Consider the following 55,630-nt stretch of genomic DNA (forward strand, 5'->3'; position numbering starts at 1 on the left):
GCCTGACCGGCGGGGTGGCCGGCGGCCCGATCGTCGCCCGGGTGGGCCGGGTCCGGGGGGTGCTGCTCGCCGGGGTCGTGCAGACCGGTGCGCTCGTCGTGATGGGCTCGGTGCGCAGCCTGGTCGCACTGGCTGCCGCCATGGCCGTGTTCGGGTTCATGAACATGGTGTGGAACGTCAACAGCACGACCCTGGTGCAGCAGCGCAGCCCCGCCGAGCTGCTGGGCCGGGTCAGCTCCGCCTTCCGGACGGTCGGCGCCGCCGGGGCACCGCTGGGCGCCCTGCTGGGCGGAGTGGTCGCCGCTGCCTGGGGACTGAACACCCCCGCCCTGCTTGCGGCCGCCTTCTTCGTCCTGTCCGTCACCGCGCTGATACCCGCGCTCAAGGTGAACGTACTTGTTGTTGCACCGCACGACGACGTCACGGCAGGTCACGTCCCGCGCTGATCAATTAGGTTGGGACCGGCAGCGGGGCAAGGTACGCACGCAGCACGAGCAGGCAGGAAGAAGGCTGAAGTCCGACATGAACGCAGACGGCCGTACCCGGCTCAACCAGACGCCCGAGTGGACCGCGCTGGCCAAGCATCGCGAGGAACTCGGCGTCGCGCAGCTGCGCGAGCTGTTCGCCGCCGACCCCGGCCGCGGCTCCGGCTACACGCTCCAGGTCGGCGACCTCTACGTCGACTACTCCAAGCACCTCGTCACCGACGAGACGCTGCGGCTGCTGCGCGAGCTGGCCGCCGCCACCGATGTGTTCGGCCTCAGGGACGCCATGTTCCGCGGCGAGAAGATCAACACCACCGAGGACCGCGCGGTACTGCACACCGCGCTGCGCGCGCCGCGGGACGCGGTGGTCGAGGTCGACGGGGAGAACGTCGTGCCCGGTGTGCACGCCGTCCTCGACAAGATGGCCGGCTTCGCCGAGCGCGTCCGTTCCGGCGCCTGGACCGGCCACACCGGCAAGCGCATCAAGAACGTGGTCAATATCGGCATCGGCGGCTCCGACCTCGGCCCGGCGATGGCGTACGAGGTGCTGCGCAGCTTCACCGACCGCGACCTGACGGTCCGCTTCGTGTCGAACGTGGACGGGGCCGACCTGCACGAGGCCGTCCGTGACCTGGACGCGGCTCAGACGCTGTTCATCGTCGCCTCCAAGACGTTCACCACGATCGAGACGATCACCAACGCGACTTCGGCACGCAACTGGCTGCTGGGCGAGCTGAAGGCCGGTCAGGAGGCTGTCGCCAAGCACTTCGTGGCGCTGTCGACGAACTCCGAGAAGGTGTCGGACTTCGGCATCGACACGGCCAACATGTTCGAGTTCTGGGACTGGGTAGGCGGCCGCTACTCGTTCGACTCGGCGATCGGCCTGTCCCTGATGATCGCCATCGGTCCGGACCGGTTCCGGGAGATGCTCGACGGGTTCCGGATCGTCGACGAGCACTTCAAGAGCACACCCGCCGAGGCCAACGTGCCGCTGCTGCTCGGCCTGTTGGGCATCTGGTACGGCAACTTCCATGACGCCCAGTCGCACGCGGTGCTGCCCTACAGCCACTACCTCTCCAAGTTCACCGCCTACTTGCAGCAGCTGGACATGGAGTCCAACGGCAAGTACGTCGGGCGGGACGGCATCCCGGTGGAGTGGCAGACGGGGCCCGTCGTCTGGGGCACGCCCGGCACCAACGGGCAGCACGCGTACTACCAGCTGATCCACCAGGGCACGAAGTTGATCCCGGCCGACTTCATCGGCTTCGCCGAGCCGGTCGCCGAGCTGAGCGACGAACTGGGAGCACAGCACGACCTGTTGATGGCGAACTTCTTCGCCCAGACGCAGGCGCTGGCCTTCGGCAAGACGCCGGACGATGTGCGCGCGGAGGGTGTGCCCGAGGAGCTGGTGGCGCACAAGACGTTCCTGGGCAACCACCCCACGACCACGATCCTCGCGCGTGAGCTGACCCCGTCGGTCCTCGGCCAGCTGATCGCCCTCTATGAGCACAAGGTGTTCGTGCAGGGTGCCGTCTGGAACATCGACTCCTTCGACCAGTGGGGCGTCGAGCTGGGCAAGGTCCTCGCCAAGCGCGTCGAGCCCGCGCTGACCGAGGGCGCGGAGGTGCCCGGCCTTGACGCGTCCAGCAAGGCCCTGGTCGCCAAGTACCGGGAGTTGCGCGGCAGGCAGTGACCGTGCTGCGGGAAGCGTGCGGTCCGGGCCGTCCGCTTCCCGCGGGGCTCTATGCCACCGCGCTCAGCGTGTCGGCGAGTCGGCGGCCGGCCGCGCGGGTCGCGGGCAGGGCGGCGAGGGCGGCGGCGCCGAGTACGGCGGCTGCGCCGAACAGCAGCAGGAGTACGGGCGAGGGACCCTGAGCTATCCCGGCGCCGATGCCGCTGGACCTGCCCTGGGTGTCGATGAGCCAGTGCGCGAGGGGCAGCCCCAGCGCCGTGCCGAGCAGGACCGCGGCCAGGGCGGTGCAGGCAGTGGCGGTGACGGTGATGGCGGTGATCTGTCGCGGGGTCAGGCCGACGGCCTTGAGCGCCAGCAGGTCCCGCTCGCCCTCGCGGACGCTGCCGCCGATCACGGTCAGCAGCTCGACGATCCCGATGAGGGCGAGGACGGCGATCAGCCCGAGCACGACTCCGCGCAGCGGTGACAGCCCGTCCGCCGGGTTCGGCACGGCGTGCACGTCCAGGTGCCCTCGGGCCGCCCTGTCCAGGTCGTCCGCCACCTCGTGGGCGGCGGCGCCCGGCTGGAGGCGCAGCTGGTAGAGCGTGGGGCGCAGTCGGGGGTCGTTCTCGCGGAGGGTGTCGAGCGAGGTGGAGATGACCCGTCCGGCGTTCTCCGGCTCGATGCTGCGGCCCACGATGTGCAGGATCTGCGGCTGGTCGCCCACGGTCATGCGCACCCAGTCGCCGACGTGCACGTCCAGCAGATCGAGCAGCCCCTGTCCGGCCACCGCCTCGTCCCGGCCGTGCGCCGGGCGGCCCTCGGCCAGGGCGTAAGGGTACGGGTCCTGGCGGGTGCCGAGACCGCGCAGGGCGATGGTGGCCGTCTGGCCCGGTACCAGGGCCGCTACCTCGACGCCCGCGTGCGCTGCGGCGATCCGCGGGTCGCGGTCGAGCAGGGCCCGGACGTCGCGGTCACCGACCTCGCTGTCGGGGCGGACGGTGAGCGCGGCGGCGAGGCCGACCTGGTCGGGCCTGCTGTGGAAGCGGTCGATGGTGGTCCACGCGCTCATCGCCACCACGATCAGCAGCAGGGGCAGCGCGAGCCGGGCGACGGTGGCCGGCGTCCGCGGCCGGCGGGGGAACGCCTTGTGCCAGCCCAGGACCAGGGCCGGCGGCAGCCGCAGCCCGAGTGCCCCGCGCGCCAGGCCGGACAGTCGGCCGGTCGCCGGCGCGGCGGTCCTCGGCACCGGCACCGGGGACACCCGGCCCGCGCGCCAGGCCGCGAGCCCGGTCGTCGCGGCGATGAACAGCACGGCACCCACGGGTATCGCCAGCAGAGCCGCGGTGTGCCCCGGCAGTCCCTGCCACATGCCGACCGCGTCCCCGAGGCGGCCCGGTATCCGGCGCCCCAGAGCCTGGGTGAGTGCTGCCGCGGCCACCGCGCCGAACAGGGCGTAGGCGACGTGCTGGAGCAGGAAGACGCGGACGACCTGACCAGGCGTGAAGCCGATCGCCTTCAGTACCGAGATGTCGCGCAGATGGCCCCGGATGCGGGTGCCGATCGCCCCGTGCACGGCCAGCCCGGCGGCGAGCAGCGCGCCGAGCCCGAACAGACCGAGCACCTGGCCGAGGAGCCGGGTGTCGCCCTGTGCCTCGGACCGGGCCTGCTGCCAGGTGGAGACCTCGCTGACCGCGCCGGCGCCGAGGACGGTGACGGCGCGCTGGACGGCGTAGTCCGTGTCGTCGGGATCCGTCAGGCGCAGGCCGGTCACCTCGCTGTCCGGGGCGCGTACGGCGGAGGGCAGCGCCCATACGAGTCCCGGGCGCTCGCCGGGGCGGTAGCGCGGCTCGGCGCTGTCGGCGATCCCGGCGACGGTCAGGGTGCGCGCGGTGCCGGGCAGGGCGAGGACGTCTCCGGGCTCGGCGAGCAGGGCGCGGGCCAGATGGCTCTCCAGCACCACGCCGTCGGGGTGTGTGCCGTCCAGCCAGCGGCCCGAGGTGAGGAGCGGGCGCCCGATGGCGGGCCGGGCGGTGGTGCCGCGCAGTTCGACCGAGGCGCGGACGCCGCGGGAGGCCACGGTGGCCGACTCGGTGGGGTAGGGGCCGGCGATGGATTCGACGCCGTCCAGAGCGGCGAGTGTGCGCGCGTCGGCGGAGGGGGCGGTGTGGATCCACACGTGCGCGTCCCGTGACTGTGTGAAGACACGCTGCCAGGGGTTGGTGGCGTAGCCGAAGAGTGCCGTCGCCAGGAGCAGGGAGACGACGACTCCGGCGGTGGCGAGCACGATGAACAGCGCTTCGCCACGGTGTGTGCGCAGATCGGAGTGCACCCAGCGCAGGGTTGCTCGCATGGGCTTCAGTCTCCCGGCCCGGATCGTCCCGGCTCGCGCGCGTCCGGGCGGCCGGGCGCCAGTTCGTCGTCCACCGCGGATCAGTCCTTCAGCTCCAGCACCCCGGACGTACCGACCCGGCGTGACGGTGTGCCGGTCAGTTCGGCGTCGTCCGCGATGCGTCCGTCGAAGAAGCTGATGACCCGGTCCGCGGCGCTCGCCAGCCGGGCGTCATGGGTGACCAGCACGATGGTCTGGCCGCGCTGGTGGAAGCGGGAGAGCAGCCGCGTCACCTCGCGGGTGCCCCGGCTGTCCAGGCTGCCGGCCGGCTCGTCGGCCAGCAGCAGCGGCGGGTGGTTGACCAGGGCACGGGCCAGCGCGACCCGCTGCTGCTCGCCGCCCGACAGCTCGCCCGGCATGCTGCGCTCCTTGCCGGTCAGCCCCAGTTCGGCAAGCAGCGCCTCCCGCTCGGCCCGCGCACGCTTCGGCGGCACCCCGGCGAGGAGAGCGGGCAGCTCGACGTTGTCCGCGACGGAGAGGTTGGAGACCAGGTTGAAGAACTGGAAGACGATCCCGATGCTCCGGCGCCGCTCCACCGCCCAGCGCGCCTCGCTGTAGGAGTCCGTCGACTCGCCGTCCAGCCAGATGCTGCCGCCGTCCGGTCGTTGCAGTCCTCCGAGCAGGTGCAGCAGCGTCGACTTGCCGGCGCCGGACGGGCCGGTGACGGCCACGAACTCGCCCCGCGTCACGCACAGATCGACCCCGCGCACGGCATGCGCCGGGGCACCCTCGCCGCGGTGCGTCTTGACCAGGCCCTCGGCGCGCAGCAGAGGAGAGGGGCTCTCGCTCACTCCGACTCCTCCAGTTCCTCCTGGCAGCGTTCCAACCAGTCGAGGTCGGCCTGTAGATGCAGCATCGCGCCCTCGATCAGCAGATGGGCGACACGGTTGTCCCGGTCCTCGGCGGCGGCCAGCTTCGACAGGCTGCGCATGGTGTTCAGGTACTGGCGCCGCTGCTTGTTGATCAGCACGATCTGGTCGGCCAGACCGGTCTGCGGGGCGAGGGCGAGCTTCATGAAGAACTCGTCCCGCACCCGCGGCTCGTCCGCCGTCTCCTCGTACCAGGCGTGCAGCGCCTCACGCCCGGCGTCGGTGAGGTGGTAGATCTTCTTGTTGGGCCGGTTGGACTGCTCGACCTCTTCGCCCTCGATCAGTCCCGACTTCTCGAGGCGGCCGAGGGTCACGTAGATCTGGCCGATGTTGGGCTGAGGGTACGCGGAGCCCAGCAGTTGCTCAAGGTCCTGCTTGAGCTCGTAGCCATGCGCCGGTCCGCGCGCGAGGAGTGCCAGGAGCGGCAGGCGCACTCGTCCTCTCCTCCCCGCGTCCTTGTAATGTGCTACAGACCCTAGTATCGCCCATACCTAACAGGTATACATGGCCTCTGACTCCGGGCGAAGGTGCTCGGCGCCGGTGCACAGGGAGGAACCTATGCGGTGGATACATGCCGCCGGTAGGGGCCTTCTCGTCCTCGCCGTGATCTTGACCGGTTACGTGGCCTCCGGCGCACGGGCCGACGAGCCGGCCGCGGGCGGCCGGGGGCCCTTGACCCTCGCCACCGCCGGAGACCTCACCGGCTACCTCGGCCCCCTGCTGGCGGGATGGAACCGTACCCATCCCGACGAGAAGGTGACGCTCGTCGAGCTCCCCGACTCGGCCGACGAGACCCGCGCGCAGATGATCACCGACCTGCGCGGCGGCGACCGCGGCCGCTTCGACGTCCTCAACATCGACGTCGCCTGGACCTCCGAGTTCGCGGCGGCCGGCTGGATCCGCCCGCTGTCACGCGACCGCTTCCCGCTCGGTTCGTTCCTGCCCCCGGTCGTCGACACGGCGACGTACGACGGGCGGCTGTACGCCGTTCCCTACGTCACCAACGCCGCCCTGCTGCTCTACCGCAAGGACGTCCTCGCGAGGGAGGGCCTGCCGCCGCCGCGCACCTGGGCCGAGCTGGAGCGGGCCGCGCGGACAGTCGCCCCGAAGTACGGCCTCGACGGCTATGCCGGCCAGTTCCTGCCGTACGAGGGGCTCACCGTCAACGCGGCCGAGGCCGTGTACTCGGCCGGCGGCACGATTCTGGGCGACGAGGGGGAGCGCGTCACCGTGAACTCGGAGGCGGCCCGCGACGGTATCGGGTTCCTGGCCCGCGGGGTGCGCGAGGGCTGGATCCCGCGTCGGGCGCTGGCCTACAAGGAGGAGGAGTCCAAGCAGGCCTTCCTCGACGGCAGCCTGTTGTTCCTGCGTAACTGGCCGTACGCCTACGCCGCCGCCTCGGCCGAGGGGTCCCCGCTGGCCGGGAAGGTCGGGGTCGTGCCGCTGCCCGGTCCCGACGGGCCGGGCGCGAGCGTGCTCGGCGGCTCCAATCTGGCCGTGAACACCCATGCGCGGCACCCTGACACGGCCGCACGCCTGCTCGCGTACCTCACCAGCGAACCCGTCCAGCGCCAGGTCCTCACCCGGGGCACGCTGCCACCGGTGCGCGCCGCGCTCTATGACGATCCCGCGCTCATCCGGCGCTTTCCATATCTGCCGACCCTGCGCGAGAGCGTGCTCACCGCCGCGCCGCGTCCCAAGAGCCCGCGCTACGACCAGGTCAGCCTGGTGGTGCAGGCGGCCGTGCAGGACGCGATGACCGGGCGTGAGACGTCCGGGGACGCGGTGCGACGGCTGGCGCGCGAGCTCGCGGCCATCTCCCGACGATAGTTACCTGTTAGGTAACGCTGACGTATCGGCCTGTCGTTTTGTGTCCAGATAGGTCCCCATTTGCCTGGCCAACTGCTCGGTATGCGCGACGTATTCATTGACACCTCTGCGACACGTCTACTTAACATGCATGCATAACCGTCAGCCCTCGCAGAGACAGGTCAATGGGTTGAACAAGCAGCACTGGTGGCGCGACGCGGTGATCTACCAGGTGTACGTCCGCAGCTTCCTGGACAGCACCGGAGACGGCATCGGCGATCTCGCGGGGGTCAGGGCCGGACTGCCGTATCTGAAGAAGCTCGGCGTCGACGGGATCTGGCTGAGCCCCTTCTACCCCTCGCCCCAACACGACCACGGCTACGACGTGGCCGACTACTGCGATGTCGATCCCGTCTTCGGCGACCTCGCCGAGTTCGACCTGCTGATGGCGGCGGCCCGACGGCTCGGCATCAGGGTGCTGCTCGACATCGTTCCCAACCACTGCTCCAGCGAGCACCCGTGGTTCCGTGCGGCGCTCGACGCCGGACCGGGCAGCGCGGCCCGCGCCCGCTTCCACTTCACCGACGGCCGTGGACCCGACGGCGCCGAGCCGCCCAACAACTGGCACTCCATGTTCGGCGGCCCGGCCTGGAGCCGGGTGACCGAGGCGGACGGGCGGCCCGGCCAGTGGTACCTGCACATGTTCGCGCCCGAGCAGCCCGACTGGAACTGGCGCAACCCCGAGATCGGCGCCGAGTTCGACCGGATCCTCCGCTTCTGGCTGGACCGGGGCATCGACGGCTTCCGGATCGACGTCGCCGCCGGCCTCTTCAAGCACCCCGAGCTGCCCGACTCGGACGACCCGGAGGCCGACGCCCGCACCCGGGACTCGGTCAACCCGCTCGCCTGGAACCAGCCCGAGGTGCACGACGTGTGGCGGCACTGGCGGGCCGTGTGCGAGGAATACGCCGCCCGCGACGGCCGTGAGCGGCTGCTGGTCGGCGAGGTGTCCGTCCCGACCGCCCGCGAACACGCCGAGTACGTCCGCTCCGACGAACTCCACCAGGCCTTCTTCTTCGACCTGCTCGGCGCGGCCTGGGACGCCGACGCCTTCCGCAAGGTCGTCTCCGAGGCCATGGAGGACATAGCCGGCACGGGCTCGACGGTCACCTGGGTCCTCAACAACCACGACCAGATCCGCACCGTCACCCGCTACGGCGAACCGGCCACCGAGTGCGGCGGTCTCGGTGCCGCCCGCGCCCGCGCCGCCGCGCTGTTGCTGCTCGCGCTGCCCGGAGCCGCGTACATCTACCAGGGCGAGGAGCTGGGTCTGCCCGAGGTCGTCGACCTGCCGGACGATGTGCTCACCGACCCGATCTTCCGCCGTACCGGCAGCCGGGCCGGGATCCGTGACGGCTGCCGGGTGCCGCTGCCCTGGTCGGGACAGGCCTCGCCGTTCGGCTTCACCTCCGGGGTGGAGGGCGTGAAGCCGTGGCTGCCGCAGCCGGAGTGGTTCGCCGAGCACGCCACCGACCGGGCCCTCGCCGACACCCGCTCCTTCTGGCACCTCTACCGCGACGGCCTCCAACTACGAGCCTCCCTGCCCCAGTTGGGCGAGGGCACGCTGCGCTGGCTGGACAGCCCGCCGGGCGTCCTCACCTTCGTCCGCGGCGACGACCTGGTCTGCGCCGTCAACTTCACCACGGCGCCCGTGCCCGCACCGGTCTCCGGCACCCCGCTGCTGTCCAGCGGGCCGTGCCCGGAGGACGGGGTGCTGCCCGGCTCGACGGCCGCCTGGTGGATCAGTGACCTCACGTCAATTCCCCACCCTCCGAAGGGACATCAACGATGATGCGACGACGTACCACCCTGCTCACCGGCTGCATCGGCCTCGTACTGGCGCTCGGCGCCACCGCCTGTGGCGGCGGCCCGGTCACGGCCGGCGGAGGTGACAAGGCGCTCAGCGGCGAGACGGTCACCGTGGCCGGAGTCTGGTCCGGCAGCGAGCAGGAGAACTTCCAGAAGGTGCTCGACGCCTTCGGCGAGAAGACCGGCGCGAAGACCCAGTTCGTGTCCACCGGGGACAACGTCTCCACCGTCGTCGGCAGCAAGATCGAGGGCGGCAACGCCCCCGACGTCGTGATGGTCCCGCAGGTCGGCGTGCTCCAGCAGTTCGCGAAGGAGGGCTGGCTCAAGCCGCTGTCCAAGACCGCCAAGCAGTCCGTCGGCGCCAACTACGCGGATGTCTGGAAGACGTACGGCAGCGTCGACAGCACGCTGTACGGCCTGTACTTCAAGGCTGCCCACAAGTCGACCGTCTGGTACAGCCCCGACGCCCTCGCCCAGGCCGGGGTCGAGCCTCCGGCGACGTACGACGAGATGCTGAAGGCCGGGCAGACGGTCTCCGACTCCGGTCTTGCCGCGTTCTCGGTCGCAGGGCAGGACGGCTGGACGCTCACCGACTGGTTCGAGAACGTCTACCTCTCCCAGGCCGGCCCCGAGAAGTACGACGCCCTGGCCGCCCACGAGCTGAAGTGGACCGACGCCAGTGTGGTCGAGGCGCTCACCACGCTCGGCAAGCTGTTCAAGGACAAGCAGCTGGTCGCGGGCGGTCAGAAGGGGGCCCTCAACACCGACTTCCCGGGCTCGGTGGAGAAGGTGTTCGGGCCGAAGCCCGAGGCCGGCATGGTCTACGAGGGCGACTTCGTCGCCGGTGTCGCCAAGGACCAGTTCGGCAAGAACATCGGCGAGGACGCGAACTTCTTCCCGTTCCCGGCGGTCGCCGGTGGCACCGCGCCGGTGGTCAGCGGCGGAGACGCGGCCGTCGTCCTCAAGGACGGCAAGAACGCCGACGCCGGCATGAAGCTCCTGGAGTACCTCGCGACCCCCGAGGCCGCGGAGGTGTGGGCCGAGGCGGGCGGCTTCCTCTCCCCGAACAAGGGGCTCGACCTCGCCTCCTACGGCGACGACGTCGCCCGGGCCACCGCCAAGTCCCTGGTCGGCGCGGGCGATTCGGTCCGCTTCGACATGTCCGACCAGGCGCCGGCGGCCTTCGGCGGCACCAAGGGCGCGGGCGAGTGGAAGATCCTCCAGGACTTCCTGCGCGACCCCTCGGACCCGAAGGGCACCGCCGCCGAGCTGGAGGGCGCGGCGGCCAAGGCGTACGGGAACTGACGGCCATGACCGCGACCCTCGTGAAAGAGACGAGCCCCCCGGCCGCCGCCGGTGCCGGACGGGGCCGGCGCCTGCGGCGGCGGGGGCGCCCGGCCGCCGCCGGTGCCGGACGGGGCCGGCGCCTGCGGCGGCGGGGGCGGATCGTCGCCCTGCTGTTCGTCCTCCCCGCCCTGCTCCTGCTCGGCGCCCTCGTCGTCTACCCGGTGCTGTTCTCCGTCGGCCGCAGCTTCTTCGACGCGTCCGGGACACAGTTCGTCGGCGGCGACAACTACACCGAGATGTTCCGCGACCCGGCGACCCTCAAGGCCGTACGCAACACCGCGATCTGGGTCGTCGTGGCGCCGACGCTGCTGACCGGGCTGGGGCTGATCCTGGCCGTGCTGGTGGAGAAGGTCCGCTGGGCGACGGCGTTCAAGCTGCTGCTGTTCATGCCCATGGCGGTCTCCTTCCTCGCCGCCGGCATCATCTTCCGGCTCGCCTACGACGAGGATCCGGACAAGGGCGTGCTGAACGCCGCGGTGGTCGGCGTCCACGACGCCGTCCAGGGCACGTCGTCGTATCCGACGGCCCGGGCACGCGACGGCGAGGGGATGGCCAAGGCGGCGGACGGGGCGTACCGGACAACCGCGGGCGTCTCGCCGGGCGACACGGTGGCGCTCGGCCTGGTCGGCGTACTGCCTGGCGACGTGCCGGACGGCGCCGAGCCCGCCTACGCGGCGGCCGGGCAGCAGGCCGCCACCGGTGAGCTGCGCGGTGTCGTGTACCTGGACTTCACTCCCGGCGGGGGAGGGGAGCAGGGCAGGGTCGACCGGCAGGAGAGCGGGCTGCCGGAGATGACGGTGGAGGCGGTGCGCGACGGGAAGACGGTCGGCACGGCGACCACCGCGTCCGACGGCTCCTTCCGCTTCGAAGGGCTCGCCGAGGGCTCGTACACCGTGCAACTGCCCGCGTCGAACTTCGCCCCGCCCTACGACGGCGTCTCCTGGCTCGGGCCGGCGCTCGTGACGCCCGCGATCATCGGGGCGTATCTGTGGATCTGGACCGGCTTCGCGATGGTGCTGATCGGCGCGGGGCTGGCGACGCTGCCCCGGGACGCGCTGGAAGCGGCCCGGATGGACGGCGCCAACGAGTGGCAGATCTTCCGGAAGATCACCGTGCCGCTGCTCGGGCCGGTGCTGACCGTGGTGTTCGTGACCCTGGTGATCAACGTGATGAAGGTCTTCGACCTCGTCTACATCATCGCGCCCGGACCGGTGCAGGAGGACGCGACCGTCCTGGCGACGCAGATGTGGCTGGTGTCCTTCGGGGGCGGCAACGACCAGGGACTCGGCAGCGCGCTCGGTGTGCTGCTGCTGCTCCTGGTGATCCCCGCGATGGTCTTCAACGTCCGCCGTTTCCGAAGGAGTCAGCGATGAACGCCGTCCGACGGGGCCTGGGCAACAGCCTGGTCCAGGCCTTCCTCGTGGTGCTGGGCCTGATCTGGCTCACCCCGCTGGCCGGGCTGTTCCTGTCGTCGCTGCGGTCTGCCGAGGACACGGCGACGGGCGGCTGGTGGACGGTGTTCACCAGCCCCGGGCAGCTGTCCTTCGACAACTACTCCGCGCTGCTGGAGAACGCCGGCATCACCCAGGCCTTCTGGAACACCGTACTGATCTCGGTCCCGGCCACGACCCTGGTCGTCGTCATCGCGGCACTCGCCGGATACGCCTTCGCCTGGCTGGACTTCCCCGGCCGCGAGCCGATCTTCCTGCTGGTGGTCGCGCTGTTGGTGGTGCCGGTGCAGATCGGTCTGCTGCCGGTGGCCAAACTCTTCGGCCAGCTCGGCCTGTTCGGCACGATCCCGGGTGTGGTGCTCTTCCACGTGGCCTACGGGCTGCCGTTCGCCGTGTTCCTGCTGCGCAACTACTTCGCCGAGATACCGAAGGAGATGCTGGAGGCGGCCCGGATGGACGGCGGCAGCGAGTGGCGCATCTTCACCCGCCTCATCCTGCCGGTCGGCCGCCCGGCCATCGCCAGCCTCGCCATCTTCCAGTTCCTGTGGGTCTGGAACGACATGCTGGTGGCCCTGCTGTTCGCGGACAGCTCCGCCCAGCCGCTCACGGTGGAACTCCAGTCCCAGATACGGCAGTTCGGCAGCAACATCGACGTACTGGCGCCGGGCGCCTTTGTGTCGCTGATCGTGCCGGTCGTGGTGTTCTTCGCGTTTCAGCGGCACTTCGTGCAGGGGGTGATGGCGGGGTCGGTCAAGTGACGGCGACCCTCGGGCTGCCTATCCTGGTAAGGGGCGGTCCGGCTCGCGGCGTGCGAGAAGGGAGCCGTGTGTGGCTGACCAGATCACCGGCACCGTTCAGCAGGCCCGGGACGCCGTCGCCCGTGAGGCATGGGCGGAGGCCTACCGCCTGCTCAGCGGCGCGTCCGCCCGTCTCACCCCGGACGACTTCGCGGCCTACGCGGACGCGGCCTGGTGGACCGGCCGTATCGAGGAGTCGATCACCGCGCGGATGAAGGCGTACGCCGGGTACGTGGCGGCGGGCGCCGAGCGGCGGGCCGGGTACTGCGCCTGGATGCTCTTCTACGAGCACCAGCTGGCGGGGCGGACGGCGGTGGCCGCCGGGTGGCTGCGCCGGGCGCGGCGGCATCTGAAGGCGGAGCCCGAGTGCGTCGAGCAGTGCTATCTCGCCTGGATGGAGGCGGAGGAGGCCGCGGCGCGCGGGGCGTTCGACGAGGCCCTCGCCGTGGCCCGGCGCATGGCGGAGATCGCGCGGCGCTGCGGCAGCCCGGACCTGCACGCGATGAGCGTCCAGACGCAGGCGGGTGTCCTGCTGGACCAGGGGCGGGTCGCCGAGGGGCTCGACCTGCTCGACGACGCGATGTGCTCGGTGATGGCAGGCGAGCTCAGTTCCTTCTTCACCGGGTGGATCTACTGCCTGGGCCTCCAGCGCTGTATGGCGTCCGTCGATCTCGCCCGCGCCGCCGAGTGGACCGACGCGGCCATGAAGTGGTGCGCGGCCATGCCCGCGGAGAACAACTTCCGGGGCCTGTGCCGGGTGCACCGCGTGGAGGTGCTGGAGCTGCGCGGCCGCTGGCCACAGGCGCTGGACCAGGCCGTGCGCACCTGCGCGGAGCTGCTGCCCAACGAGCGCAGGACCGCCGGCGAGGCGTTCTACGTCGCCGGGGACATCCAGCGCCGCCGCGGCGATCTGGCCGCGGCCGAGACGGCGTACGAGCGGGCGCACGAACTCGGCCGTGACCCGCAGCCGGGCCTCGCCCTGCTGCGGCTGGCCCAGGGCCGGGCCGAGGCGTCGGCCACCGCTCTGCGGCTGGCCCTCGCGGGCGACGGGCAGGACCGGCTCGGGCGCTGCCGGCTGCTCGCCGCCCAGGTCGAGATCTCACTGGCCCTCGGCCGGTCCGACGAGGCCCGCACGACGGCCGCCGAGCTGGACGCCCTCGCCCGCGACTGGCAGCGCCGGCGCGAGTCGCACACGACCCTGCTGCATGCCGTTGCCGCGTCGGCGGGCGGTGCCGTGGCCTACGCGGACCACGACCTCGACCGTGCCCTGCCGCTGCTGCACCGCGCGCTGTCCCTGTGGCTGGCGCTGGACGTCCCGTACGAGGAGGCCCAGGTCCGGATGACGCTGGCCGCCGCCGACCGCACCGCCGGCGACGACGAGGGTGCCCGTATGGAGCTGCGGGCCGCGCGGGCGACCTTCGAGCGGCTCGGCGCCGTGCCGGACGCGCGGCGGGCGGCTGCGCTGCTCGGCAGCGCGGGTGAGCAGCGCCGGCTCACCGAGCGGGAGGTGCAGGTGCTACGGCTGGTCGCCGCGGGTGCGACGAACCGGGCCGTCGCCGCGGAACTGACGATCAGCGAGCACACCGTCGCCCGGCACCTCAACAACATCTTCGCCAAGCTCGACGTGAACTCGCGGGCGGCGGCGACGGCGTACGCCTACCAGCGGGGCCTGACCTGAGCCATGGGCTGTTCTGCCCATGCCCGGCGCCGCGAGATGGGCGATTCCGGCGATGAGCACCGCCGGGCCCCGGGCGTACACCGGAGCCGTACCCGTTTCCCGACGCCCACGGAAAGCCGGTGGAGGCCATGACCACATACCGAACGGCGCTGGACGAGCGACTGCTGGAACGGCTGCGGGGAGCCGTGCGCGGCGAAGTCGTCGAACCCGGTGACCCGGACTACGACGATGCCCGCAGGGTGTACAACGCCATGATCGACAAACGGCCGGCGATCGTCGTCAGGGCCGTCGACGCGGGCGATGCCGTCGCCACCGTGGACTTCGCCCGCGAACAGGGGCTGCCGCTCGCCGTGCGCGGCGGCAGCCACAGCGTCTCCGGCCACGGGACCTGCGACGACGGCGTCGTCCTCGATCTCGGACGGATGCGCGGGGTCCGGGTCGATCCGGGGACGCGTACCGCGCGGGCCGAGGGCGGCTGCACCTGGGCCGACTTCAACCACGCCACGCACGCCTTCGGCCTGGCCACCACCGGCGGGGTCGTCTCCACGACCGGCATCGGCGGTCTCACCACGGGCGGCGGCATGGGCTATCTCGCCCGGCGCTGCGGACTGGCCTGCGACAACCTGCTCTCGGTCGACCTGGTGACCGCCGACGGATCCTTCCTGACCTGCTCCGAGGAGGAGAACGCCGACCTGATGTGGGCGGTGCGCGGCGGGGGCGGGAACTTCGGGGTCGTCACGTCGTTCGAGTACCGGCTGCATCCGATCGCCGGCATTCTCGGCGGGCCGACGTTCTATCCCCTCGACGGCGAAGTGATCCGCCGCTACCGGGAGATGATCGCCGACGCGGACGAGGAGCTGGGCGCGCTGCTCGTCGTCGGTCTCGGGCCGCCGGTGCCGTTCCTGCCGGAGCGCTGGCACGGCCGGCCGATGTGCGGAGTGGTCGCCTGCTGGACCGGGCCGGAGGACCAGGACGACTCGGTTCGTGCGCGTCTTGCCGGACTCGGTCCCGTCCTCGGGCAGAGCGTCGGGCGTATGCCCTACCCGGTGCTCAACACGCTCTTCGACGACATGCTGCCCGCCGGACTCTTCCACTACTGGAAGGGCACCTTCAGCCGGGGCCTGCCGGACGGCGTCATCGACGCGTACGTCGAGTACGGCGCCTCGACCCCCACCATCCAGAGTTCCACGGTGGTGTTCCCCCTCGACGGCGCCGTCCAGCGGGTCGGGCCCGAGGACACCGCCTTCGCCTACCGGGATGTCGACTTCTCGACCGCGCTGAGCCCCACCCTGGGCACCCGAGAGGAGTGCGAGGCCCAGAAGGACTGGGTGCGGGCCTACTACGGGGCGCTCCAGCCGCACTCCGCCGAGGGCGGATACGTCAACTTCATGGACAGCGACGACCAGGATCGCGTACGGGCCAACTACCGCGGAAACTACGCCCGTCTGACGCAGATCAAGCGGCGTTACGACCCCGGGAACCTGTTCCGGCTCAACCACAACATCGCCCCATGAGAAGAAGGCCCCAGGTGGATCACCTGGGGCCTCCCGGAAGAGCGGTTTCTCAGGGCGAAGCCGGCGGATACAGCGACCGCGGCAGCTGGGACGCCGCCGCGGCGTCCAGCAGCCACAGGGTGCGCTGCCTGCCGTACGCACCCGCCGCCGGAGCCTGGACCTCGCCCGCGCCGGACAGGGCCATCGCCGCGGCGTTCGCCTTGTCCTCGCCGGCCGCCAGGAGCCACACCTCGCGGGCCGCGCGGATCGCGGGGAGCGTGAGGGTGACCCGGGTCGGCGGGGGCTTGGGGGCGCCGTGGACGCCGACCACCGTGCGCTCGGTCTCGTACACGGCGGGCAGCTCCGGGAAGAGCGAGGCCACGTGCGTGTCCGGTCCGACGCCCAGCATCAGGACGTCGAAGGTGGGCACGGCGCCGTGGTTCTCCGGCCCGGCGGCACGGGCCAGTTCCTCGGCGTAGGCGGCGGCCGCCGCCTCCACGTCGGCGCCGTACGGGCCGTCCGAGGCGGGCATGGCGTGCACCCGCTTCGGGTCGAGTGGAACCGCGTCCAGCAGGGCCTCGCGGGCCTGCGTGACATTCCGCTCGGGGTCGCCCTCGGGCAGGAACCGCTCGTCCCCCCACCACAGGTCGAGCCGGCCCCAGTCCACGGCGTCCCGGGCCGGAGCGGCGGACAGCGCGGCGAGCAGGCCGTTGCCGTTGCGGCCACCGGTGAGCACCACCGACGCGGAGCCGCGCGAGGCCTGGGCGTCCACGATCTTCGTGATCAGCCGGGCCGCGGCGGCCTGTGCCATCAGTTCCTTGTCGTGGTGCACGACGAGCTGCGGGGTGCTCACTTCGCCGCCGCCTTCTTCACCGGTGCCTGCGCCGCCGCCTCTTTCGCGGAAGCCTTGGCAGCCGACTCGACAGGAGCCGCGGCCGCGGCTCCTTTGGCGACGGCCTCGCCGCCCGTGTCGGCTTCACCGGCATCGGCGGCCGGCTCCTGAACCGGTGCCTCGTCCTGGGCCGACGCCGCGGCCGCGGCCTTGCCGCTGCCGTTCCCGTACACCGCGTTCAGCCGCTCCACGCCGAACCGCAGCGCCGATGCGTAGGTGTCGTCCGGGTCGAGCCGCCGCAGCTCCTCGGCGATCAGCTCGGCCGTGTCCCGTCGCTTCAGCGCCACCGCACGGTCCGGCTGGCCCTCGATGGACAGGGTGGCCAGGGAGCCGTCCGCCCGGTCGAGGACGATCGGGCCACAGTTGGTGTCCATGCGGACGGCCGTCAGACCGGGGCCCGACGACAGCGACCGCTTCACGGGGACGTCCAGCCGGTCCGCGAGCCACATCGCCAGCAGCTCACAGCTCGGGTTGAACTCCTCGCCCTCCACCTCCACGGCCTTGACCTCGCAGACGACCTGGTCCAGGGCCGCGGCCAGCATCGAACGCCAGGGCGTGATGCGGGTCCACGAGAGGTCCGTGTCGCCGGGTGCGTAGGTGTCCGAGCGGGCGCTGAGTTCCCGTACGGGCTGCTCGGCGGCGTAGGTGTCGGTGACCCGGCGCTGGGCCAGGGCACCGAGCGGGTCGTGGGCCGGGTCGAGGGGTGCGTTGACCGGCCACCAGACCACCACCGGCGCGTCGGGCAGCAGCAGGGGCAGGACGACGGACTGGGCGTGGTTGACCACCTCGCCGTACAGCCGCAGCACCACCGTCTCGCCGGTGCCGGCGTCCGCGCCCACCCGTACCTCGGCGTCCAGGCGCGAGGTGGTGCGGTCACGCGGGGAGCGTGAGACCCGCTTGATGACGACGAGCGTGCGCGAGGGGTGCTCGTGCGACGCGTCGTTGGCGGCCTTCAGGGCGTCGTAGGCGTTCTCCTCGTCGGTGACGATGACCAGGGTGAGCACCATGCCGACGGCGGGCGTGCCGATGTCGCGACGCCCCTTGACCAGGGCCTTGTTGACCTTGCTGGCCGTGGTGTCCGTGAGGTCTATCTTCATGGCCGGCGCCAGCTCCGTCCGTCTCGTTCGAGCATCTCGTCCGCCTCGACGGGGCCCCACGTTCCGGACTGGTACTGCGCGGGCTTGCCGTTCTTGTCCCAGTACTCCTCGATCGGGTCGAGGATCTCCCAGGACAGCTCGACCTCTTCGGTACGCGGGAAGAGGTTCGAGTCGCCGAGCAGCACGTCCAGGATCAGGCGCTCGTACGCTTCCGGGCTCGACTCCGTGAAGGACTCGCCGTACGCGAAGTCCATGGAGACGTCCCGGATCTCCATGGAGGTGCCGGGCACCTTGGAGCCGAAGCGGACGGTGACGCCCTCGTCGGGCTGGACGCGGATGACGATCGCGTTCTTGCCCAGTTCCTCCGTCGCCGTGTGGTCGAAGGGGGAGTGGGGCGCCCGCTGGAAGACGACCGCGATCTCGGTGACGCGGCGGCCGAGCCGCTTGCCGGTGCGCAGGTAGAAGGGGACGCCCGCCCAGCGGCGGTTGTCGATCTCCAGCTTGATCGCGGCGTAGGTGTCGGTCTTGGAGTTGGCGTCGATGCCGTCCTCCTGGAGGTACCCGACCGCCTTCTCGCCGCCCTGCCAGCCCGCCGCGTACTGCCCGCGCACGGTGGCCAGGCCCAGGTCCTTCGGCAGCCGCACCGCGCCGAGCACCTTGGTCTTCTCGGCGGCCAGTGCGTCCGCGTCGAAGGAGGCCGGCTCCTCCATGGCCGTGAGGGCCATGAGCTGGAGCAGGTGGTTCTGGATGACGTCACGCGCGGCGCCGATGCCGTCGTAGTAGCCGGCGCGGCCGCCGATGCCGATGTCCTCGGCCATCGTGATCTGTACGTGGTCGACGAAGGACCGGTTCCAGATCGGCTCGAACATCGTGTTGGCGAAGCGCAGCGCCAGGATGTTCTGGACGGTCTCCTTGCCCAGGTAGTGGTCGATACGGAAGACCTGGTCCGGGGCGAAGACCTCCTCGACGGTCTGGTTGAGTTCCTCGGCCGACTTCAGGTCGTGGCCGAAGGGCTTCTCGATGACCGCGCGCCGCCAGGAGCCGCTGGTCTGGTCGGCCAGCCCGTGCTTCTTCAGCTGCTGGATGACCACCGGGAAGGAGCGCGGCGGGACGGACAGATAGAAGGCGAAGTTGCCGCCCGTGCCCTGTGCCTTGTCCAGTTCCTCGATGGTGCCGCGCAGCCGCTCGAAGGCGTCGTCGTCGTCGAAGGTGCCCTGGACGAAGCGCATCCCCTGGATGAGCTGCTGCCAGACCTCCTCGCGGAACGGCGTACGGGCGTGGTCCTTGACCGCGTCGTGGACCTCCTGTGCGAAGTCCTCGTTCTGCCACTCGCGGCGTGCGAAGCCGACGAGGGAGAAGCCCGGCGGCAGGAGACCTCGGTTGGCGAGGTCGTACACCGCGGGCATCAGCTTCTTCCGGGACAAATCGCCCGTGACGCCGAAGATGACCAGACCCGACGGCCCCGCGATACGCGGGAGCCGTCGGTCTGCGGGGTCACGCAGCGGGTTGCTGCTTGACAAGGTGTCAGCCCTCCGAGGGGGCGAGGCGGTCGAGGACCGCCTCGGTCGACTTGAGCAGGTCGTTCCAGGACGCCGCGAACTTCTCGACGCCTTCGTCCTCCAGAACCTGGACCACGTCGTTGTACGAGATCCCGAGCTTCTCGACCGCGTCGATGTCGGCGCGGGCCTGCTCGTAGGTGCCGGCGATGGTGTTGCCGGTGATCTCGCCCTTCTCCTCCGTGGCGTGAAGGGTGGCTTCCGGCATGGTGTTCACCGTGTTCGGCGCCACCAGGTCGTCGACGTACAGGGTCGGCTTGTACGCCGGGTCCTTCACGCCGGTCGAGGCCCACAGCGGACGCTGCTTGTTGGCGCCCGCGGTCTCCAGCGCGCTCCAGCGGGCGGTCGAGAAGACCTCCTCGTAGGCCTGGTAGGCCAGACGCGCGTTGGCGACGGCGGCCTTGCCGCGCAGCGCCTTGGCCTCGTCGGTGCCGAGGGCCTCGAGCCGCTTGTCGATCTCGGTGTCCACGCGGGACACGAAGAAGGAGGCCACCGAGTGGATCAGGGAGAGGTCCAGGCCCTTGGCCTTGGCCTTCTCCAGGCCCGCCAGGTAGGCGTCCATGACCTCGCGGTAGCGCTCCAGCGAGAAGATCAGCGTGACGTTGACGCTGATGCCGTTGCCGATCACCTCGGTGATCGCCGGCAGGCCCGCCTTGGTCGCCGGGATCTTGATCAGCGTGTTCGGGCGGTCGACGAGCCAGGCCAACTGCTTGGCCTCGGCGATCGTCGCCTTCGTGTGGTGCGCCAGACGCGGGTCGACCTCGATCGAGACCCGGCCGTCCTTGCCGCCGGTGGCGTCGAAGACCGGGCGCAGGATGTCGGTGGCGTCGCGGACGTCCGCCGTGGTGATCATGCGGACGGCCTCTTCGACGGTGACCTTGCGGACGGCGAGGTCCTCGAGCTGCTGCTCGTAGCCGTCGCCGCTGCTGATCGCCTTCTGGAAGATGGTCGGGTTGGTGGTGACGCCCACGACGTGCTGCTCGTCGATCAGTTCGGCGAGGTTGCCGGACGTGATCCGCTTGCGCGACAGGTCGTCCAGCCAGATCGCGACGCCTTCATCGGAGAGGCGCTTGAGTGCGTCTGTCATGGAAAATGCATCTCCTACGTGTCGTATGTGAGCGTCAGCGCTGGGCTGCGGCGATCGATTCCCGCGCCTTGGCGGCCACGTTCTCGGCAGTGAAGCCGAACTCGCGGAAGAGGACCTTGCCGTCCGCCGAAGCACCGAAGTGCTCCAGGGAAACGATGCGACCGGCGTCCCCGACGTACTTGTGCCAGGTGAGACCGATACCGGCCTCGACCGCGACGCGCGCCTTCACCGACGGCGGCAGGACGCTCTCCCGGTACCCCTGGTCCTGCGCGTCGAACCACTCCACGCACGGCATGGACACCACCCGCGTCGGCACCCCGTCGGCCTCCAGCTGCTCGCGCGCCTCGACGGCGACGTGCACCTCGGAACCGGTCGCGATCAGAACGACCTCCGGCGTACCCGTGGAGGCCTCGAACATCACGTAACCACCGCGCGCGGCGTCCTCGTTGTGCTCGTAGGTCGGCACGCCCTGACGGGTCAGCGCCAGACCGTGCGGAGCACCCTTGCCGAAGACCTTGGTGTAGCGCCTGAGGATCTCGCGCCAGGCGATCGCGGTCTCGTTGGCGTCGGCCGGGCGCACCACGTTCAGGCCCGGGATGGCGCGCAGCGAGGCGAGGTGCTCGACGGGCTGGTGGGTGGGGCCGTCCTCGCCGAGACCGATGGAGTCGTGCGTCCAGACGTACGTCACCGGCACGTGCATCAGGGCCGACAGGCGCACCGCGTTGCGCATGTAGTCCGAGAAGACGAGGAACGTACCGCCGTAGATACGGGTGTTGCCGTGCAGCGCGATGCCGTTCATCTCCGCGGCCATGGAGTGCTCACGGATACCGAAGTGGATCGTCCGGCCGTACGGGTTCGCCTCCGGCAGCGGGTTGTCCGCGGGGAGGAACGACGACGTCTTGTCGATCGTCGTGTTGTTGGAGCCGGCCAGGTCGGCTGAGCCGCCCCACAGCTCCGGGATGACCGCACCCAGCGCCTGGAGGATCTTGCCGGACGCGGCACGGGTGGCGACGCCCTTGCCCGCCTCGAAGACCGGGAGCTTCTCCTCCCAGCCGGTCGGCAGCTCGCCCTTGCTGATGCGGTCGAACTCGGCCGCGCGTTCGGCGTTGTTGTTGCGCCACTCCTGGAAGGACTTCTCCCACTCCGCCTTGGCCTGACGGCCGCGCTCCAGCGCCTGGCGGGTGTGGTTCAGGACCTCGTCCGAGACCTCGAAGGACTTCTCCGGGTCGAAGCCGAGGACCCGCTTGGTGGCCGCGACCTCGTCGTCCCCGAGCGCCGAGCCGTGCGCGGCCTCGGTGTTCTGCGCGTTCGGGGCGGGCCAGGCGATGATCGAGCGCATCGCGATGAAGGACGGCTTGTCCGTCACCTGCTTCGCGGCCTCGATGGCGTTGTAGACGGCGTGCGGGTCCAGGTCGCCGTCCGGCTTCGGGGCGATCCGCTGCACATGCCAGCCGTACGCCTCGTACCGCTTGGCGGTGTCCTCGGAGACGGCCGTCTCGGTGTCGCCCTCGATCGAGATGTGGTTGTCGTCCCAGAGCAGGATCAGGTTGCCCAGCTGCTGGTGGCCGGCCATCGAGGACGCCTCGGCGGAGATGCCCTCCTGGAGGCAGCCGTCACCGGCGATCGCGTAGATGAAGTGGTCGAAGGGCGAGGTGCCCTCGGGTGCGTCCGGGTCGAACAGACCGCGTTCGTAGCGGGCGGCCATCGCCATGCCGACCGCGTTGGCGACACCCTGGCCGAGCGGGCCGGTGGTGGTCTCCACGCCGGTGGTGTGGCCGTACTCGGGGTGGCCCGGGGTCTTCGAACCCCACGTCCTGAAGGCCTTCAGATCGTCCAGCTCCAGACCGAAACCGGCCAGGTACAGCTGGGTGTAGAGGGTCAGGGACGAGTGGCCGGCGGACAGCACGAAGCGGTCGCGTCCGGTCCAGTCGGCGTCCGCCGGGTCATGCCGCATCACCTTCTGGAAGAGGGTGTAGGCGGCGGGCGCCAGGCTCATCGCCGTACCGGGATGGCCGTTGCCGACCTTCTGTACGGCATCGGCGGCCAGGACGCGGGCCGTGTCGACGGCCCGCTGGTCCAGCTCGGTCCACTCGAGGTCTGTGGTGGTCGGCTTGGTGCTCACCCTGGGTCAGGGCTCCTCTCCACATGTCACGCATGTCGAAATGTCACGCATGTCGAATGCCGGTGCATGTCATGCACGTCGTTTGCCGGCGCACTGAACGCCCCGGCCGTTGTCGAGCCTACCCCCGTGGGTACGTGCGATTTTTCGAGTCATTCCAGACTGCCGGGACTCCTCGGGATCCGCCTCCCGACCGGTCCGTTCCGTGTTCGGCATCTGAATACGGAGCCGCTCGTAAGAGTGCTCAATGGAGTACCGCCAAGCTCGTCCAGAGGCGCCGCTCAACACGACCCCACCCCCGCGAATGTCCGGGTCTGGGCAACGTCTACAGTGGCGTGGTACGCGCGAGCCTTTACCGGGACTTCACACCGGGAGGCTTGCTGGGATGTCTCTGTCAGGGGTGTGCGTGACGGCCGTTGAATCCCGTCCAGCGGGGATTATCGGGACGAGCCAGAGCCCGAGCCACCGGCCGTTCGGGGCCCGTGTCAAGGCGTTCGTGGCGCTGACCAAGCCGCGGATCATCGAGCTGCTGCTGATCACCACCGTTCCGGTGATGTTCCTCGCCGAGCAGGGCGTTCCGGACCTGAAGCTGGTTCTGCTCACCTGCGTCGGCGGCTACCTGTCCGCGGGCGGCGCCAACGCGCTGAACATGTACATCGACCGTGACATCGACGCGCTCATGGACCGCACCTCGCAGCGCCCCCTCGTCACCGGCATGGTCAGCCCGCGCGAGTGCCTGGCCTTCGGCATCACCCTGGCCGTCCTCTCCACCCTGCTCTTCGGCCTGGCCGTCAACTGGCTGTCCGCCTGGCTGTCGCTCGGCGCACTCCTCTTCTACGTCGTCGTCTACACGATGATCCTCAAGCGCCGTACCTCGCAGAACATCGTCTGGGGCGGCATCGCCGGCTGTCTGCCGGTGCTCATCGGCTGGTCGGCCGTCACCGACTCCATGTCGTGGGCGCCGATCATCCTCTTCCTCGTCATGTTCTTCTGGACGCCGCCGCACTACTGGCCGCTGTCCATGAAGGTGCGGGAGGACTACGCGCGCGTGGGTGTCCCGATGCTGCCGGTCGTCGCCTCCAACAAGGTCGTCGCCAAGCAGATCGTGATCTACAGCTGGGTGATGGTCGCGGTGTCCCTGCTGCTGACCCCGCTCGGCTACACGGGCTGGTTCTACACGCTCGTCGCGCTGCTGGCCGGCGGCTTCTGGCTCTGGGAGGCGCACGGTCTGCAGAACCGCGCCAAGGCCGAGGTGACGGGCGGGAAGCTCAAGGAGATGCGGCTGTTCCACTGGTCGATCACCTACGTGTCGATCCTCTTCGTCGCGGTCGCGGTGGACCCGTTCCTGCGCTGACGCACGTCGACGTACGTCACAGAGCCCTGGCCTCGCCAAGCTCATCTACTCGTGAGTAGCATCCTGACCATGGCAGACACGCAGCAGGTTGACGCTAAGGCCGAGCGCAAGGCGGCCCGGCTCGCCCAGCAGATCAGCACCTTCGCCAAGGCCCACGGCGGCGCCGAGGGCCAGGTCGCCTACATCGGCGAGCGCGGCGCCCGCATCGTCCTCGTCGGCGAGGACGGCGGCTGGGGCGACCTGGTGGCCCCGTCGTACGAGATCGCCCAGCAGGCGGTGGAGAAGTCCGGGATCACGGTGCACGAGGACTTCGACGGCGAGTTCGCGGCGAAGGTGACAACGGGAACGTATGAGTGGAAGCGGATGGCCGGGATCCAGGTGGGCGGTCCGAGCAACGGCTGAGCAGCCGACCCAAGGGGCGCGGGGAACTGCGCGACCAGCCACACCGGGCCCGCACTCGCCGCATCACCCGAACCACCCCCTACGTCCGGCGGAGCGGCTCACCCTGCGGAGCACTTCGCACGGGGTGTGTGCGAGCAACACCTGAACGCGGGCTCACCCGTTAGGACCGTAGGAGAACACGGTCCACCCACGGGGAGCCCGGATGATCGAAACGCCGTCCCTCGTGGACCAGTACTGCCACGGCGTACTGAGAACAGAGCTGGGCCTCGGCACCTTCGAGGCCCAGCTGGCCCGCACCGAGGGCCCGCCCGCGCCCGGCACCACCCTCTTCGACACCCAGACCGGGTTCGCCGTACGGCGTTGGTGCCCCCCGCTGCTCGGCCTGGAACCGCACTGCCCGCCCGCCCGCTATCTAGCCCGGCGCCGTGAACTCGGCGTACTGGAATCGGGCCGCAGGCTGCTGCGCGGCAGCGGTATCACGACGTATCTGATCGACACGGGGCTGCCCGGCGACCTCACGGGCGCCGACGAGCTGGCGTCCGCGGCGTCCGCCGAGGCGCGCGAGATCGTACGGCTGGAACTCCTCGCCGAACAGGTCGCCGACACCTCCGGCACGGTCGAGTCGTTCCTCGCCAACCTCGCCGAATCGGTGCACGGAGCCGCCGGGAGCGCCGTCGCCTTCACATCCGTCGCCGGTGTACGGCACGGGCTGGCGCTGGCGCCCGAGCCGCCGGGGCCGGGAGAGGTGAGGGGCGCGGCCGGGCGCTGGCTGGCGGATCGGCGGGTCGGCGGGGAGCTGAGCGACCCCGTACTTCTGCGGCACCTGCTGTGGATCGCGGTGGCGTCGGGGCTGCCCCTTCAGCTGCACGCCGGGCTCGGTGAACCGGGCTTACGCATCGACCGCACCGACCCCGTCCTGCTCACGGACTTCGTGCGCGCGACCGCGGGCCTGGGCACGGACCTCGTCCTGCTGCACAGCTACCCGTACCACCGGCACGCCGCCCATCTCGCCGGCGTCTTCCCGCACGTCTACGCCGACTCGGGCGCCGCCCTGGTCCGCACCGGCGCCCGCGCGGCGACCATCCTCGCCGAGATCCTGGAACTGGCCCCCTTCGGCAAGATCCTCTTCTCCAGCGGCGCCCAGGGACTGCCCGAGCTGCATGTCGTGGGGGCCCGCCTCTTCCGCGAGGCGCTCGGCCGGGTGCTCGGCGGCTGGGTGGCCGACGGGGCGTGGTCGCTGGCGGACGCGCAGCGGGTGGCCCAGTTGATCGCGGCGGGGAACGCCCGGCGGGTGTACGGGCTGGAGTGAGCGTCAGGCCCTGGTCAGGGTTGCCTCGGCCGCCGGGCCCGGCACATCGGTGACGGCCTCGGGCCGTTCCCGCAGGGCCAGCAGCACCCTCAGCACCGCGATCCACACCAGCGCAGAGCCGAGCATGTGGGCGCCGACCAGGATCTCGGGGAGGTCCGTGAAGTACTGGACGTAGCCGATGGCGCCCTGGGCGAGCAGGATCAGGAAGAGGTCCCGGGTGCGGTGCAGCGGCCCCTTGGGGGCGTCGACCGCCTTGAGGACGAACCACAGGGCGAAGGCCAGCGTGACCACGATCCACGCCAGCACGGCGTGCAGCTTGGTGACGTTCTCCCAGTCCAGCGGCATCCGCTCGACCTCGCTCGAGTCGCCCGCGTGCGGGCCCGCGCCGGTCACCACCGTGCCGACCGCGATCAGCAGGACGGTGGCGGCCACCAGGACCCACACCAGCTGCTGCACCGCCTTGCCGACCAGCGGCCGGGGTGCGTCGTCGCCCTCCCGGGTGCGTTGCCACATCACGGTCGCCACGGCGATCAGGGCCGAGGTGAGCAGGAAGTGCGCGGCGACGGTGTACGGGTTGAGACCCACCAGCACCACGATGCCGCCCAGGACGGCGTTGCCCATCACGATCCAGAACTGCGCCCAGCCCAGCCGCGTCAGGCCGCGCCGGCGCGGCTTCTCGGCGCGGGCGGCGATGATCGCCCAGCCGACCGCGGCGCACAGCACGTACGTCAGCATCCGGTTGCCGAACTCGATGACACCGTGCACGCCCATGGCGCTGGTGGTGGTCAGCGAGTCGTCGGTGCACTTGGGCCAGGTCGGGCAGCCGAGGCCCGAGCCGGTCAGCCGCACCGCGCCGCCGGTGACCACGATGATCACCGACATGACGAGCGCGGCGAGGGCGGCCCGCCGAACCGTCCGGGGGTCCGGGGTCCAGCGGGCGGCGATGAAGGCGAGCGGGTTGCGCACGGCGGCTACGGCATCGGCGCGGGTCACGTTTGGCACGGGCCCCATCGTAGGCGGCCGCTTGTGCACGCTTTCACGAGGGTCCACCCGTACCTACTCCCAGCGGAAGAACTTCCCCGCCGCCGCCAGCGCCACGACCGCCCACACCGCCAGAATCCCCAGGTTCTCCCACGGCATCCCGGCCCCGTGCTGGAGTACGTCCCGCAGTCCGTCCGACAGCGCGGAGATCGGCAGCAGGCCGAGCACGTCCTGGGCGCCTGCCGGGAACTTGCCCATCGGCACGATCACCCCGCCGCCCACGAGCAGCAGCAGGAACACCAGGTTCGCGGCGGCCAGCGTCGCCTCCGCCTTCAGGGTGCCCGCCATCAGCAGGCCGAGGCCCGAGAAGGCGGCCGTGCCGAGGATCAGGAGGAGCAGTACGGCGAGGGGGTTGCCGTGCGGGGACCAGCCGAGGGCGAAGGCGATCACCGTCAGCAGGACGATCTGGAGGATCTCCGTGACCAGCACCGACGCCGTCTTCGCCGTCATCAGCCCCCAGCGGGGGAGCGGGGAGGAGGCGAGGCGCTTCAGGACGCCGTAGCGGCGTTCGAAGCCCGTCGCGATCGCCTGGCCCGTGAACGCCGTCGACAGCACGGCCAGCGCGAGGATGCCGGGGGCGAGGAAGTCGACGGCTTCGCCGGCGCCGGTGTCGACGATGTCCACCGTGCTGAACAGGACCAGCAGCAGCGTCGGGATGACCACCGTCAGCAGCAGCTGCTCGCCGTTGCGCAGCAGCATCCTGGTCTCCAGCACCGCCTGTGCCGCGATCATGCGGGTGAGCGGGGCGGCACCGGGCTTCGGCGCGTACGCGCCCACGGTCGTCGTCATGAGCGCAGCTCCTTGCCCGTGAGCTCCAGGCTGTGTCTTCCCGGGGGGCGACCCCCGGACCCCCGGCAGACCCGCTTGTCGGCCGGAATCATGAGCGCAGCTCCTTGCCCGTGAGCTCCAGAAACACGTCTTCGAGGGTGTGCCGTTCCACCGAGATCCGGTCCGGCATCACCCCGTGCTGTGCGCACCAGGACGTGACCGTCGCGAGCAGTTGGGGATCGACCTTGCCGGCGACCCGGTAGGAGCCCGGGGTCAGCTCGGCGGCGGCGCAGTCGGCGGGCAGGGCCTTGAGCAGGGAGCCCACGTCCAGACCGGGGCGACCGGTGAACCGCAGGGTGTTCTCGGCGCCGCCGCGGCACAGCTCCTCGGGGGAGCCCTGGGCGATGACCCGGCCGGCGTCGACGATCGCGACGTCGTCGGCCAGCTGCTCCGCCTCGTCCATGTAGTGGGTGGTGAGGATGACCGAGGCACCGTCCGTGCGCAGGTCGCGGATCAGGTCCCAGGTCGCGTGGCGCGCCTGCGGGTCGAGGCCCGCCGTGGGCTCGTCCAGGAACACCAGCTCCGGGCGGCCCACGACGGCCATCGCGAGCGCGAGGCGCTGCTGCTGGCCGCCGGACAGCCGCCGGTAGGCCGTCCGTCCGCAGCTGCCGAGCCCGAGCCGCTCCATGAGCCTGTCGACGTCCAGCGGGTGCGCGTGCAGCTTCGCCACGTGCCGCAGCATCTCGTCGGCCCGCGCGCCGGAGTAGACGCCGCCGGACTGGAGCATCACGCCGATCCGTGGCCGCAGCCGAGCGGACTCCCGGACCGGGTCCAGGCCCAGCACCCGCACCGTGCCCGAGTCCGGTTTCCGGTATCCCTCGCAGGTCTCGACCGTCGTCGTCTTGCCCGCGCCGTTCGGTCCGAGCACGGCGGTCACACCCGCTCCGGCCACCAGGTCGAGGCCGTCCACCGCGGTCTTCGTGCCGTACCGCTTCACCAGGGCCTGGACCTGGACCACGGGCTCACTTCGCATGGGACGAGAGTCTAGGTACGCGCTCGCCCCGCCGGACCGGGGGGTTCAGATCTCCTCCTCGCGGGGCCGGTGCACCGCGAGCCACCGCGCCGCGTACGCCACCGCGTCCACCACCGGGAACAGCCGTACGTCGGCCGCGCCCACCTTGCCCTGTACGACAGGACGGTCCCGTTCGAAGTCATGGCCCAGCTCGTCGAACCGCTCCGAGGAGATCGACACCTCGGTGACCGTCTCCCAGCCCTCGGGGCCCGGTCGGCCCACCTTCACCTTCGGGGACGGGATGCGGTACTCGGCCAGGTGGAAGCCGGTGCAGGTGTCGTAACCGGCGCCCAGCAGGAGCACGCGCGCGTGGAGCGCCTCCAGCCTCGCCAGCGGGCTGCGCTCGCCGAGCCGGCAGTCGGGGGCGTGCCCGTCGGTCACCTCGGCCGCGCGCGGGCCCACGGCGGCGAACGACGTCTGCGGATGGGCGCTGCGCAGGGCGCCGGGCCAGGTCCGTACGGTCTCCGGGATGACGCCGACGCCGCGCGAGGGCGTGACGAGAGGGTCGTATGCGGGCATCGTGGCCCGGATCGTCGCCCACCACTCCTCGGGCACCGGCGGATTGCTCCACACCGCCGGATCGGACAGGTCGCCGGACTGGGCGGGAACCACGAGCGTGCCGTCCGGGCCGAGCGCATGGAGTAATCCCTGGACGACCGCGACAGCGCCTCCGCAGACCCAGCCGAGCGAGCTGAGAGAGGAGTGCACGAGGAGGGTTTCGCCGGGTTTGACTCCCAGCTTGCGCAGGTCGTCGGAGATGGTGCTCCGGGTGACAAGAGGGCCGGTCGGAGGGGGTGTGGGCATGGTTGGGGAGTGTGCTGGAAGGGTCTTGAAAGCGCCAGCGAATTGATCGATCAAAGATCGTTTCCGCAGGTCAGATTAGGTATACCTAAGTGACGCAGGGCACCACCCGTCGGCCCGGACGCCGCTTGCCTGGCTCTGAGGAATTACGCAACAATGGCGTTGTGAAAAACGTCGGCGAGGCTCGGGAGACCCACACGGGTACCCCGCAGGAGGAGCTCGCGGCTGGGATGCGCTCGGACCGTTCGACGCGCAACCGGGTCGCGCGATCCATCCTGGACCACGGGCCCTCGACCGTCACCGAGCTGGCCGGACGGCTGGGACTCACCCCGGCCGCCGTACGACGGCATCTGGACGCGCTGGTCGCGGACGACGTCGTTCAGGCGCGCGAGCAGCGGGTGTACGGCGCGCGGACGCGCGGCCGGCCCGCCAAGGTGTTCGCCCTGACGGACTGCGGACGTGACGCCTTCGACCAGTCGTACGACAAGCTCGCCGCGGACGCCCTGCGCTACATCCAGGAGCGGTTCGGTGGCGACGAGGCGGTCATGGCCTTCGCACGCGCGAGGATCGCCGAGCAGGCCGGCGCGTACCGCAAGGCGATCGAGGCCGCGGCCCCCGAGGAGCGGACCGAAGCCCTGGCCAAGGCCCTGAGCGCGGACGGGTACGCTGCTACGGCGCGCAGCGCACCGGTCGGCGAGCAGCTCTGCCAGCACCACTGCCCGGTGATCCATGTCGCGGAGAAGTTCCCGCAGCTGTGCGAGGCCGAGACGGAGATCTTCTCGCAGCTGCTCGGCACGCATGTCCAGCGACTTGCAACCATCGCCCACGGTGACGGCGTCTGTACGACATTCATCCCAAAAATTTCCAAGAACACCCATAACGCATCAGCAAGCACGGCCGGGAGGAACCCCGCATGACTCTGCCCACGGAGACTGCTCACCCCGAGCTCGAGGGCCTGGGCACCTACGAATACGGCTGGGCCGACTCCGACGCCGCCGGCGCCTCTGCGAAGCGCGGCATCAACGAGGACGTCGTCCGGGACATCTCCGCGAAGAAGAACGAGCCGGAGTGGATGACCAAGCTCCGTCTCAAGGGTCTGCGCCTCTTCGGCAAGAAGCCCATGCCGAACTGGGGCTCGGACCTGTCGGGCATCGACTTCGACAACATCAAGTACTTCGTGCGTTCCACGGAGAAGCAGGCGGAGTCCTGGGAGGACCTGCCCGAGGACATCAAGAACACGTACGACAAGCTCGGCATCCCCGAGGCGGAGAAGCAGCGCCTCGTCGCCGGTGTCGCGGCCCAGTACGAGTCCGAGGTCGTCTACCACCAGATCCGTGAGGACCTGGAGGAGCAGGGCGTCATCTTCCTGGACACCGACACCGCCCTGAAGGAGCACCCGGAGCTCTTCAAGGAGTACTTCGGCACGGTCATCCCGGTCGGCGACAACAAGTTCGCGTCGCTGAACACCGCGGTGTGGTCCGGCGGCTCCTTCATCTACGTGCCGAAGGGCGTGCACGTCGAGATCCCGCTCCAGGCCTACTTCCGCATCAACACGGAGAACATGGGCCAGTTCGAGCGGACGCTGATCATCGTCGACGAGGGCGCTTACGTGCACTACGTCGAGGGCTGCACCGCCCCGATCTACAAGTCGGACTCCCTGCACTCCGCGGTCGTCGAGATCATCGTCAAGAAGAACGCCCGCTGCCGCTACACGACCATCCAGAACTGGTCGAACAACGTCTACAACCTGGTCACCAAGCGCGCCGTCGCCTACGAGGGCGCGACCATGGAGTGGATCGACGGCAACATCGGCTCCAAGGTGACGATGAAGTACCCGGCCGTCTACCTGATGGGCGAGCACGCCAAGGGCGAGACCCTGTCGATCGCCTTCGCGGGCGAGGGGCAGCACCAGGACGCCGGCTCCAAGATGGTCCACATGGCGCCGAACACGTCCTCCAACATCGTCTCCAAGTCGGTGGCGCGCGGTGGCGGCCGTACCTCCTACCGCGGTCTCGTCGAGATCGGCGAGGGCGCACACGGCTCCAAGTCGAACGTGCTGTGCGACGCGCTGCTCGTCGACACCATCTCCCGCTCGGACACGTACCCGTACGTCGACGTCCGCGAGGACGACGTGTCCATGGGCCACGAGGCGACCGTCTCCAAGGTCTCCGAGGACCAGCTCTTCTACCTGATGAGCCGCGGTCTGAGCGAGTTCGAGGCGATGGCGATGATCGTGCGCGGCTTCGTCGAGCCGATCGCCAAGGAACTGCCCATGGAGTACGCCCTCGAGCTCAACCGGCTGATCGAGCTGCAGATGGAAGGCGCGGTCGGTTAGGACCGGTCTCCGGACCAGCAGCTAGCGAAATCTGACGTAGGAAAGAGAGCAGACCGACAGCCATGGCTGAGGCTCAGAACATCCCCGTGGGGTCCACCACCGCGGGCCAGATCGCGGTGGCCGCCGAGTCGACCGTCGCCACGCGCATGAGTGCGCCGCCCTCCTTCGACGTGGCGGACTTTCCGGTCCCGCACGGCCGCGAGGAGGAGTGGCGGTTTACCCCGCTGGAGCGCCTGCGCGGCCTGCACGACGGCACCGCGGTCGCCACCGGCGAAGGCGTGAAGGTCGCCGTCGAGGCCCCCGAGGGCGTCATCGTCGAGACCGTCGGCCGTGACGACGCCCGGATCGGCAAGGCGGGCACCCCGGTGGACCGCGTCGCCGCCCAGGCCTACTCGGCGTTCGAGAAGGCCGGTGTCGTCACCGTCCCCAAGGAGACGGTGCTCACCGAGCCGATCCGTATCGCCGTGCACGGCGAGGGCGGGGTCGCCTACGGCCACCAGGTCATCGAGCTGGGCGCGTTCGCCGAGGCCGTCGTCGTCATCGACCACACCGGTGACGCCGTGCTCGCCGCCAACGTCGACTACATCCTGGGCGACGGCGCCAAGCTGACCGTCGTGTCCGTCCAGGACTGGGACGACAAGGCCGTGCACGTGGGCCAGCACAACGCGCTGATCGGCCGGGACGCCACGTTCAAGTCGTTCGTGGTCACCTTCGGCGGCGACCTCGTACGCCTGCACCCGCGCGTCGCCTACGCCGGCACCGGCGGCGAGGCCGAGCTCTTCGGCCTGTACTTCACGGACGCCGGCCAGCACCAGGAGCACCGCCTCCTGGTCGACCACAACACCCCGCACTGCAAGTCCAACGTCGCCTACAAGGGCGCGCTCCAGGGCGACAACGCGCACGCGGTGTGGATCGGCGACGTGCTGATCGAGGCCAGGGCCGAGGGCACGGACACGTACGAGATGAACCGCAACCTGGTGCTGACCGACGGCGCCCGCGTCGACTCCGTGCCGAACCTGGAGATCGAGACCGGTGAGATCGTCGGGGCCGGGCACGCGAGTGCCACCGGCCGCTTCGACGACGAGCAGCTCTTCTACCTGATGGCCCGAGGCATCCCGGCCGACGAGGCCCGTCGCCTGGTGGTGCGCGGCTTCTTCGCCGAGCTGGTCCAGCAGATCGGCGTCGACGACATCGAAGAGCGCCTCCTCGTGAAGATCGACGAGGAGCTGGAGGCCACGCTCTGATGGCTTTCGTACGCGCCTGTGGGCTGAGCGAGCTGGAGGAGGACACCCCGAAGCGGGTGGAACTCGACGGCACGCCGGTCTCGGTCGTGCAGACCGAGGGGGAGGTGTTCGCGATCAACGACATCTGCTCGCACGCGAACGTCTCGCTCTCCGAGGGCGAGGTGGAGGACTGCCAGATCGAGTGCTGGCTGCACGGCTCCAGCTTCGACCTCCGCACCGGCAAACCGTCCGGCCTGCCCGCGACGCGCCCCGTCCCCGTATACCCCGTAAAGATCGAAGGGGACGATGTGCTCGTCTCCCTCACCCAGGAGTCCTGAGGTACCCATGGCAACGCTTGAAATCCACGACCTGCACGTCACCGTCGAGGCCGACAACGCCACGAAGGAGATCCTCAAGGGCGTCGACCTCACCGTGAAGCAGGGCGAGACGCACGCCATCATGGGCCCGAACGGCTCCGGCAAGTCGACCCTCGCCTACTCCCTCGCGGGTCACCCGAAGTACACGATCACCGGCGGCACCGTCACCCTCGACGGCGAGGACGTCCTGGAGATGTCCGTCGACGAGCGCGCCCGCGCCGGCCTGTTCCTGGCGATGCAGTACCCGGTCGAGGTCCCCGGCGTCTCGGTCTCCAACTTCCTGCGCACCTCCGCCACCGCCGTCCGCGGCGAGGCCCCCAAGCTGCGTACCTGGGTGAAGGAGGTCAAGGGGGCCATGGAGCGCCTCAACATGGACCCGTCCTTCGCCGAGCGCAACGTGAACGAGGGCTTCTCCGGCGGTGAGAAGAAGCGCCACGAGATCCTCCAGCTGGAGCTGCTCAAGCCGAAGGTCGCGATCCTCGACGAGACCGACTCCGGTCTGGACGTCGACGCCCTGCGCGTCGTCGCCGAGGGCGTCAACCGCGTCCATGGGACCGGCGAGGTCGGCACCCTGCTGATCACGCACTACACGCGCATCCTGCGCTACATCAAGCCCGACCACGTCCACGTCTTCTCGGCCGGTCGCATCGTGGAGTCCGGCGGCGCCGAACTCGCCGACAAGCTGGAGAACGAGGGCTACGAGGCCTATGCGAAGCACGACGGAGTCGACACGAAGGGTGGCGCATCAGCGTGACACAGCTGCCGGGCCTCCTCGACACCGAGGCGATCCGCAAGGACTTCCCCATCCTGGACCGACTGGTCCACGACGACCGGAAGCTCGTGTACCTGGACAACGCGGCGACTTCCCAGAAGCCGCGCCAGGTGCTGGACGCCCTGAGCGAGTACTACGAGCGCTACAACGCCAACGTCCACCGCGGTGTGCATGTGCTCGCCGAGGAGGCCACGGCGCTGTACGAGGGCGCGCGCGACAAGGTCGCCGCGTTCATCAACGCGCCCAGCCGCGACGAGGTGATCTTCACCAAGAACGCCTCCGAGTCGCTGAACCTCGTGGCCAACATGCTGGGCTGGGCCGACGAGCCCTACCGCGTGGACCACGAGACCGAGATCGTCATCACGGAGATGGAGCACCACTCCAACATCGTGCCGTGGCAGCTGCTGTCGCAGCGCACGGGTGCGAAGCTGAAGTGGTTCGGCCTGACCGACGACGGCCGCCTCGATCTCTCCAACATCGACGAGATCATCACCGAGAAGACGAAGATCGTCTCCTTCGTGCTGGTGTCGAACATCCTCGGTACGGTCAACCCGGTCGAGGCGATCGTGCGCCGCGCACAGGAGGTCGGTGCTCTCGTCTGCATCGACGCCTCCCAGGCGGCGCCCCACATGCCGCTGGACGTGCAGGCCCTCCAGGCCGACTTCGTGGCCTTCACCGGCCACAAGATGTGCGGCCCGACCGGCATCGGCGTCCTCTGGGGCCGCCAGGAGCTGCTCGAGGATCTCCCCCCGTTCCTGGGCGGCGGTGAGATGATCGAGACGGTGTCGATGCACTCGTCGACGTACGCCCCGGCGCCGCACAAGTTCGAGGCGGGCACCCCTCCGATCGCGCAGGCGGTCGGCATGGGAGCGGCGATCGACTATCTGAGTTCGATCGGCATGGACAAGATCCTCGCCCATGAGCACGCGCTGACGGAGTACGCGGTGGGTCGCCTGGCGGAGGTCCCGGGGCTGCGGATCATCGGCCCGACCACGGCCGAGGACCGCGGAGCCGCGATCTCCTTCACGCTCGGTGACATACACCCGCACGACGTGGGCCAGGTCCTCGACGAGCAGGGCATCGCGGTCCGGGTCGGCCACCACTGTGCCCGGCCGGTCTGCCTGCGGTACGGAATTCCTGCGACCACGCGAGCGTCGTTCTATCTGTACTCCACGCCGGCCGAGATCGATGCTCTGGTCGACGGACTGGAGCACGTACGGAACTTCTTCGGCTGAGAGGCTGATCGGTGAAGCTGGATTCGATGTACCAGGAAGTCATCCTGGACCACTACAAGAACCCGCACGGGCGTGGTCTGAGGGACGGCGACGCCGAGGTGCACCACGTGAACCCGACGTGCGGCGACGAGATCACGCTCCGTGTGAAGTACGACGGCACGACGATCAAGGACGTCTCGTACGAGGGCCAGGGCTGCTCGATCAGCCAGGCGAGCGCGTCCGTGCTGAACGAGCTCCTCGTCGGCAAGGAACTGTCCGACGCCCAGAAGGTCCAGGAGACCTTCCTGGAGCTGATGCAGTCCAAGGGCCTGATCGAGCCGGACGACGCGATGGAGGAGGTGCTGGAGGACGCGGTCGCGTTCGCCGGTGTCTCCAAGTACCCGGCCCGGGTGAAGTGCGCGCTGCTGAGCTGGATGGCGTGGAAGGACGCGACGGCCCAGGCGCTGGGCTCGGACGCCGCCGAAAGGAAGACGGCATGAGCGAGACCATTGAGATGAAGCCGGCCTCGGAGGACGAGGTCCGTGAGGCGCTGTACGACGTCGTCGACCCCGAGCTGGGCATCGACGTCGTCAACCTCGGCCTGATCTACGGCATCCACATCGACGAAGCGAACATCGCGACGATCGACATGACCCTGACCTCGGCGGCCTGTCCGCTGACGGATGTCATCGAGGACCAGGCCAAGTCCGCCACGGACGGCCTCGTCAACGAACTCCGTATCAACTGGGTCTGGATGCCGCCGTGGGGCCCGGACAAGATCACGGACGACGGCCGCGAGCAGCTTCGGGCGCTCGGGTTCAACGTCTGAGCAGTCGAACAACGTGTGTCGAGGCCCCCGGAGCGATTCCGGGGGCATCGGTCGTTCGGCTCCCGGGTCTCAGTCCCCCAGCCCTGCCACCAGCCGGAACGCCGAGTCCTGGCGGTACGAGTCGCTGTGCTCGTACGACTCCAGACGGACCACGAAGTTCCGGTGGCGCAGGAAACGGCCCGGGTAGTTCACCGACTCCAGCATGACCGCGCCGGAGAAGGACGAGGGGCGGGCGCAGAAGGTGGCGTCCTGTTCGAAGAGGGACGAGCCGTCGTCGTGCTCCTCACGCAGGACGAAGTTGCGGTGGCGCAGATAGCTGCCGTCGGCGGTGGCGAAGGAGTAACAGGACGACCTCGCAAGGCCGTTGACCACCCTGAAGGTGGCATCCTCGGCGGCCCCGGCGGAGGTGATCCGGTCGAGGGCGACAGAGTCGTCGGCCGCATGCCAGTAGCGGTCGGAGTAGTTGACCGCGCGGACCGACCTCCAGTTGGTGGCGGGGGTCGGTGAACTCTCCTCGGGCGCCGTCGACTTGGACGGCTTCGCCGAGGGTGTGGGCGTGGAACCGTGCCGCGACGGCGGCGTCTTCGTGGGCTCGGCGGAGGGCGAGCCGCTCCTGCCCTTGGGGGGTGTCGTCGTACTCGGCGACGGTGAGCCGAAGGAGATCAGGCCGGGCAGGGTCGCGTTGACGGGGGACTCCGGTGCGCCTGAGGCCTCGTCAACTCCCTTGTCCGTCACGGCGATTGCCGTGACACATGCGGCTATGGTGGCCACCGCCAGTGTGCCGGCCAGCCAGAGGCGTCGGGTTCCCGGTATCCGGGAGGTGTCCGGGGTCCAGCCGTGCTCCCAGGGTTGGTTCCGGGGAGGCCGGGGCGGGGTTTGTGGCATGCACTGTCCTCCAGCGGCGCCCATGAGAGCAGGGCAGGCCGCGGCTGCGAAGACCCGGTATGTGAACGGTGAAACAGTAGTGGACCCCGGGGCTGGGGAGCAGCCGTTTTGGAGAGAGCGGTTTCCACATTTCCTTACGGGGTGGGGTAGTTGGCGCGGCCCCACCGAGCCGCTTGGTTATGTACGCTCGTACACATGGGATACCTGACACTGATCGGCGCCATCGCGGCCGAGGTCGCCGCGACGACCGCCATGAAGTACAGCGACGGCTTCAGCAAGCTCTGGCCGTCCCTCCTCACGGCCTTCGGCTATGTCGTCTCCTTCACCCTCCTCGCCCAGACGCTGAAGACCGTCGGCATCGGCACGGCCTACGCGATCTGGGCAGGCGTCGGCACCGCCACGATCGCCGTCCTCGGGCTCTGGCTGTTCGGTGAGGCCCTGACCCTCGCGAAGCTCACCGGAATCCTGCTCATCGTCGCCGGAGTGGTGGTGCTGAACCTCGGGGGAGCGCACTGATGGCCAGGCGCTACGATCCCGAACGCCGCCAGCGGATCATCGACGCCGCCATCCGGGTCGTAGGACGGAAAGGCCTTGCCGGGCTGACCCACCGCACGGTCGCGGCAGAGGCCGACGTACCGCTGGGCTCCACCACCTACCACTTCAAGACCCTGGACGACCTGATGGTCGCCGCCCTCCGCCAGGCCAACGAGGGCTTCGCCAAAGTGGTCGCCGCGCGCGGTGCGCTGGAGGACCCGCGCACCGACGTTGCCGCCGAACTCGCCGCCTGGATCGGCGAATGGCTGGCGGGCGACCGCACCCACGTGGAACTGGAATACGAGCTCTACCTGGCCGCCCTTCGCCGCCCCGCCCTCCGCCCCGTAGCCGCCGAATGGGCCCAGGACCTGGCCCACCACCTCACCCCCCGCACGGACCCACTCACGGCGAGAGCCCTGGTCGCACTCCTGGACGGAATCTGCCTACAGGTACTGCTCACGGACGAGCCGTACGATGAGGAGTACGCCCGCGAGGCACTGGCGCGGATCATCCCCCGTGACCCGCGCCAAGCCACATGACGACGGTGCCGCAGAACGCTCTGGACGGCGTGGCCCCACAACCCGCACCCGCGAGCCGACAGAAGCGGGCCGCGACGGTACGTCGCTTACCTGGTCCCCAAAAGGCCCACCGTGGCAGCAGGCAGAGGCGCGCAACCCGCGGCGGCCCCGACGCACCGCCACGGCCCCGACCCCACGACGACCGCAGGCGAAGACGCGCACCCCTACGGTGCCGCGGACGAGGCGCGCCCCTACCGTCCGGCAGGCGAAGCGCACTCCCGCCGACCTGCACCGGCCGCGCGCACCCGTACCCCTACCGTGCCGCGGACGATGCGCACCCCCACCCTCCGGCAGGCGAAGCGCGCTTCCGCCGACGTGCACCCGCTGCCCGTACCCGCACCCCCCACCTCACCGGCCGGCAGGCGAACCGCACCCCCGCCTGCCCGCCCCCTGAGACACCACCCCCACCGGTTGGCCCGCGCCGCCCCCCGCCGGTTAGGTTGCCCTCATGACCGACACGACTGCTCCTCGCACCACCGGCGGCGCCACCGGCGCCGTTGCCGCCGGCCTTGCCACGATCGCCGCTGACGGCACCGTCCTCGACACCTGGTTCCCCGCGCCGGAACTCTCCGCGGAGCCCGGCCCCTCCGGTACCGAGCGGCTCTCCGCCGAGCGGGCCGTGGAGTTGCTCGGTGAGGGCGCCGCGAAGGCGATCGGCCAGGACGCCCGCCGTGGCGTAGAGGTGGTCGCGGTCCGCACGGTCATCGCGTCGCTCGACGAGAAGCCGACCGACGCCCACGACGTCTACCTCCGTCTGCACCTCCTCTCCCACCGCCAGGTCAAGCCGCACGGCCAGAGCCTGGACGGCATGTTCGGCTTCCTCGCCAACGTCGCCTGGACCTCGCTCGGCCCGGTCGCGGTCGACGACATCGAGAAGGTGCGGCTCAATGCGCGCGCCGAGGGGCTCCACCTCCAGGTGACCTCCATCGACAAGTTCCCGCGTATGACGGACTACGTGGCGCCCAAGGGCGTCCGCATCGCCGACGCCGACCGCGTGCGGCTCGGCGCGCACCTCGCCGAGGGCACCACCGTCATGCACGAGGGCTTCGTCAACTTCAACGCGGGCACGCTCGGCACCTCCATGGTCGAGGGCCGTATCTCCGCCGGTGTCGTCGTGGGCGACGGTTCCGACATCGGCGGCGGCGCGTCCACCATGGGCACGCTCTCCGGCGGCGGCAACGTGATCATCTCCATCGGTGAGCGCTGCCTGATCGGCGCCGAGGCGGGCGTCGGTATCGCGCTCGGCGACGAGTGCGTGGTCGAGGCAGGCCTCTACGTCACGGCCGGCACCCGTATCACGATGCCCGACGGCCAGATCGTCAAGGCCCGTGAGCTGTCCGGCGCGTCCAACATCCTCTTCCGCCGCAACTCGGTCACCGGCACGGTGGAGGCCCGCCCGAACAACGCGGTGTGGGGCGGCCTGAACGAGATCCTGCACAGCCACAACTGACGTACACGTACGGGCACTCACCACGGCCTCGTGGCGCACGTACGGGTTACTCAACGTGACCTGATCAAGGTTTAGGCAGATGAACGGGTGGACGCAGCGTCCGATCAACTGCCGAACCGCGAAACAAGGGGCTGAGCAATGACGAGCGAGCGGGCGAGGACCGTGGCAAGGCTGCTGACCGGGACGGTCACCGCCGTGATGGTGTGCTGGCTCCCGGTGGGCACCGCCCACGCCGACGAGACCAACACGGCCTCGCACAACGGCCCCCGGGTCGGCCTGATCAACGTCGGTCAGGTGGACGACCCGATGGAGGACGTACTGGAGCACTTCCTGCTGCTCGGCGACGGGTACCGCTGGGGCTGACGTCGGCCTGTTCCCGGCCCGGGGGGCGTACCGCATGCGGTACGCCCCCCGGGCCTTTGCGCACCGCGGGCGGCATAGCAGCGGACACCCGCAGGCGTCACAAGGAACACAGGGGCCGGGCACAGAGCCCACCCGGTGGAAGAGAAGGTGACGATGGATGCCGCAGCACAGGACAGCTTTCGGGAGTTCGTGGCGAACCGCTCGTCCGCGTTGCTGAAGACCGCGGTCCTGCTCAGCGGCGGCGACCGGCATGCCGGCGAGGACCTGCTCCAGAACGCGCTGATCAAGGCGGCGGGCCGCTGGCACCGTATCGACGAGCCGGAGGCGTACGTACGGCAGATCCTGTACCGCCAGCAGGTCAGCCGCTGGCGGCTCAAGTGGCCGAGACGCGAACTGAGCGTCGCCGAACCGCCGGAGAGCGGCTCGGGCCCGGACACCCTGTCCGCGGCCGAACTGCGCGTCGTGATGCGCGCGGCGCTGTCCCGGCTCACCGCGTGCCAGCGCACCGTGCTGGTGCTGCGCTATTTCGAGGACCTGCCGGAGGCCGACGTGGCCCGCCTCGTGGGCTGCTCCGTCGGCACCGTACGGTCCACCACGCACCGCTCCCTGGCCCGGCTGCGTACCCTCGCGCCCGAACTCGCCGCCCTCGGCGAGGCCGAGGCGGAGGCCGACGCCGAGCAGCCCCCGTCCCGTGACCACTCGCCCGTGGAGGTACGGCCGTGAACGTCGACGAACTCGTACGCGACTCCCTGCGCGAGCTGGCCGCCGAACAGCCCTCCGCCGGACCGGGCTTCGCCGACCGCGTGCTCACGGCCCGTCGGCGCCGCCGCACCCGCAGGCTCGCCTCTGTCGCCGCGGCCACCGCCGCCGTGGTCGCCGTCGCGGTGGCGGTGCCGCTGCTGGACTCCGGCAAGGAGGACGTGCGTCCGGCGGGCGTGCTGGACGGGGACGCGACCGTCGCTCACCCCGACCAGTCGCCGCCACGGGAGCTGATCGCGGCGGGGAACGTAGCGCTGGCCGCGTACTACACGGGGAAGATCGAGGAGCAGACGGAGCAGCGCGGTGCCGCGGTCCGCACCTACTGGCTCCTGGACCCGGAGACGGGACGGTACGAGAAGGACACCCGGTGGTCCTACGTCGCCGTCGCACCCGGGGCGAGGACCGCCGCCGTCCTGGAGCGGCAGCTGCCCGCTCACCGGATCGGCCTGCTCGACCTCGCGACGGGGGAGGTCGAGCGGTGGATCCCGGTCGAGCGCGGAGTCGGCGGTCTGGCGTTCTCGCGCGACGGGAGGAAGCTCGTGGCGACGACGTACGGGGAGAACCCGGATCTGCGCGTCAAGTTCACGACTTCGTCAGGTACGGCCCAGTGGATGGCGGACCACTCCGGCCGGTCCAGCCGCAGCGGCTTCCACATCCTCGACGTGGCCTCCGGAAGCGGCTCCTGGGCCGGCGTCCCGTCCGGCCGAGATATCAACGACCGCCAGGACTTCGCCTTCACCGGCACGGGTGAGCTGGTGTACTCGCAGGTCATCGGCAGCAAGAGCGGGATGCAGCGGTTCTATGACCTCACCGGCCGCGAGGTCGCCGCCCCCGCCGACGAACGGCATCTGCGGTCCGACGTCGGCGCCCGGCTGTCCCCGGACGGCAGCCTCGCCGCCCTCGGGCTGACGAGGGAGGTCGCCCCCGGCAAGTCGTACTCCTCGATCCGTGATCCCCGCACCGGCAAGGAGATCGCCAAGGTGCGCGGCGCGGAGCTCCTGGCCTGGGCCGACGAACGGCGGCTCATCGCCTGGGAGCGGACCACCGGCTTGGACGAGCTGTACCTGCCGCGCCTCGTGCTGGTCACGATCGGCAGCGACAAGGTCGTACCGCTGAGCGGCGTCCGCGAGCAGAACCGGGATCTGAACCGCTCGGAGTGGGAGCCCGTCTTCGCCCGGCGCTGATCAGCCGGCCGTGAACTCCTCGTACGCCGCCAGCAACCCGTCGACCGCCTCCCGGCCGGCGGGTCGCAGCGGTGCGCGGACCGGGCCCGCGGGCAGGCCCAGTTCGCCCAGGAGCGCCTTCGCGGTGACCGAGCCGGGCAGTCCGGCCGACATCATCAACTCGATGAGTCCGGTGGCCCGTTGCTGACGGCGGGCCGCCTCCGTCGTGTCCCCGGCGTCGAACGCGTCCAGGACGGAACGGAGTTGGCGCGGCACGACGTTCGCGACCGTACTGATGTAGCCCGCCGCGCCCACCGCGTACAGGGCGAGGTTGTGCTCGTCGCAGCCCGCGTAGTACGCCAGGTCCGTGCGGGAGAGGACCTTTTGGGCGCCCAGGAAGTCGTACGAGCAGTCCTTGACGGCGACGACACGGGGGTGCTCGGCGAGCCGGATCACGGTGTCCGGCTCGATGCGAGTGCCGGTGCGGCCGGGGATGTCGTACAGCACGACCGGCAGTCCGGAGGCGTCCGCCACCTCGCGGAAGTGCGCCTCCACGGCGTCCTGCGGGGGCTTGCTGTAGTACGGAGCCACCACCAACAGGCCGTCCGCGCCCGCCTTTTCGGCCTCCAGCGCGAGTTCGACGGTGTGCCGGGTGTCGAAGGTGCCGACGCCCGCCACGATCGACGCCCGGTCGCCCACCGCCTCCCGGACCGCGGCGACGAGCGCCGACTTCTCGGCGTCCGTGGTGGTCGGCGACTCGCCCGTCGTACCCGAGAGCACCAGTCCGTCGCAGCCCTCGGACACCAGCCGCCCGGCGAGCCGCTGCGCGCCGTCGAGGTCGAGCGCGCCCTCCTCGGTGAAGGGCGTGATCATGGCGCAGAGGGCGCGGCCGAAGGGGGAGTCCGTCGTCATGGTAGTAGTGTCGGCACGGTGACCGCGTAGATCCACTTAATTCTGCTACGAGGTATTGGTAAGCGACGCTGTGATATCGGCCGGGGAGCGTGCGCGTCGAAGTCCCAAGGCCCTATGTCCAACGCGGCCCCTCATGGGTCACCATGGCCCAGACGGTCAACCGACGTGCAGGGTCCTGGGAGGCGTCATGAAGCTCGGCAAAGCACTCGCCACCGGCGTCGCGGAGGAGCAGCCGCGCAGCCACGACGAAGAACTCGAACTCCCCGAGGAGATCAGGGAAGTCGAGGCGTCCGCGCCCGAAGAGGTACCGGCCGCCCGATGAGGCTGCGGCTTCCGGAGGAACGCCCGACGGAGCCGCCGACCGGATACAAGATCGCCCACCCGGTGCTGTCCCAGGACGGCACCCGGGCCGGCTTCACCGGTGTGTCGCTGGGTGGTGCGCTGCCGTACGGGGTCCTCGACGAGGCTCGGTGCGTCTACGGACTGCGGCACCGTGCGCCGCACCGCCGCTGCGACTGCGGCTTCCACTGCGTGCACGACCGTACGGCGGCCGAGGCGCTGCTCACCACCGCCGAGAACCGCGCGGCCGTGCTGCTGGAGGTCTCCGTCCTGGGCGCCTACATCCGGTTCGAGCGCGGCTTCCGGTATGCGCGGCAGCGGGTGCGCATCGCGACGGTCGGACCCTGTGCGTGCGGTGCCGTCGCGGCGGCCCTCGCCGACGCCGGCTGGGGCAGGCCGGGCTGGCGCGCCCTCGCCCCCTCCTGCGCGGGCTGTGTGCGCGCCCGCCAGTCCGTGTCGCTCGCCGGGTTCGCGCGACTGGCCGGGGAGCGGCTGCGCGTGATCGCGGGGAGCGGCGCTACGACGATGTCGGCGGCCGGCCTCGATGTGCCCGAACTCGTCGCGGAGGCCGCCCTGTTGCAGGCCCGCCTCGACTGGTTCCAGACCCAGCTGGCCCGCCTCGGCGAGCGCGGGAAGGGGTAGCGGGGGGCCGGCGCGGGTACCCGGGCGTTCCGAACAGGGCTATCACCCGGGAAGGGGCACACCGATGACGGACAGGACAGCACCGGAGCGGACGGGCGGCGGGGCCAAGGGGCCCGATGAGCTGCGGCAGCAGCTCGAACACACCGCGAGCCGACTCGGTCGTACCGTCGAGGAGTTGGCCGACAGGGCCGACCTGAAGACCCGCGCCGCCGACCTCAAGGACAAGGCCGGCGCGATGACCGTGCAGTTGCGCAGCACCGCCACCCAGGCCGGTCACACCGTGGAGCACAACGTCCCGCGCCCCGTCGCGAACGTCGTCCAGGCCGGCCTGCGGCACCCCCGGCCGGTGGTCATCGCCGGCGCCGCGGCCGGTGCGGTCGTCGCGGCGGGGCTGCTGCGGCGGCGGCACAACGGCCACCACTGAGCCGCGTCAGATCCGGTCGTCCGCCGCGGGCAGCCCCACTCCGCCCAGGACGGTGAGATCCGTGCGCCGCGGCGGGGACGACAGCAGCGCGAGGACGTCCGCGGGGGACGGAGCGTCGGCGGAGAGGCGAGTGCCGCCTGTGCACTCGCGTCGTCCCGCCAGACCTCGGTGACATGCACCGTGTCCTCCTCGCCTCTGCCCGAGTGCGCGGTCATGGTCATCAGTCGGCCGATCATGCTCATGGATGCGCCTCGAATGTTCATGGGGGAAGACGGTGGTGCGGGACGAGAACGGGCTTGACCTGAAGTTTGGTTGAGGTCGGAGAGTGGTCGGCACAGACATCGCCCAGCGATCAGCGGAGGCCGACATGACCCGCCGTACCGACGACCACCCCGACCTCACGCGCCCGGAGGTCGCAGCGCCCTTCTTCAGTACCTGGCGGGTGGGGACGCCCGAGCGGCAGCGGAAGGCCGTAGAGGCGATCGCGGACACCTGGGAACGCCGCCCGTGGCCCGCGTCCGACCTGCTCGGGTACCACGTCTACACCGGGCATGACGGCGCCACCCTGATGCACTACTCGCAGTGGGCGAGCGAGCAGGCGTACGAGGCCTTCGTGAAGGTTCACCGGCAGGAGCGCGACGACGAGATCGACACCGCCGTGCCGGGCGTCGAGCGGTTGGACCTCGGCCGGTACCGGCACTACCGCAGTGGCGTTCGTGACGGCGACACGCGCATCCCGGGATGCATCGTGATCGTCGACGTCGAATTCGAGGGACCCGACCCCGACCGGCAGCGCGCCTGGGTGGACGCGGTCTTCGAGGCGCTGGAGAGCGAGGCGCACCCGCGCCCCGGCGGCATTTCCGCCCACTTCCACCTGAGCACCGATGGCACCCGGGTCCTCAACTACGCCGAGTGGGAGAGCGCCCAGGCACACATCGACGCTCTGGCCGCGCCGGGCGGCGGGATCGGCTCGGCGACGGCTCAGTGGGCGCGCGTCCAGAGCTGGCCGGGGCTGAAGGGGAGCACGGTCGGCCGCTACGACCACGCCCTCGGCCTCGTCCCCGACTGACCCTTCAGCGGCCCTCACCGAACACTCCACCCTCCTGGACAAAAAAAGTTGTCGGTGGGACAGTGGATCCATGTTGGACGTGACCGTGATCGAGGACCCCGAGGCCGCAGCCGTCTCCCTGGACCCCATCAGGGCCCGGCTGCTCGCCGAGCTGGCGGCCGGACCCGCGTCGGCCGCCATGCTGGCCGGCAAGGTCGGACTGCCCCGGCAGAAGGTGAACTACCACCTCAAGGCGCTGGAGCGGCACGGCCTGGTCGAGCTGGCCGGAGAGCGCCGCAAGGGCAACGTCACGGAGCGGCTGATGCGCGCGACGGCGGCGTCGTACGTCATCTCGCCGCTCGCGCTCGCCTCCGTGCAGCCCGACCCGGACCGCTTCCGGGACCAGCTGTCCGCGCGCTGGCTGCTGGCGCTCGGCGCCCGGCTCGTCCGGGACGTCGGGCAGCTGATCACCGGCGCGGCGAAGGCCCGTAAAGGGCTTGCCACTTACGCGCTCGACGGCGAGGTGCGTTTCGCCTCCGCCGCCGAACGGTCCGCGTTCATCCAGGAGTTGACGGCCGGCGTCAGTGCGCTCATTCGCAAGTACGACGCGCCCGATGCCGAAGGCGGACGGGATCACCGGATCGTCGTCGCCGTCCATCCCACCGTCAAGAAGACCGAGTTGGAATAGCCAGGAGCCCACCATGGCCGAGAAGATGTCCAAGGAATTCGAGATCGCCCGCGAGTTTGAGGTCGACGCCACTCCGGAGGAGGTGTGGGCGGCGATCACCACCGGAACCGGCGGGTATCTGTGGCCGATGGACCCGCCCGAGCCCCGGGTCGGCGGCAAGGGCCCGTTCGGGTCCAAGATCACCGCCTGGGACCCGCCGCACCGGTACACCAACCGCGTCGAGGACGTCGACGGCATCTCCGAACAGACCCTCAACCAGCTCGAATACACCATCGAGCCGCGTGACGAGGGGCGGCGGGCCTGGGTGCGGTACGTGCACAGTGGCATCTTCGTCGACGACTGGGACAACCAGTACGACGGCGCCGCCAAGCACACCGACTTCTACCTGCACACCCTGCGCGAGTACCTCACCCACTTCGCACCCCGGCCGGCCGCCTTCGCGACCTTCGACGGACCTGAGGCGTCGAAGGCCGCGGACGCCCTGGAAGCCGTCGGGCGGGCGCTCGGCGTCGGGGCGGACGTGGCCGCCGGGACGCAGGTCAGGGTCAGCGGACCGGACGAGTTCGACGCCGTGGTCGACTTCCGCAATCCGTACTTCATCGGGCTGCGTACCGACCGGGGCCTCACCCGTGTCTTCGGGCGCAACCACTGGGGCTACCCGGTCGGCATCTCGCTGCACGACTTCACGCCCGGCGCCGATATCAAGGAGTGCGAGACCGAATGGCAGGGCTGGCTGAACGGTGTGTTCAGCCAGCCCAGTTGACCGATGAAGGCTACGGCCTGAACCGCAGCACCTGCGGGTCGTGGTCGCTGATCTGGTCGTTGAACTCCGCGTTGATGTGCACGCTGTCGTACGTGAAGTCGCAGCTGTTGCGGATCGACGGGGAGACCAGGATCTGGTCGAGGACCTGGCTGTTGCCCTGGTAGTCGTAGGTGTAACGCTCGCTCTTCGGCAGCGACTTGATCGCCGACCACAGCGCGCCGTCGCTCTCCAGGATCTTGGTGGTGTCGGAGAACTCGAAGTCGTTGATGTCGCCGAGCGTGATGACGTCCGCGTTCTTCTGCTTGGCCAGGATCTCCTTGACGAAGGCGTTCACCGCCGTCGCCTGGGCGTGGCGCTGGGTCTCCGAGCTGCGGGCCGGGGGCTGGTACTGCGCGGTCAGACCCTGGTCGCCACCCTTGGAGTTGAAGTGGTTGGCGATCAGGAAGACCGTCTTGCCACGGAACACGAACTCGCCGGCCAGCGGCTTGCGGCTGTTCGCCCAGGCCGTGTTCGCCGGGTCGACACGGCCGGGGGAGGCGGTCAGCTGGGCCTTGCCGTTGACCTTGGTGACGCCGACGGCGGTGGTGGCGTCGCCGCCCGCACGGTCGGTGAAGGAGACCCGCTCCGGATTGAACAGGAACACCTGACGGATGTTGCCGCCCGGCTCGCCGCCGTCCGTGTTGTTGGCCGGGTCGATGGAGCGCCAGTCGTACGTCGGCCCGCCCGCGGCGGTGATCGCGTCGATCAGCTTCTGCACCGTCTGGTCGGCGGCGACCGTGCCGTCGTTGGTCGCGCCGTTGTTGTCCTGGATCTCCTCCAGGGACAGGATGTCGGGCGACTGGAGGTTGTCCACGATCGCGGCCGCGTGCTCCTCGAAGGAGGAGTCCGACGGGTCGAGGTTCTCGACGTTGTACGTCGCCACCGCGAGCTCGCTCCGGGACTGCTTGCGGGTCGTCTCCCGCTCCAGGCCGCCGCTCTTCAGCGTGCCGATCTCGCTCGCGACGAGCGTGTAACCGCCGAACTGGTTGTAGTCCAGCGGTCCCGCGGTGGTGCCGGTGAGGGTGTCACCCACGTTCGCGACCGGGAAGTCGGCGACCGCGCCGAGCGACTGGATCTGGAGGCGGCCGGTGTTCTGCGAGGTGTACGAGCCGTAGACCGTGCCGCCGTGTCGATTGGCGTTCTCGCGCGGCTTCACCGTCACCCACAGCTCGGTGTACGGGTCGGTGGCGCCGACCACGCGGGTGTCGGAGACCTGGACGTTCATGCCCTCCAGGGACTCGTAGTAGTCAAGGGCGTACGTCGCCGGCTGAAGCGTCAGGCCGTTGACCGAACCGTTCGCGGCGGTGTCGCCGGCCGGGGCGTAGGCGGCGGGCACCGATTTTGCGCCGATCCCGGCCGCGGCCGGGACCGCGTTGCCGCTGGAGACCACGGTCACCGTCGGCTTCGTGATCTCGGTGAGCGACTGGTTGCCGGACGACGTGCCGCCGGGGACGTACTCCGAGACCGTGCCCGACACCGTGACCGAGTCGCCGACGGCGACCTTCGGGGCGGAGCTGGTGAAGACGAAGACGCCCTCACTGGTGGCCGGGTTGTCGTCCGGGCTCGGATCCTGGATCCAGAAACCTCTGGACGAGCCGTAGGCGCGCACGCCGGTGACGATTCCGGCCACGTCCGTGACCGTCTTTCCGGCGTACGGGGATATCCGGGTGCTGCCCTGGATGTCATGGACGCGCACCGAGTCCGCGTGTGCGGGCGAGGTGAGGACGATCGTGGACGCCGCGGAACAGACGGCGGCGACAGTGAGCGCGGCGAGACGCGCGGAACTCTTGCTCGGCAAGGGATCCCTCCGGGGACGTACGTGGGCGCCGGGACGAGGGTGGAGCGAGGGTGACGCTTGAGGCGCGATTGACGCGCGGATGACGCGCGTAGAAAAGAGTGAACAGTTGTCCCCCTCTGTTTCTACGCGCGTCAATCTCCTGCCTGATCACGCCAGTTGTCAAGGTTCCAGCCATGTACACGGCCTGACCGGGAGATGAACCGGGCGGCATGGGTGGAAATCCGTCTAGGCTGAGCGTCTGAGTGGTAGGACGTGCCCGAGGAGAACCAACCGATGTCAGACAGCTCCCCCTTGCCGCCGGTGCGGCTGCACCCCGAAGCGGAGCTGGCGCGGGACGCGCTGTCCACGCCGTTGCTGTCCCGGGCCGCACGGCTCGCCCGCTGGGCCGGGCCCGGCACCCGGGTCGACGCGGGCGGTGGACTCGTAGAGGAACAGCTGCCCACGGCCGCCGAGGCCCTCGGGCTGACCGGCGACGACGCCGCTGCCTACGCCAGTGAGGCCTGGCGGGTCGCCGTCGACACCGGACTCGTCGAGGTCGTCGACGAGGAGGAGGGCAGGGTCGCGGCGGGTGAGGACCTCGCGCTGCTCACCGGCGGTTCGCCGCACGACGTGCTCGCGGTCTGGCTCGCGGCGCTGGAGACGGTGCTGGCGGATGCGAGCGTGCCGGACATCGACGACCTGGTCGAGGCGGTGGACGAGGGCGGCGGCATCGATTTCTCCTCCCTCGACTGGAACCCGGAGGCGGAGGCGGAGTTCCTCGACGGCGTGCTGGGGAACCTGTACCTGCTGACGGTCAGCGAGGACGGTCCGGGCGACGGGCCGGTGCCGCTGCCCGCACTGGCCGCGTCCATGATCGTGCCCAGCGACATGGGCGAGCCCACCAACGACGTCCTGGAACAGGTCTCCGACGCGATGATGCGCCTCGACGACCAGTTCCGGCTGCTGGCGCCGGTCGGCCTCGTCGAGTTCCAGCCGGTCGACGAGGCGCTCATGGCCGACGCCGACGAGGAGCCCGCGTCGCCGATCGACGACACCGACGTCTCCCGCTACGGCATGGTCCGGCTGACGCCGCTCGGGCTCTACGGGCTGCGGGCGCGACTGCTGGAGGCCGGGTTCGAGGCGCCGGCCGTCGGCGACCTCGCGGACAAGGGCGCGGACGCGCTGCTCGACGGGACGTCCACCTTCCCGCCGGCCGCCGCACAGGCCGAGACCGAGCAGTGGCTGGCCCGCCGCGAACCCCTCGCCGCGGCACGGGAGTTGCTGGCCGCGGCGCGCGGGTCGGACGCGGGGGCGCCGCTGCGGAGGCTGCGCTGCCAGCAGGCGCTGTCGCTGGTCGGTCCGGAGGCCGGGCCCGCGCTGCGGGAGGTGCTCGACGACGCGGAGCTGGGCGGGCTGGCCCGGGTCTGGCTCACCGAGCACGGGGCGCCGGACGTCCCCGCGCCGTCCGAGGCCATGGTGTTCTGGCTGACCATCGACACGGTGGCCGCGCAACTGGCGGCCGAGGGCAACTCCGAGGAGCTGCGAGGGCTGGTGGAAGGGCTCGCCGAACAGCACGGCGGCTTCTTCACGGCGGCCTGGCGGGTGGAGCATCCGGCGACCGCGGATGTGCTGGAGGCGATGGGGCGGCTGCATCCGGACAAGCGGGTCGCCAAGGAGGCGCGGAAGGCGGCGTTCAAGGCGCGGTCGCAGCAAGGGGGTTGAGCGTGTGTTGCGGGTGCGGGTCCGTTGTGGTTGTTCGCGCCCACGCGGCGGAGCCGCATATCGACACAGCCCCGCGCCCCTGTCGGCGTTCGTGGAAGCGTGCGTTCTGGGGATTCCCGGAGTTCAACTGCCGTTCAGACGTGAGCGAGAGCGTGGCGCCCGCATACCGAGGTCCGCCACCCTCCACGGCATACCCACCGTCACAGGAGTAAGCATGTCGCTCACCCGTAGGGACTTCGCCAGAAACTCCGCGATCACCGGCGCCGGTGTTGCGCTCGCGGGCAGTGTCGGCGCTCTCGCCACCGCCCCGAACGCCCTCGCCGCCACCGACATCGACAGCGAGGGTACGGAGGCGGCGCTCTCGCCCGGTCGTGTCGGGTACGGGCCGCTGATCGCCGACCCCGATGGCCTCCTCGCGCTGCCCGCCGGCTTCAAGTACCGCGTCATCACCTACAGCGGCAAGACCAAGTTGGAGTCGGGTGAGTCCACCCCGTCCAACCACGACGGCACGGCCACCTTCGACGGCCCGCGCGGTACGACCCTGCTGGTCAACAACCACGAGATCGGCGGCCCGCGCACCAAGGTGCCGTACCCGGTCCCGCTCACCGAGGGCCTCGTCTACGACCCGGCCGCCGGCGGCGGCTGCACGGTCGTCGAGGTGCGCCCCGACGGCAGCATCGCCGAGTGGGTCGGCATCGCCGGCACCGCGACCAACTGCGCCGGCGGCAGCACGCCTTGGGACACCTGGCTCACCTGCGAGGAGACCGAGGACAAGGCCGGCTCCAACGGCATGACCAAGGACCACGGCTACGTCTTCGAGGTCGACCCCGCCGACCGCCGCGCCAACAAGAGCCCCAAGCCCATCAAGGCGCTCGGCCGGTACGCCCACGAGGCCGTCGTCATCGACCCCAAGCGCGGCCACGCCTACCTCACCGAGGACGCTTCCAACCCCAACGGCCTGCTCTACCGCTGGGTCCCGGAGGACGGCTTCCGCCACGGCCGCGGCAAGCTGCGCAACCTCGCCGACGACGCGGGCGAGCTCCAGGCCGCCAAGTGCTTCGACTCCGGCGGCAAGTTCATCGACGACCTCTCCCGCGCCACCAAGATCGGCACGGTCTTCGGCGTCGACTGGATCGAGGTTCCCGACCGCGACGCGAAGACCACGCCCACGCGCAAGCAGTTCACCGACGCCCAGATCACCCGCTGCCGCAAGCTCGAGGGCATGTGGTGGGGCGACGGCGGCGCCTACATCGTCTCCTCGTACGCCCGCGCCGAAAGCCCCGGCACGCCGCACGACGGCCAGGTCTGGTTCTACGACCCCAAGCGCCGCACCCTCACCCTGAAGGTCCTGCTCGGCGTCAACGCCGACCCCTCCAAGGAAGGCGCCTTCGACAGCCCCGACAACATCACCGTCTCCCCGTACGGCGGCCTGATCATCGCCGAGGACGGCAACGGCATCCAGCACCTGTTCGGCGCCACCGACAGCGGCCGCACCTACCCGATCGCCCGCAACGAACTGAACCTGGGCACCGAAGACGAGCCCGAGTACAGCGAGTTCACCGGCGTCACGTTCTCGCCCGACGGCAAGATCCTTTACGCCAACATCCAGACGCCGGGCATCATGCTGGCCATCACCGGCCCCTGGAAGCGGCAGAAGAAGTAATTCCCGGGTGTGACCCGCACTACGGTGCGGGTCACACCCTTGCCTGTCACCGCGACTGACATCTAACATTTCAGTTCATGGAGGCCATACAGCGCACCCTGCTCCGGGACCGTGCCTACGAAGCGATCCGGGATGCCATCGTCGCCGGTGACATCGAGCCCGGCGCGGTCGTGCGGGACGCCGAGTTCGCCGAGCGGCTGGGGCTGTCCCGGGCGCCGGTGCGGGAGGCGTTCTCGCGGCTGGTGGACGAGGGGCTGCTGGAGAGCAAGCCGCAGAGCTACACACGGGTGACCCCGGTCGTCGCGGCCGACGTACGGGACGCGGCGGCGGTCGTCGGAGCCATGCACGAGCTGGTCACCCGGGTCGCGGTGCCCCGTCTGCTCGCCGCGGACATCGTGACGATGAGTGCCGCCAACGAGCGGTTCGCGGCCGCCGTCCGTGCCGGCGACGTCGACACCGCACTGCGTGCCGACGACGACCTGCACGACGTCCTCGTCCGGGTCAGCGGCAACCGCGCGGCCGCCGCCACCGCCGCCCGCTACACGCCCCTCATCCGCCGGCTGGAGCGACGCCGCTTCGGCGAAGGCGGCACCTGTAGTTCGCCCGGCCTGCACGAACGGCTGATCGCGGCCTGCGCCGACGCAGACGTGGACGGCGCGGTCCGCGTCACCGCGGAAATCTGGCGCACCCTCGTGGACCTGGCCGACCCCGACTGAGCCAAGGAGGCTCCATGTCCCTCTCCTCGTACGAGCGTTACCCCCTTCTCCTCGGCCCCTCGCCCGTGCACCGGCTGGAGCGGCTCACCGAGCATCTCGGCGGTGCCTCCCTCTGGGCCAAGCGCGAGGACTGCAACTCCGGTATCGCATACGGCGGCAACAAGACCCGCAAGCTGGAGTACCTGGTCGCCGACGCCCTCGCGAAGGGCTGCGACACGCTCGTCTCGATCGGCGGGGTGCAGTCGAACCACACCCGTCAGGTCGCCGCCTGCGCCGCCCGCGCCGGGCTCAAGTGCGTGCTCGTGCAGGAGAGTTGGGTGGAGTGGCCCGACTCCGTCTACGACAAGGTCGGCAACATCCTCATCAGCCGCCTCGCCGGCGCGGACGTACGGCTCGTGCGGGCCGGGTTCGGGATCGGCTTCAAGGAGAGCTGGGAGCAGGCGCTGCGCGAGGTGGAGGAGGCGGGCGGCACGCCGTACGCCATCCCCGCCGGTGCCTCCGACCACCCGCTCGGCGGCCTCGGCTTCGCCGGGTGGGCGTATGAAGTCGCCGAGCAGGAGCGGGAGTCGGGGGTCTTCTTCGACACCGTGATCGTGTGCTCGGTGACCGGGTCGACGCAGGCCGGCATGGTCGCCGGGTTCCGTGCGCTGGAGGAGGCGGGCGGACGGCAGCGGCGCGTGATCGGCGTCGACGCCTCGGCCGCGCCCGTCCGCACCCGGGAGCAGATCGCGCGCATCGCGCAGGGCACCGGGCAACTCATCGGCGTACAGAAGGAGTTGACGGAAGTGGACGTCGAGCTGGACGACCGGTACCACGCGGGCACGTACGGGATTCCCGATGAGACGACGCTCGCGGCGATGCGGCTCGCCGCCCGGACCGAGGGGATGGTCACCGACCCCGTGTACGAGGGCAAGTCGATGGCCGGGATGATCGACCTGGTCCAGCGCGGGGAGATCGGCCCTGATTCCACCGTGCTCTACGCCCACCTCGGCGGACAACCCGCCCTCAACGCGTACAGCGCCCTGTTCTAGGCGCGGCCCATCGCGCGGGCCAGGCCGAGACCGTCCATGTAGTCGCGGACGTGCACGATCAGGTCGTCGCGGACCCGGATGACGAGGAGTCCCGGGACGGAGAAGGACCGGCCGGTCGTGGTCAGGGTCCCGCTGACGGTCTGCTCCACGACGATCACCTCAGGGTCGGTGCTCTCGTGCACGACGACGTCGTGGATCTCTCGCGGCTGCGCCGGGCTCCCGCCCCAGGCCGCCCGATAGCCGGCCCGGACCTCTTCGCTGCCCTGGAAGCGTGGGGGCATGCCAGGGGCGGTGAATGGGAATTCGTGGACGCCGTCGACCGCGTACAGGTCCGCCAGGTCGTCCGCGGACATGTCCAACATCGCTTGCTGATAGCGGGCCAGGATGTCACGAAGGCCTGATGCAGGCGGGGTGGGCATGGCGGGCTCCCTGATTGCAGGGCTGGAAAAGGCGTTGATCGCAGGGCGCCCCCGCGGGCGGGGGCGCCCTGCGAATCGTAGCGATTCCTACAGCGACTGGGCCGCCGGCTTCACCATGCCCCGTACCGTGCGGGACTTGACGAAGTCGCCCATCGCCGTCATCTCCCACTCGCCGGAGAACTGGCGGATCATCTTCGCCATCAGTACGCCGGTCTGCGGCTCGGCGGTGGTCAGGTCGAAGCGGACCAGCTCCTCGCCGGTCGCCGCGTCCAGGAGGCGGCAGTAGGCCTTGGCGACCTCGGTGAACTTCTGGCCGGAGAAGGAGTTGACGGTGAAGACCAGGCCGGTGGCGTCCTGGGGGATGCGGCCGAGGTCGACGACGATGGTCTCGTCGTCTCCTCCGCCCTCGCCCGTGAGGTTGTCGCCGGAGTGCTTGATCGCGCCGTTCAGGATGGACAGCTTGCCGAAGTAGCAGCTGTCGATGTGGTTGCGCTGCGGGCCGTACGCGATGACCGACGCGTCCAGGTCGATGTCCTTGCCGCGGTACGCCGGCTCCCAGCCGAGGCCCATCTTGACCTGGGAGAGCAGCGGGCGGCCGCCCTTGACGAGGGACACGGTCTGGTTCTTCTGGAGGCTGACCCGGCCCTTGTCGAGGTTGATCTTTCCGGCGCCGGGTGCGGGAGGCGCGGGCGGGGCCGGTGGAGCGGCGGGCGCCTGGGGCGCCGGGGGCGTGGACATGGGTGGGGCCGGCGGGGTGACCGGGGGCTGCATGGTGGGCTGCGGCGGGGCCACGGGGGCGGCCGGGGCCGGTTCCTCCACGCTGACGCCGAAGTCGGTGGCGATGCCGGCCAGGCCGTTGGAGTATCCCTGGCCGACCGCGCGGGCCTTCCATGCGCCGTTGCGCAGATAGATCTCCACGACCACCAGGGCCGTCTCGGAGCCGAGCTGCGGGGGCGTGAAGGTGGCCAGGACGTTGTTGTCGGTCGCGTTGCGGATCGTGGCCGTGGGTTCAACGCCCTGGAAGGTCTGGCCGGCGGCGTCCGGGCTCGCCGTGACCACGATCTTCTCGATGCCCGGGGGGAGCGCGGCGGTGTCGACGGTGATCGCGTCGGGGGCGGTGCCGCCGCCCGAGCGGTACGTCACGCCGGGGCCGCTGGGCTGGTTGTAGAAGATGAAGTCGTCGTCCGAGCGCACCTTGCCGTCGGCGGTGAGCAGCAGGCCCGATACGTCGAGCCGCACCGGGGCGGCGACGTCCACCGTCACGCGCGCGGTGGAGAGAGGGATGTTCGAGCCGGGGGTCATAGCTGTCATGCCCGGTGAACGAGCGAGGGCGTTTTACCGTTCCCTTACCCGGGGGCCAATTGGCTGAGTGGGTTCAGTGACGGTTGCGGGGGTGGTTGCGGGCCGTGCGTTCGTTGCCGCGCTTGTAGTTTCCGGTCCAGCGGGCCATGACGAGTTGGGGGTCGGCCGTCTTGACCTCGTCGCGGAAGCGGTCCGCCCGGGAGCCGCGCAGGGTGGTTGCCTGGCGGCCCGCGTGCGTGATCACGACTGTGCCGTCGGGGCGGTCCTCGTAGTGGAAACCTTGGGGTTTCGGCATGGTCGGGA

Annotated in this window: 54 protein-coding genes (1 of these 54 running past the window's edge); 36 read left to right on the forward strand and 18 right to left on the reverse strand. The window is 70.4% G+C overall.

All coding sequences use genetic code 11. The features are described from left to right. Positions 1 to 446, forward strand: the end of a protein-coding gene (locus KCH87_RS20200; protein WP_210587564.1) for an MFS transporter. Its footprint begins 823 nt before the window's first position; the window shows 446 of its 1,269 coding nt (coding positions 824–1,269); its start codon lies beyond the left edge, outside the window; it ends in the stop codon at positions 444 to 446. Positions 447 to 522: 76 nt separating this feature from the next. Continuing rightward, positions 523 to 2,178, forward strand: coding sequence for a glucose-6-phosphate isomerase (gene pgi, locus KCH87_RS20205; RefSeq protein ID WP_210587565.1), 1,656 nt, complete (start codon positions 523 to 525; stop codon positions 2,176 to 2,178). Between the two features lie 49 nt (positions 2,179 to 2,227). Here the strand turns inward: pgi and KCH87_RS20210 are convergent, their stop codons facing one another. The 3 genes from KCH87_RS20210 to KCH87_RS20220 all read right to left on the reverse strand — a co-directional run bounded on the left by KCH87_RS20210 (position 2,228) and on the right by KCH87_RS20220 (position 5,852). Next, positions 2,228 to 4,510: an ABC transporter permease gene (locus tag KCH87_RS20210; protein ID WP_210587566.1), complete on the reverse strand. Its 2,283-nt coding sequence runs from the start codon at positions 4,508 to 4,510 to the stop codon at positions 2,228 to 2,230. 80 nt (positions 4,511 to 4,590) lie between these two features. After that, entirely contained in the window at positions 4,591 to 5,340 is a 750-nt protein-coding gene (locus KCH87_RS20215; RefSeq protein WP_210587567.1) for an ABC transporter ATP-binding protein, read from the reverse strand. Then, on the reverse strand, positions 5,337 to 5,852 hold the full coding sequence (locus KCH87_RS20220) for a PadR family transcriptional regulator (RefSeq protein ID WP_210587568.1): 516 nt from the start codon (positions 5,850 to 5,852) through the stop codon (positions 5,337 to 5,339). Before KCH87_RS20220 ends, KCH87_RS20215 begins: the two co-directional genes overlap by 4 nt. A 124-nt stretch (positions 5,853 to 5,976) precedes the next feature. Between KCH87_RS20220 and KCH87_RS20225 the strand changes: the two genes are divergently transcribed. The 7 genes from KCH87_RS20225 to KCH87_RS20255 all read left to right on the forward strand — a co-directional run bounded on the left by KCH87_RS20225 (position 5,977) and on the right by KCH87_RS20255 (position 15,883). Then, on the forward strand, positions 5,977 to 7,248 hold the full coding sequence (locus KCH87_RS20225; protein WP_210587569.1) for an ABC transporter substrate-binding protein: 1,272 nt from the start codon (positions 5,977 to 5,979) through the stop codon (positions 7,246 to 7,248). Positions 7,249 to 7,378: 130 nt separating this feature from the next. Further along, on the forward strand, positions 7,379 to 9,079 hold the full coding sequence (locus KCH87_RS20230; RefSeq protein WP_210587570.1) for a glycoside hydrolase family 13 protein: 1,701 nt from the start codon (positions 7,379 to 7,381) through the stop codon (positions 9,077 to 9,079). After that, positions 9,076 to 10,401 (forward strand): ABC transporter substrate-binding protein, encoded by a 1,326-nt coding sequence (locus KCH87_RS20235; protein ID WP_210587571.1) that lies wholly within the window; start codon positions 9,076 to 9,078, stop codon positions 10,399 to 10,401. Before KCH87_RS20230 ends, KCH87_RS20235 begins: the two co-directional genes overlap by 4 nt. Before the next feature lie 5 nt (positions 10,402 to 10,406). Further along, the gene (locus KCH87_RS20240) at positions 10,407 to 11,816 is read left to right on the forward strand and encodes an ABC transporter permease subunit (protein WP_210587572.1); all 1,410 of its coding nucleotides are present in this window, start codon (positions 10,407 to 10,409) and stop codon (positions 11,814 to 11,816) included. Beyond that, positions 11,813 to 12,652: a carbohydrate ABC transporter permease gene (locus KCH87_RS20245; RefSeq protein WP_210587573.1), complete on the forward strand. Its 840-nt coding sequence runs from the start codon at positions 11,813 to 11,815 to the stop codon at positions 12,650 to 12,652. Before KCH87_RS20240 ends, KCH87_RS20245 begins: the two co-directional genes overlap by 4 nt. A gap of 70 nt (positions 12,653 to 12,722) precedes the next feature. Beyond that, positions 12,723 to 14,369 (forward strand): LuxR C-terminal-related transcriptional regulator, encoded by a 1,647-nt coding sequence (locus tag KCH87_RS20250; RefSeq protein WP_308298868.1) that lies wholly within the window; start codon positions 12,723 to 12,725, stop codon positions 14,367 to 14,369. Positions 14,370 to 14,497: 128 nt separating this feature from the next. Then, positions 14,498 to 15,883 carry an FAD-binding oxidoreductase gene (locus KCH87_RS20255; RefSeq protein ID WP_210587574.1) on the forward strand — a complete coding sequence of 462 codons (1,386 nt, stop codon included), beginning with the start codon at positions 14,498 to 14,500 and terminating at the stop codon, positions 15,881 to 15,883. 49 nt (positions 15,884 to 15,932) lie between these two features. Here KCH87_RS20255 and pgl read toward each other — a convergent pair whose 3' ends face one another. From pgl to tkt, 5 genes are read right to left on the reverse strand one after another with little or no spacing between them, the layout of a single operon-like run. After that, positions 15,933 to 16,715 (reverse strand): 6-phosphogluconolactonase, encoded by a 783-nt coding sequence (gene pgl / locus KCH87_RS20260; protein WP_210587575.1) that lies wholly within the window; start codon positions 16,713 to 16,715, stop codon positions 15,933 to 15,935. After that, complete coding sequence (gene opcA, locus KCH87_RS20265; protein ID WP_210587576.1) at positions 16,712 to 17,851, reverse strand: glucose-6-phosphate dehydrogenase assembly protein OpcA; 1,140 nt, start codon at positions 17,849 to 17,851, stop codon at positions 16,712 to 16,714. Before opcA ends, pgl begins: the two co-directional genes overlap by 4 nt. Further along, the gene (gene zwf / locus KCH87_RS20270) at positions 17,848 to 19,371 is read right to left on the reverse strand and encodes a glucose-6-phosphate dehydrogenase (RefSeq protein WP_210587577.1); all 1,524 of its coding nucleotides are present in this window, start codon (positions 19,369 to 19,371) and stop codon (positions 17,848 to 17,850) included. Before zwf ends, opcA begins: the two co-directional genes overlap by 4 nt. A gap of 4 nt (positions 19,372 to 19,375) precedes the next feature. Then, positions 19,376 to 20,494 (reverse strand): transaldolase, encoded by a 1,119-nt coding sequence (gene tal / locus KCH87_RS20275; RefSeq protein ID WP_210587578.1) that lies wholly within the window; start codon positions 20,492 to 20,494, stop codon positions 19,376 to 19,378. 34 nt (positions 20,495 to 20,528) lie between these two features. Next, positions 20,529 to 22,616, reverse strand: a complete 2,088-nt coding sequence (gene tkt, locus KCH87_RS20280) for a transketolase (RefSeq protein WP_210587579.1) — start codon at positions 22,614 to 22,616, stop codon at positions 20,529 to 20,531. A 397-nt stretch (positions 22,617 to 23,013) separates the two neighbouring features. Between tkt and KCH87_RS20285 the strand changes: the two genes are divergently transcribed. The 3 genes from KCH87_RS20285 to KCH87_RS20295 all read left to right on the forward strand — a co-directional run bounded on the left by KCH87_RS20285 (position 23,014) and on the right by KCH87_RS20295 (position 25,678). After that, positions 23,014 to 23,967: a heme o synthase gene (locus tag KCH87_RS20285; protein ID WP_210587630.1), complete on the forward strand. Its 954-nt coding sequence runs from the start codon at positions 23,014 to 23,016 to the stop codon at positions 23,965 to 23,967. A gap of 69 nt (positions 23,968 to 24,036) precedes the next feature. Next, positions 24,037 to 24,369 carry a hypothetical protein gene (locus tag KCH87_RS20290; protein ID WP_210587580.1) on the forward strand — a complete coding sequence of 111 codons (333 nt, stop codon included), beginning with the start codon at positions 24,037 to 24,039 and terminating at the stop codon, positions 24,367 to 24,369. Positions 24,370 to 24,571: 202 nt separating this feature from the next. Continuing rightward, positions 24,572 to 25,678: an amidohydrolase family protein gene (locus KCH87_RS20295; protein WP_210587581.1), complete on the forward strand. Its 1,107-nt coding sequence runs from the start codon at positions 24,572 to 24,574 to the stop codon at positions 25,676 to 25,678. Positions 25,679 to 25,681: 3 nt separating this feature from the next. On the opposite strand, the gene KCH87_RS20300 is transcribed toward KCH87_RS20295, so the two are convergent. The 4 genes from KCH87_RS20300 to KCH87_RS20315 form a co-directional block, all read right to left on the reverse strand. Beyond that, positions 25,682 to 26,689 (reverse strand): heme A synthase, encoded by a 1,008-nt coding sequence (locus KCH87_RS20300; protein WP_210587582.1) that lies wholly within the window; start codon positions 26,687 to 26,689, stop codon positions 25,682 to 25,684. A gap of 45 nt (positions 26,690 to 26,734) precedes the next feature. Further along, positions 26,735 to 27,508 carry an ABC transporter permease gene (locus tag KCH87_RS20305; protein ID WP_210587583.1) on the reverse strand — a complete coding sequence of 258 codons (774 nt, stop codon included), beginning with the start codon at positions 27,506 to 27,508 and terminating at the stop codon, positions 26,735 to 26,737. Positions 27,509 to 27,596: 88 nt separating this feature from the next. After that, positions 27,597 to 28,520 carry an ABC transporter ATP-binding protein gene (locus KCH87_RS20310; RefSeq protein WP_210587584.1) on the reverse strand — a complete coding sequence of 308 codons (924 nt, stop codon included), beginning with the start codon at positions 28,518 to 28,520 and terminating at the stop codon, positions 27,597 to 27,599. A 45-nt stretch (positions 28,521 to 28,565) separates the two neighbouring features. Further along, a complete protein-coding gene (locus tag KCH87_RS20315) occupies positions 28,566 to 29,363 on the reverse strand; it encodes an aminoglycoside N(3)-acetyltransferase (protein ID WP_210587585.1) in 798 nt (265 codons plus the stop codon). A gap of 161 nt (positions 29,364 to 29,524) precedes the next feature. On the opposite strand from KCH87_RS20315, the gene KCH87_RS20320 reads away from it, so the two are divergent. From KCH87_RS20320 to KCH87_RS20355, 8 genes are all read left to right on the forward strand, one after another. Further along, positions 29,525 to 30,277: a metalloregulator ArsR/SmtB family transcription factor gene (locus KCH87_RS20320; protein ID WP_210587586.1), complete on the forward strand. Its 753-nt coding sequence runs from the start codon at positions 29,525 to 29,527 to the stop codon at positions 30,275 to 30,277. Further along, positions 30,274 to 31,695 carry a Fe-S cluster assembly protein SufB gene (gene sufB / locus KCH87_RS20325; protein WP_210587587.1) on the forward strand — a complete coding sequence of 474 codons (1,422 nt, stop codon included), beginning with the start codon at positions 30,274 to 30,276 and terminating at the stop codon, positions 31,693 to 31,695. The genes KCH87_RS20320 and sufB overlap by 4 nt, the downstream gene beginning before the upstream one ends. A gap of 62 nt (positions 31,696 to 31,757) precedes the next feature. Continuing rightward, on the forward strand, positions 31,758 to 32,939 hold the full coding sequence (gene sufD, locus KCH87_RS20330; protein ID WP_210587588.1) for a Fe-S cluster assembly protein SufD: 1,182 nt from the start codon (positions 31,758 to 31,760) through the stop codon (positions 32,937 to 32,939). Beyond that, a complete protein-coding gene (locus tag KCH87_RS20335) occupies positions 32,939 to 33,256 on the forward strand; it encodes a bifunctional 3-phenylpropionate/cinnamic acid dioxygenase ferredoxin subunit (protein ID WP_210587589.1) in 318 nt (105 codons plus the stop codon). The genes sufD and KCH87_RS20335 overlap by 1 nt, the downstream gene beginning before the upstream one ends. A 7-nt stretch (positions 33,257 to 33,263) precedes the next feature. Then, positions 33,264 to 34,049 carry a Fe-S cluster assembly ATPase SufC gene (sufC, locus tag KCH87_RS20340; protein ID WP_210587590.1) on the forward strand — a complete coding sequence of 262 codons (786 nt, stop codon included), beginning with the start codon at positions 33,264 to 33,266 and terminating at the stop codon, positions 34,047 to 34,049. Further along, a complete protein-coding gene (locus tag KCH87_RS20345; protein ID WP_210587591.1) occupies positions 34,046 to 35,302 on the forward strand; it encodes a cysteine desulfurase in 1,257 nt (418 codons plus the stop codon). The genes sufC and KCH87_RS20345 overlap by 4 nt, the downstream gene beginning before the upstream one ends. A gap of 11 nt (positions 35,303 to 35,313) precedes the next feature. Further along, the gene (gene sufU / locus KCH87_RS20350) at positions 35,314 to 35,781 is read left to right on the forward strand and encodes a Fe-S cluster assembly sulfur transfer protein SufU (protein ID WP_210587592.1); all 468 of its coding nucleotides are present in this window, start codon (positions 35,314 to 35,316) and stop codon (positions 35,779 to 35,781) included. Next, positions 35,778 to 36,110 carry a metal-sulfur cluster assembly factor gene (locus KCH87_RS20355; protein WP_210587593.1) on the forward strand — a complete coding sequence of 111 codons (333 nt, stop codon included), beginning with the start codon at positions 35,778 to 35,780 and terminating at the stop codon, positions 36,108 to 36,110. The genes sufU and KCH87_RS20355 overlap by 4 nt, the downstream gene beginning before the upstream one ends. Positions 36,111 to 36,179: 69 nt before the next feature. Here KCH87_RS20355 and KCH87_RS20360 read toward each other — a convergent pair whose 3' ends face one another. Next, the gene (locus KCH87_RS20360; RefSeq protein ID WP_210587594.1) at positions 36,180 to 36,995 is read right to left on the reverse strand and encodes an AbfB domain-containing protein; all 816 of its coding nucleotides are present in this window, start codon (positions 36,993 to 36,995) and stop codon (positions 36,180 to 36,182) included. A 195-nt stretch (positions 36,996 to 37,190) separates the two neighbouring features. Between KCH87_RS20360 and KCH87_RS20365 the strand changes: the two genes are divergently transcribed. From KCH87_RS20365 to KCH87_RS20390, 6 genes are all read left to right on the forward strand, one after another. Continuing rightward, positions 37,191 to 37,511 carry a multidrug efflux SMR transporter gene (locus KCH87_RS20365; protein ID WP_210587595.1) on the forward strand — a complete coding sequence of 107 codons (321 nt, stop codon included), beginning with the start codon at positions 37,191 to 37,193 and terminating at the stop codon, positions 37,509 to 37,511. Further along, positions 37,511 to 38,068: a TetR/AcrR family transcriptional regulator gene (locus KCH87_RS20370; protein WP_210587596.1), complete on the forward strand. Its 558-nt coding sequence runs from the start codon at positions 37,511 to 37,513 to the stop codon at positions 38,066 to 38,068. Before KCH87_RS20365 ends, KCH87_RS20370 begins: the two co-directional genes overlap by 1 nt. A 487-nt stretch (positions 38,069 to 38,555) precedes the next feature. Further along, positions 38,556 to 39,557 carry a 2,3,4,5-tetrahydropyridine-2,6-dicarboxylate N-succinyltransferase gene (dapD, locus tag KCH87_RS20375; protein WP_210587597.1) on the forward strand — a complete coding sequence of 334 codons (1,002 nt, stop codon included), beginning with the start codon at positions 38,556 to 38,558 and terminating at the stop codon, positions 39,555 to 39,557. Positions 39,558 to 39,695: 138 nt separating this feature from the next. Then, positions 39,696 to 39,920 carry a hypothetical protein gene (locus tag KCH87_RS20380; protein ID WP_210587598.1) on the forward strand — a complete coding sequence of 75 codons (225 nt, stop codon included), beginning with the start codon at positions 39,696 to 39,698 and terminating at the stop codon, positions 39,918 to 39,920. 153 nt (positions 39,921 to 40,073) lie between these two features. Then, complete coding sequence (locus KCH87_RS20385) at positions 40,074 to 40,643, forward strand: SigE family RNA polymerase sigma factor (protein WP_210587599.1); 570 nt, start codon at positions 40,074 to 40,076, stop codon at positions 40,641 to 40,643. Then, positions 40,640 to 41,863 carry a YncE family protein gene (locus tag KCH87_RS20390; protein WP_210587600.1) on the forward strand — a complete coding sequence of 408 codons (1,224 nt, stop codon included), beginning with the start codon at positions 40,640 to 40,642 and terminating at the stop codon, positions 41,861 to 41,863. The genes KCH87_RS20385 and KCH87_RS20390 overlap by 4 nt, the downstream gene beginning before the upstream one ends. On the opposite strand, the gene dapA is transcribed toward KCH87_RS20390, so the two are convergent. After that, entirely contained in the window at positions 41,864 to 42,754 is an 891-nt protein-coding gene (gene dapA / locus KCH87_RS20395; protein WP_210587601.1) for a 4-hydroxy-tetrahydrodipicolinate synthase, read from the reverse strand. 187 nt (positions 42,755 to 42,941) lie between these two features. Here dapA and KCH87_RS50085 point away from each other — a divergent pair, with 187 nt between their 5' ends. The 6 genes from KCH87_RS50085 to KCH87_RS20420 all read left to right on the forward strand — a co-directional run bounded on the left by KCH87_RS50085 (position 42,942) and on the right by KCH87_RS20420 (position 46,658). Beyond that, entirely contained in the window at positions 42,942 to 43,076 is a 135-nt protein-coding gene (locus KCH87_RS50085; protein WP_282612963.1) for a hypothetical protein, read from the forward strand. Then, the gene (locus tag KCH87_RS20400; protein WP_210587602.1) at positions 43,073 to 43,735 is read left to right on the forward strand and encodes a hypothetical protein; all 663 of its coding nucleotides are present in this window, start codon (positions 43,073 to 43,075) and stop codon (positions 43,733 to 43,735) included. Before KCH87_RS50085 ends, KCH87_RS20400 begins: the two co-directional genes overlap by 4 nt. A 64-nt stretch (positions 43,736 to 43,799) precedes the next feature. Further along, the gene (locus KCH87_RS20405) at positions 43,800 to 44,159 is read left to right on the forward strand and encodes a DUF3618 domain-containing protein (RefSeq protein ID WP_210587603.1); all 360 of its coding nucleotides are present in this window, start codon (positions 43,800 to 43,802) and stop codon (positions 44,157 to 44,159) included. Positions 44,160 to 44,526: 367 nt separating this feature from the next. After that, the gene (locus tag KCH87_RS20410) at positions 44,527 to 45,228 is read left to right on the forward strand and encodes an antibiotic biosynthesis monooxygenase (protein WP_210587604.1); all 702 of its coding nucleotides are present in this window, start codon (positions 44,527 to 44,529) and stop codon (positions 45,226 to 45,228) included. 70 nt (positions 45,229 to 45,298) lie between these two features. Then, entirely contained in the window at positions 45,299 to 45,895 is a 597-nt protein-coding gene (locus tag KCH87_RS20415; protein WP_210587605.1) for a helix-turn-helix domain-containing protein, read from the forward strand. Positions 45,896 to 45,920: 25 nt separating this feature from the next. After that, entirely contained in the window at positions 45,921 to 46,658 is a 738-nt protein-coding gene (locus KCH87_RS20420) for an SRPBCC domain-containing protein (protein ID WP_210587631.1), read from the forward strand. 10 nt (positions 46,659 to 46,668) lie between these two features. Here the strand turns inward: KCH87_RS20420 and KCH87_RS20425 are convergent, their stop codons facing one another. Then, positions 46,669 to 48,495, reverse strand: a complete 1,827-nt coding sequence (locus tag KCH87_RS20425) for an endonuclease/exonuclease/phosphatase family protein (RefSeq protein WP_210587606.1) — start codon at positions 48,493 to 48,495, stop codon at positions 46,669 to 46,671. A 273-nt stretch (positions 48,496 to 48,768) separates the two neighbouring features. On the opposite strand from KCH87_RS20425, the gene KCH87_RS20430 reads away from it, so the two are divergent. The 4 genes from KCH87_RS20430 (at position 48,769) to KCH87_RS20445 (ending at position 53,606) form a co-directional block, all read left to right on the forward strand. Then, positions 48,769 to 50,196, forward strand: a complete 1,428-nt coding sequence (locus tag KCH87_RS20430) for a hypothetical protein (RefSeq protein WP_210587607.1) — start codon at positions 48,769 to 48,771, stop codon at positions 50,194 to 50,196. A gap of 214 nt (positions 50,197 to 50,410) precedes the next feature. Further along, positions 50,411 to 51,859: an alkaline phosphatase PhoX gene (locus KCH87_RS20435; protein WP_210587608.1), complete on the forward strand. Its 1,449-nt coding sequence runs from the start codon at positions 50,411 to 50,413 to the stop codon at positions 51,857 to 51,859. 77 nt (positions 51,860 to 51,936) lie between these two features. Then, entirely contained in the window at positions 51,937 to 52,575 is a 639-nt protein-coding gene (locus KCH87_RS20440; protein ID WP_210587609.1) for a GntR family transcriptional regulator, read from the forward strand. Positions 52,576 to 52,589: 14 nt separating this feature from the next. Next, positions 52,590 to 53,606 carry a 1-aminocyclopropane-1-carboxylate deaminase gene (locus tag KCH87_RS20445; protein WP_210587610.1) on the forward strand — a complete coding sequence of 339 codons (1,017 nt, stop codon included), beginning with the start codon at positions 52,590 to 52,592 and terminating at the stop codon, positions 53,604 to 53,606. Here the strand turns inward: KCH87_RS20445 and KCH87_RS20450 are convergent. The 3 genes from KCH87_RS20450 to KCH87_RS20460 form a co-directional block, all read right to left on the reverse strand. Next, complete coding sequence (locus KCH87_RS20450) at positions 53,603 to 54,025, reverse strand: nuclear transport factor 2 family protein (RefSeq protein WP_210587611.1); 423 nt, start codon at positions 54,023 to 54,025, stop codon at positions 53,603 to 53,605. The genes KCH87_RS20445 and KCH87_RS20450 overlap by 4 nt on opposite strands. 87 nt (positions 54,026 to 54,112) lie before the next feature. After that, positions 54,113 to 55,327: a TerD family protein gene (locus KCH87_RS20455; protein WP_210587632.1), complete on the reverse strand. Its 1,215-nt coding sequence runs from the start codon at positions 55,325 to 55,327 to the stop codon at positions 54,113 to 54,115. A gap of 73 nt (positions 55,328 to 55,400) precedes the next feature. Further along, positions 55,401 to 55,622, reverse strand: coding sequence for a hypothetical protein (locus KCH87_RS20460; RefSeq protein WP_210587612.1), 222 nt, complete (start codon positions 55,620 to 55,622; stop codon positions 55,401 to 55,403). Positions 55,623 to 55,630 lie beyond the last annotated feature (8 nt).

The sequence above is a fragment of the Streptomyces sp. GESEQ-35 genome, assembly GCF_017948485.1.
Classification (GTDB): Bacteria; Actinomycetota; Actinomycetes; order Streptomycetales; family Streptomycetaceae; genus Streptomyces.

What these genes read in the sequence shown, in the direction of transcription:
- KCH87_RS20230 (WP_210587570.1), top strand. Translation starts at nt 7,379, where the DNA reads ATGCATAACCGTCAGCCCTCGCAGAGACAGGTCAATGGGTTGAACAAG.
- KCH87_RS20455 (WP_210587632.1), bottom strand. Translation starts at nt 55,327, where the DNA reads ATGACCCCCGGCTCGAACATCCCTCTCTCCACCGCGCGCGTGACGGTG.
- KCH87_RS20405 (WP_210587603.1), top strand. Translation starts at nt 43,800, where the DNA reads ATGACGGACAGGACAGCACCGGAGCGGACGGGCGGCGGGGCCAAGGGG.
- KCH87_RS20445 (WP_210587610.1), top strand. Translation starts at nt 52,590, where the DNA reads ATGTCCCTCTCCTCGTACGAGCGTTACCCCCTTCTCCTCGGCCCCTCG.
- KCH87_RS20235 (WP_210587571.1), top strand. Translation starts at nt 9,076, where the DNA reads ATGATGCGACGACGTACCACCCTGCTCACCGGCTGCATCGGCCTCGTA.
- KCH87_RS20355 (WP_210587593.1), top strand. Translation starts at nt 35,778, where the DNA reads ATGAGCGAGACCATTGAGATGAAGCCGGCCTCGGAGGACGAGGTCCGT.
- KCH87_RS20315 (WP_210587585.1), bottom strand. Translation starts at nt 29,363, where the DNA reads ATGCCCACACCCCCTCCGACCGGCCCTCTTGTCACCCGGAGCACCATC.
- dapA (WP_210587601.1), bottom strand. Translation starts at nt 42,754, where the DNA reads ATGACGACGGACTCCCCCTTCGGCCGCGCCCTCTGCGCCATGATCACG.
- KCH87_RS20225 (WP_210587569.1), top strand. Translation starts at nt 5,977, where the DNA reads ATGCGGTGGATACATGCCGCCGGTAGGGGCCTTCTCGTCCTCGCCGTG.
- sufD (WP_210587588.1), top strand. Translation starts at nt 31,758, where the DNA reads ATGGCTGAGGCTCAGAACATCCCCGTGGGGTCCACCACCGCGGGCCAG.
- dapD (WP_210587597.1), top strand. Translation starts at nt 38,556, where the DNA reads ATGACCGACACGACTGCTCCTCGCACCACCGGCGGCGCCACCGGCGCC.
- KCH87_RS20450 (WP_210587611.1), bottom strand. Translation starts at nt 54,025, where the DNA reads ATGCCCACCCCGCCTGCATCAGGCCTTCGTGACATCCTGGCCCGCTAT.
- KCH87_RS20415 (WP_210587605.1), top strand. Translation starts at nt 45,299, where the DNA reads ATGTTGGACGTGACCGTGATCGAGGACCCCGAGGCCGCAGCCGTCTCC.
- sufB (WP_210587587.1), top strand. Translation starts at nt 30,274, where the DNA reads ATGACTCTGCCCACGGAGACTGCTCACCCCGAGCTCGAGGGCCTGGGC.
- KCH87_RS20410 (WP_210587604.1), top strand. Translation starts at nt 44,527, where the DNA reads ATGACCCGCCGTACCGACGACCACCCCGACCTCACGCGCCCGGAGGTC.
- KCH87_RS20430 (WP_210587607.1), top strand. Translation starts at nt 48,769, where the DNA reads ATGTCAGACAGCTCCCCCTTGCCGCCGGTGCGGCTGCACCCCGAAGCG.
- KCH87_RS20290 (WP_210587580.1), top strand. Translation starts at nt 24,037, where the DNA reads ATGGCAGACACGCAGCAGGTTGACGCTAAGGCCGAGCGCAAGGCGGCC.
- KCH87_RS20440 (WP_210587609.1), top strand. Translation starts at nt 51,937, where the DNA reads ATGGAGGCCATACAGCGCACCCTGCTCCGGGACCGTGCCTACGAAGCG.
- KCH87_RS20305 (WP_210587583.1), bottom strand. Translation starts at nt 27,508, where the DNA reads ATGACGACGACCGTGGGCGCGTACGCGCCGAAGCCCGGTGCCGCCCCG.
- KCH87_RS20385 (WP_210587599.1), top strand. Translation starts at nt 40,074, where the DNA reads ATGGATGCCGCAGCACAGGACAGCTTTCGGGAGTTCGTGGCGAACCGC.
- KCH87_RS20310 (WP_210587584.1), bottom strand. Translation starts at nt 28,520, where the DNA reads ATGCGAAGTGAGCCCGTGGTCCAGGTCCAGGCCCTGGTGAAGCGGTAC.
- KCH87_RS20370 (WP_210587596.1), top strand. Translation starts at nt 37,511, where the DNA reads ATGGCCAGGCGCTACGATCCCGAACGCCGCCAGCGGATCATCGACGCC.
- KCH87_RS50085 (WP_282612963.1), top strand. Translation starts at nt 42,942, where the DNA reads ATGAAGCTCGGCAAAGCACTCGCCACCGGCGTCGCGGAGGAGCAGCCG.
- KCH87_RS20245 (WP_210587573.1), top strand. Translation starts at nt 11,813, where the DNA reads ATGAACGCCGTCCGACGGGGCCTGGGCAACAGCCTGGTCCAGGCCTTC.
- pgi (WP_210587565.1), top strand. Translation starts at nt 523, where the DNA reads ATGAACGCAGACGGCCGTACCCGGCTCAACCAGACGCCCGAGTGGACC.
- tal (WP_210587578.1), bottom strand. Translation starts at nt 20,494, where the DNA reads ATGACAGACGCACTCAAGCGCCTCTCCGATGAAGGCGTCGCGATCTGG.
- KCH87_RS20335 (WP_210587589.1), top strand. Translation starts at nt 32,939, where the DNA reads ATGGCTTTCGTACGCGCCTGTGGGCTGAGCGAGCTGGAGGAGGACACC.
- KCH87_RS20360 (WP_210587594.1), bottom strand. Translation starts at nt 36,995, where the DNA reads ATGCCACAAACCCCGCCCCGGCCTCCCCGGAACCAACCCTGGGAGCAC.
- KCH87_RS20420 (WP_210587631.1), top strand. Translation starts at nt 45,921, where the DNA reads ATGTCCAAGGAATTCGAGATCGCCCGCGAGTTTGAGGTCGACGCCACT.
- KCH87_RS20365 (WP_210587595.1), top strand. Translation starts at nt 37,191, where the DNA reads ATGGGATACCTGACACTGATCGGCGCCATCGCGGCCGAGGTCGCCGCG.
- KCH87_RS20460 (WP_210587612.1), bottom strand. Translation starts at nt 55,622, where the DNA reads ATGCCGAAACCCCAAGGTTTCCACTACGAGGACCGCCCCGACGGCACA.
- KCH87_RS20400 (WP_210587602.1), top strand. Translation starts at nt 43,073, where the DNA reads ATGAGGCTGCGGCTTCCGGAGGAACGCCCGACGGAGCCGCCGACCGGA.
- sufC (WP_210587590.1), top strand. Translation starts at nt 33,264, where the DNA reads ATGGCAACGCTTGAAATCCACGACCTGCACGTCACCGTCGAGGCCGAC.
- KCH87_RS20240 (WP_210587572.1), top strand. Translation starts at nt 10,407, where the DNA reads ATGACCGCGACCCTCGTGAAAGAGACGAGCCCCCCGGCCGCCGCCGGT.
- KCH87_RS20255 (WP_210587574.1), top strand. Translation starts at nt 14,498, where the DNA reads ATGACCACATACCGAACGGCGCTGGACGAGCGACTGCTGGAACGGCTG.
- opcA (WP_210587576.1), bottom strand. Translation starts at nt 17,851, where the DNA reads ATGAAGATAGACCTCACGGACACCACGGCCAGCAAGGTCAACAAGGCC.
- KCH87_RS20380 (WP_210587598.1), top strand. Translation starts at nt 39,696, where the DNA reads ATGACGAGCGAGCGGGCGAGGACCGTGGCAAGGCTGCTGACCGGGACG.
- KCH87_RS20210 (WP_210587566.1), bottom strand. Translation starts at nt 4,510, where the DNA reads ATGCGAGCAACCCTGCGCTGGGTGCACTCCGATCTGCGCACACACCGT.
- KCH87_RS20300 (WP_210587582.1), bottom strand. Translation starts at nt 26,689, where the DNA reads ATGGGGCCCGTGCCAAACGTGACCCGCGCCGATGCCGTAGCCGCCGTG.
- KCH87_RS20435 (WP_210587608.1), top strand. Translation starts at nt 50,411, where the DNA reads ATGTCGCTCACCCGTAGGGACTTCGCCAGAAACTCCGCGATCACCGGC.
- KCH87_RS20295 (WP_210587581.1), top strand. Translation starts at nt 24,572, where the DNA reads ATGATCGAAACGCCGTCCCTCGTGGACCAGTACTGCCACGGCGTACTG.